Source organism: Escherichia sp. E2748, assembly GCF_005781125.1.
In the GTDB taxonomy this organism is placed as follows: domain Bacteria; phylum Pseudomonadota; class Gammaproteobacteria; order Enterobacterales; family Enterobacteriaceae; genus Escherichia.
Window position 1 is genome coordinate 57,672 of record NZ_VATP01000009.1, and the last position, 57,671, is coordinate 115,342.

Consider the following 57,671-nt stretch of genomic DNA (forward strand, 5'->3'; position numbering starts at 1 on the left):
TTGTCGCCGGGGTGATTTCCGCAGGCATCCTGTACTTTATCGGTCATCACTGGCCGTTGGGTCTTCTGTCATAGTTTTGCACCAGAGCCTGATGTGACGCTTGTTGCGTCTTATCAGGCCTGCATACCTATTTAAATCCCACTATCGGATGCGGTTTATAGGGTGTCTCCAGTTCGGCAATCTGTTCCGGTTTCAACGTGATATCTACCGCGTTTAGTAGTTCATCAAGCTGTTCTTCCCGCGAAGTTCCGATAATCGGCGCGGCAATGCCCGGCTTACTCAACAACCAGGCCAACGCAACTTGTGCTCGTGTCGCACCAAGTTCTTCACTGACGCCCGTTAACCGCTCTGCGATCTGCGCGTCATTTTCATCGCTTTCTTTATAGAGATTTTTCCCAACCTCATCAGACACCAGCCGTGCAGTGGTTTCTCCCCACGGACGAGTCAGACGTCCCCGTGCCAGCGGGCTCCACGGAATCACCGCCACGCCCTCCTGATAACACAGCGGCAGCATCTCACGCTCTTCTTCGCGATAAATCAGATTGTAGTGATCCTGCATACTGACAAACTGCGCCCAGCCGTGCTGTTTTTGTAGTTCCAGTGCCTGAGCAAACTGCGAAGCGTGCATTGATGACGCGCCGATATAACGTGCTTTCCCGGCTTTTACCACGTCGTTCAGGGCTTCCAGCGTCTCTTCGATCGGCGTGTTGTAATCCCAGCGATGAATTTGCAGGATATCGATATAATCCATGCCGAGACGGCGCAGGCTGTCGTCGATAGAGCGCAAAATTTGCGCACTGGATAATCCTTCCGGTAAATCACCAACGCGATGGAACACTTTGGTGGCAACGACCACGTCTTCACGACGGGCGAAATCCCGCAGTGCGCGACCGACGATCTCTTCGCTGCTTCCATCGGAATAGCTATTGGCGGTATCAAAGAAATTTATGCCGCCTTCCAGCGCGCGTTTAATGATGGGACGGCTGCTCTCTTCCGGCAGTGTCCATGCGTGATTACCGCGATCTGGCTCGCCAAAGGTCATACAGCCGAGGCAAAGTCGGGAAACGCGAAGGTCGGTTTTTCCTAAGGGGTTGTATTGCATGCTGCCACTCCTGCCATGAATAATTTCTTAAGCATAGCAGGAGTGGAGTAGGGATTATGCCAGCCAGACCTTGATTTTGGCTTCCATACCGGCGGCATCGAGGCCGAGTTCGGCGCGCATTTCTTCCTGAGTTCCTTGCGGAATAAAGAAATCCGGCAGGCCAATGTTCAGCACGGGTACTGGTTTACGATGGGCCATTAGCACTTCGTTCACGCCGCTGCCTGCACCACCCATAATGGCGTTTTCTTCAACGGAAACCAGCGCCTCATGGCTGGCGGCCATTTCCAGAATTAACGCTTCATCAAGCGGCTTCACAAAACGCATATCGACCAGCGTAGCGTTCAGCGATTCGGCGACTTTCGCCGCTTCTGGCATCAGCGTACCAAAGTTAAGGATCGCCAGTTTCTCGCCACGACGCTTCACAATGCCTTTGCCAATTGGCAGTTTTTCCAGTGGCGTCAGCTCCACGCCGACCGCGTTGCCGCGCGGGTAGCGCACCGCTGACGGGCCATCGTTATAGTGATAGCCGGTATAGAGCATCTGGCGACATTCGTTTTCATCGCTCGGGGTCATAATGACCATTTCCGGTATGCAGCGCAGGTAAGAGAGATCAAAAGCGCCCTGATGGGTTTGACCGTCAGCACCAACAATGCCCGCACGGTCGATGGCGAACAGGACCGGAAGCTTTTGAATTGCCACGTCATGCAGCACCTGATCGTAGGCACGTTGCAGGAAGGTGGAGTAGATTGCCACGATCGGTTTGTAACCCCCAATCGCCAGACCGGCGGCAAAGGTCACCGCGTGTTGCTCGGCAATCGCCACGTCGAAGTAGCGATCCGGGAATTTACGTGAAAACTCGACCATGCCGGAACCTTCTCGCATCGCCGGAGTAATCGCCATCAGCTTGTTGTCTTTCGCTGCCGTTTCGCACAGCCAGTCGCCAAAGATTTTTGAATAGCTTGGCAAACCGCCACTACTTTTCGGCAAACAACCGCTGGAGGGATCAAATTTAGGCACGGCGTGGAAAGTGATTGGGTCTTTCTCTGCCGGTTCATAACCACGACCTTTTTTGGTCATGATATGCAGGAACTGCGGGCCTTTCAGGTCGCGCATGTTCTTAAGTGTGGTGATAAGCCCCAGCACATCGTGACCGTCAACCGGGCCGATGTAGTTAAAGCCCAGCTCTTCAAACAATGTGCCAGGCACTACCATGCCTTTAATATGTTCTTCGGTACGTTTGAGTAGCTCTTTAATTGGCGGCACGCCAGAGAAAACTTTTTTCCCGCCTTCGCGCAGCGAAGAGTAAAGCTTACCGGAAAGCAGCTGCGCCAGATGGTTGTTGAGCGCGCCAACATTTTCGGAAATCGACATTTCATTGTCGTTGAGGACCACCAGCATATCAGGACGGATATCGCCCGCGTGATTCATCGCTTCAAACGCCATGCCAGCGGTAATCGCGCCATCGCCAATGACACAGACGGTGCGGCGATTTTTGCCTTCTTTCTCGGCAGCAACCGCAATACCAATTCCGGCACTGATGGAGGTTGATGAATGCCCGACGCTTAAAACGTCATATTCGCTTTCGCCGCGCCACGGGAACGGGTGCAGGCCGCCTTTCTGACGGATGGTGCCGATTTTGTCGCGGCGCCCGGTCAAAATTTTATGCGGATAAGCCTGATGCCCCACATCCCAAATCAATTGGTCAAACGGGGTGTTGTAGACATAGTGCAGCGCCACGGTCAGTTCGACCGTGCCCAGCCCGGAGGCGAAGTGCCCGCTGGAACGGCTCACGCTGTCGAGTAAATAGCGGCGCAGTTCGTCGCAGAGTTTCGGTAAACTCTCTTTTGGCAACAGTCGTAACTCCTGGGTGGAGTCGACCAGTGCCAGGGTCGGGTATTTGGCAATATCAAAACTCATCAGGGGCCTATTAATACTTATTGTTTATTTATTACGCTGGATGATGTAGTCCGCTAGCGCTTCCAGTGCCGAGGTATCGAGTGACTGTTCAGCCAGTTGTTTCAGCGACTGGCGGGCATCGTCGATCAGATCCCGGGCTTTCTTCCGGGCTTGCTCAAGACCCAGAAGTGCAGGGTAGGTACTTTTACCAAGTTGCTGGTCGGCACCCTGGCGTTTTCCCAACGTTGCAGTATCTCCCACCACATCCAGGATGTCATCCTGAACCTGGAAGGCAAGGCCGATGCTCTCTGCGTACTTGTCGAGTACTGGCAGAGCATGACGTCCTTTATCTCCGGCGCTTAATGCACCAAGGCGAACGGCGGCGCGAATCAATGCGCCGGTTTTATGACGATGAATACGCTCGAGTGCATCCAGAGGTACGTGTTTGCCTTCCGCATCTAAATCTAATGCCTGACCACCGCACATTCCGGCAATACCGCTGGCGCTCGCCAGTTCAGAAATCATCGAAATCCTGTCGCGGTCCGACACTTCCGGCATATCGGCATCGCTTAAAATCGAGAACGCCAGCGTTTGTAAAGCGTCGCCAGCGAGAATCGCGTTCGCTTCGCCAAACTTCACATGACAGGTCGGCAAGCCGCGACGCAGATCGTCATCATCCATTGCCGGTAAATCATCATGAATTAATGAGTAAGCGTGGATACACTCTACGGCGGCGGCGGGTGCGTCCAGCGTGTTTGTGCTAACGCCGAACATATGACCGGTGGCATAAACCAGGAAAGGTCGCAGGCGCTTACCACCTAATAATGCGCCATACTGCATGGTTTCGACCACGGGAGTGTTCTGAAAGGGCAGTGGGGCGATAAAACGGCTCAGCGCCTGGTTGGCCTGCTTAACGCAGGCTTCGAGTTGCTGCGGAAAGTCCATTACTCATTGTCCGGTGTAAAAGGGGTTAGAGAGGCGTCTTCATTGTCAGACAGCAGAATTTGTACGCGTTGTTCGGCTTGTTGTAATTTGGCCTGCCCCTGACGTGCCAGCTGCACGCCGCGTTCGAATTCGTTCAGCGCCTCTTCCAGCGGCAGGTCGCCACTTTCCAGGCGGGTTACAATCTGTTCCAGCTCGCTCAGCGCCTTTTCAAAGCTGGCGGGCGCCTCATTTTTCTTCGGCATAATGAATGTCTGACTCTCAATATTTTTCGCCCCGTCATGGTAACGGACTCAGGGCAAATAGCAAATAACGCGCAATGGTAAGGTGATGTGCGCAGCAAAGCGATGTTAGTGGTATACTTCCGCGCCTGGATGCAGCCGCAGGTGTGGGCTGCTGTATTTTTCCCTATACAAGTCGCTTAAGACTTGCCAACGAACCATTGCCGCCATGAAGTTTATCATTAAATTGTTCCCGGAAATCACCATCAAAAGCCAATCTGTGCGCTTGCGCTTTATAAAAATCCTTACCGGGAACATTCGTAACGTTTTAAAGCACTATGATGAGACGCTCGCTGTCGTCCGCCACTGGGATAACATCGAAGTTCGCGCAAAAGATGAAAACCAGCGTCTGGCTATTCGCGACGCCCTGACCCGTATTCCGGGTATCCACCATATTCTCGAAGTTGAAGACGTGCCGTTTACCGACATGCACGATATTTTCGAGAAAGCGTTGGTTCAGTATCGCGATCAGTTGGAAGGCAAAACCTTCTGCGTGCGCGTGAAGCGCCGCGGTAAGCATGATTTTAGTTCGATTGATGTGGAACGTTACGTCGGCGGCGGTTTAAATCAGCATATTGAATCCGCGCGCGTGAAGCTGACCAATCCGGAAGTGACTGTCCATCTGGAAGTGGAAGACGATCGTCTCCTGCTGATCAAAGGTCGCTACGAAGGTATTGGTGGTTTCCCGATCGGCACCCAGGAAGATGTACTGTCGCTCATTTCCGGCGGTTTCGACTCCGGTGTATCCAGCTATATGTTGATGCGTCGCGGCTGCCGTGTGCATTACTGCTTCTTTAACCTCGGCGGCGCGGCGCATGAAATCGGCGTTCGCCAGGTGGCGCATTATCTGTGGAACCGCTTTGGCAGCTCCCACCGCGTGCGTTTTGTCGCCATTAATTTCGAACCGGTCGTCGGGGAAATTCTCGAGAAAATCGACGACGGTCAGATGGGCGTTATCCTCAAACGTATGATGGTGCGTGCCGCGTCTAAGGTGGCTGAACGTTACGGCGTACAGGCGCTGGTCACCGGCGAAGCACTGGGGCAGGTGTCCAGCCAGACGCTGACCAACCTGCGCCTGATTGATAACGTCTCCGATACGCTGATCCTGCGTCCGTTGATCTCTTACGACAAAGAGCACATCATCAACCTGGCTCGCCAGATTGGCACCGAAGACTTTGCCCGCACTATGCCGGAATATTGCGGCGTGATCTCCAAAAGCCCGACGGTGAAAGCGGTTAAATCGAAGATTGAAGCGGAAGAAGAGAAGTTCGACTTCAGCATTCTCGATAAAGTGGTTGAGGAAGCGAATAACGTTGATATCCGCGAAATCGCCCAGCAGACCGAGCAGGAAGTGGTGGAAGTGGAAACCGTCAATGGCTTCGGCCCGAACGACGTGATCCTCGATATCCGTTCTATCGATGAACAGGAAGATAAGCCACTGAAAGTCGAAGGGATTGATGTGGTTTCTCTGCCGTTCTATAAACTGAGCACCAAATTTGGCGATCTCGACCAGAACAAAACCTGGCTGCTGTGGTGTGAGCGCGGGGTGATGAGCCGTCTGCAGGCGCTCTATCTGCGCGAGCAGGGCTTTAACAATGTGAAGGTATATCGCCCGTAATTTGTGGTTTTTACGTCGCATCTGGTCAGATGCGACGTTTGCCGCATCCGACACTACTCGTAATAATTATAAATCCCTGCCGCCATCACCAGTTGTGATGCCACTTCATGGGCTTTCTCGCGCCCAACCAGCAGGTCGATAATTTTCAGACCAAAGTCGATAGCTGTACCCGGCCCCTGGCTGGTCAGCAATTTTACTCGTGCATCCCAGACGACGCGCTTGTCCTGCCATTGTTCGGCGGGAATTTTATCTTTCAGCGTCGGGAAGCCGGTCATATTGCCAATCGGGAAGATATCGTGCGGCACCAGCACGGTGGCTGGCGCGGCGCAAATAGCCGCGACGATACGCCCGGAACGGTGGAACTGTTTAACAGTTTCAACCAGCAGGGTGCTATCGCGAAAACATTCCGCGCCTTTAATGCCACCAGGCAGCACAATCACGTCATATTCGCCATCGGCAACTTCGACCAGCGGCGCATCCGCCAGCAGCTTCACGCCGCGCGAGCAGGTAATTGCCAGGTTGCCATCGCTGGCGACGCTGGCAGTGGTGACTTTGATCCCGCCGCGAACCAGCAGATCGATAGTGGTGACGGCTTCAGTCTCTTCACTACCAGGGGCGAGGCAAACCAGTGCCGATGCGCTCATATTCACTCTCCTTTCTTTTTACCATTTCAAACAGGCGGGTGTTTTCCGGTACGGCAATCCCATGCGCGCGGGCGCGGCGTAAGAGAAAACCATTGATATAGTCGATTTCAGTGTGGCGCAGCGCGTGGATATCCTGCAACATCGACGAGATATTTTCCGCTGTGGCATCAATCACCTGCATCACGTAATCAAGTAAATCTTCTGCTGAAGTATGATGCCCTTCGCGTTCAATCACTGCCGCGACTTCTTCGCATATCTGCATAATTTCTTGCGGATGATGACGTAATTCACCGTTCGGGCAATTCCAGATGGCGGTTAGTGGATTAATCACACAGTTGACTGCCAGCTTGCGCCACAGCTCGGCGCGAATATTGTTATGCCAGGCAACGTCAGGTAATACGGTTTGCAAAATATCCGCCAGATAACTGTAATCGCCGTCCTGTTGCCGTGCTGGACCAATATGCGTGATACCGTTTGCCACATGAATAATGACATTTCCGTCGCGGCGCGCCGCATGGGTGGTCGTGCCCATCAGTAACGGCTGCTCAATGCTTTGCAACTCTTCGATGGTACCCATGCCGTTGTGAATTAACAGTATTGGCGTGGTTACAGGCAGTGTGGACGCGAGGCTTTTGACGGCATCGGAAACCTGCCATGCTTTCAGCGTCACCAGTAACAGATCGCTGGTGGCCAGAAAATCGGGATCGTTAGCGGTCAGAGACTCGTTAAATATCGAACCGTCAGTCTCAACCAGATTCACGCTACAATAAGGTTGCGGTACGCGCAGCCAGCCCTGAACTTCGTGACCCTGTTTGCAAAGTGCTGTAAGCCATAATTGCCCTAAGGCACCGCATCCCAATACGGTAATTTTCATTGTTCCTCCTCACCCGCAACCACTCCGGGTGTTCAATAAGGCTATCCCTTAATTGTGCATGCTGTTGCGACTATGCACAATTAAGGGATACGTCCTGGTGCAGGACTGTTGGTTATTTAACTTTGCAGGTATTATGCTTCGCATCAAAAATGAAGGGAGAGGAAAAGATGCCATCTTTCGATATTGTTTCTGAAGTTGATCTTCAGGAAGCGCGTAACGCGGTCGATAACGCGAGCCGCGAAGTGGAGTCCCGTTTTGACTTCCGTAACGTTGAAGCCTCATTTGAGCTGAACGACGCCAGCAAAACCATCAAAGTGTTGAGCGAGTCCGATTTCCAGGTCAATCAGTTGCTGGATATTCTGCGTGCCAAGCTGCTGAAGCGCGGCATTGAAGGCAGTTCGCTGGATGTACCGGAAAATATCGTTCATAGCGGTAAAACCTGGTTTGTGGAAGCAAAACTGAAGCAGGGTATTGAGAGCGCGACCCAGAAGAAAATCGTCAAGATGATCAAAGACAGCAAACTGAAAGTGCAGGCGCAAATTCAGGGCGATGAGATCCGCGTAACGGGTAAATCTCGTGATGATTTGCAGGCTGTCATGGCGATGGTACGCGGTGGCGATCTCGGTCAGCCGTTCCAGTTCAAAAACTTCCGCGATTAATCGCGACAACATGCGCTTTGTTCATGTCAGATGCGGCATGAACGCCTGATTCGGCCTACAAAGGTTTGTAACTCAGAAGCTTTGTATGCCTGATAAGCGTAGCGCAGCAGGCAATTCGCCTCGTTTTTTATGCCTGACGAATTGCCTGTTCAACCTCAAAGCGATTCGTCACTTTGCTGTCGATTTTCACATAAGCTGAATGTTCTTCTTCTGCAATCAACACTTCTTTGACGCCTGCGGTTTCCAGTAAACGCACTTTTAACGCCTCGTTTGCGGCAATGTCCGCCGGGATTTCAATGCGCAAACTGCTAACATACGGCGGTTCTTTCATGGTACTGGCGACTGCCAGCCACACTGCTGCCAGCATTGCGCCAGCGAGAAATACGCCCTGACCGTCAAACATGCCGTCAATCCAGCCGCCCAGCGAACCACCAATAGCCACGCCAAGAAACTGGCTGGTGGAGTAAACGCCCATCGCCGTACCTTTGTAACCAGCAGGAGACTCTTTACTGATAAGCGAAGGCAGAAGGGCTTCCATCAAATTAAACGCCACAAAGAAAAGCTGCACGCCGACCACCAGTTGCCAGAACTGCGTTTGTGCGTTCCACAACACAATTTCCGCAACCACGATCAACCCGACGCAGAAGACAAAGACTTGCTTCATTTTGCGCTTAACTTCAGCGTAGATAATGAAAGGCACGACAGAGCCAAAGGCGATTAACATCGTTGCCAGATAGACCTTCCAGTGTTCAGCCGCCGGGAAACCCGCATCAGCCAGTTGCCTTGGCAGGGCAACAAACGTCGACATCAGCAGCATGTGCAGACACATAATGCCAAAGTTGAGTTTCAGCAGCCGTGGCTCCGCCAGCACTTTACTGAAACTGCCTTTCACCATCCCGGACTCACGATTAAGTACGTGCGTGCTGCTGTTAGGTACAACCCAAATGGTCAACGCAATGCCGATCGTTGCCAGAATAGCGATCATCCAGAACAGCGCGTGCAGCCCAAGTTTGTGAGTAATGATCGGGCCAAGCACCATCGCAATGGCGAAGGTAATGCCAAAGCTCACGCCGATAAACGCCATCGCTTTGGTGCGGTTTTGTTCGCGCGTAAGATCGGAAAGCAGCGCCATAACGGCAGCGGCAATCGCACCGGAGCCTTGTAGCGCCCGGCCCAGAATAATTCCCCAGATGGAGTCAGAGAGCGCAGCAATAACGCTACCGGCAGCAAATACTGCCAGTCCGCCGACAATTAATGGTTTGCGACCAATGCGGTCGGAAAGCAGGCCAAACGGAATCTGAAAAACGGCCTGGGTCAAACCATAAATACCAATGGCAATACCGATTAACGCTTCGCTGGCCCCTTGCAGTGCCATACCGTACGTAGTCAGAACCGGCAGTACCATAAACATGCCCAGCATGCGCAATGAAAATACGGTCCCTAAACCCCAGGTCGCGCGCCGCTCACCTGGCGTCATTTTATAATCGTTCATTACCACCTCTTAAAAAATTGCCCACATAGTGTAGTGCGGAGCGCATGTTGGGTAAACAGAGTGTTAATGAGTAAATATTACATAAGAGAGTGGTTTTTACGTCAGGTATGAGCTTCTTTCGTATTCTTGCCATTAATACTTTGTGCGTTAAATATAACAAATGAAAAGCTCACATGATTTTATCCTCCAGGCAATGACATTATTTTTGGCTTTATTGAGTGGCATGTAACTTTTTATCAAAGGATGATGTTATTTTAACTCAATAAATAGAGGTGTAGGAGGCACTGATTATGCTGTTTCAGCTTAAATGCTTGCTTATTACCTGGGCCGTTATGGCAGTGTATTTATTCATGAAGTGGATGTTTGGTGGTTAGGTATAATAAGGGGTTATATATGTGGTCTGGTAAAGTTATTTTATTATCATTTGGTTTGTCTCTGGCTTCTTTTTGTCATGCTTCAACGGATATTAATCAACTGTATGAACGTATTGTCAATAAAGATCAGACGGCGTTAAAAGAACTGCAAAAATTAGCTGACTCCAATAACACGCAGGCGCTAGTGCTACTGGGATTTATTTATGAACATGGAGTGACAGTATCTGTTGACATCCCAAAGGCGATTCAGTGGTATGAGAAAGCCTGTAACCAGGGGGGAGAATACGGTTGCTATAATGCACGTTATTTCTTTCAATATGGTAAAGGCGTAACCCTGGACGTGACACGAGCACAGATGTATGCCAGTAAGTCGAAAACTGACGATCTTAATATTCCTCCTGATTTGATGAATAAAATAATCAATCAGGCCTATGAATTGAAATCCGGGGCCGAGACAGACAAAACGAAACGGGCGAGTTTAATTGAATTTGTCAGTCGTTATGTCGGTCAGGCACCCGAGAATGATTTGCTTTTTTGGGGGCGAATTGGTTTCAGTAAACCGGAAATTTTGCGTCTGGCGACTCTATGGGCGCAGGAAGACGACCCAAAAATGGATTATATTGTCGGAAATCTTTATCTCGATGATTTTTCACCTTCTGATGATAGACGTTCTTTAGACACCAAAAAGAAAGCACTGCAATGGTTTCGCACTGCGGCAGAAAAAGGTTATCCGATGGCGCAGTATACCATGGGCGATGCCTACGAAAATGGCAGTGCTGGTTTAAAGATTGATGCTGTCGAAGCCAAAAAATGGTACGAATTAGCTGCAAATAAGAATGACGAAAAAGCATTAGTAGCCCTGGGGAATATATACTATTCTGGGTTGACCGGCGAAGTTGATTATTCTAAAGCGAGCGTGCTTTTTAACAAGGCTGAACAGCAAGGGGCAAAAAAAGCCGCATTGTGGTTAAGTTGGATGTATTACAACGGATTAGGTGAAAGGCTTGATTGTGATAAGGCCTGGTATTATTACGAAAAAGGTGCGGGGAAATATTCATTGAAATTCAGTAAGGATGAATATTTAAACCGTTGTAATCAAGATCAGAAAATCCGAGAAACACAGGGTGATATTTTACCTTATCTCACGTTAAAACATTACGGGACCTATGGTTTTAACGCAAATGAAAAACCAAAAATATGCGATGTCAGTATTAAAATTAATGCTGATAAAATCAGTGGTATAACTAATTTGCAGTTGACGCTTGAGCTAAAGGGAAGTGAAGGTATCAGTGAAGAATATACCATTGTCGTACCGCCTTTTAGTCTAAATACACTTGGCGTGGATATGTATAATAACTCCACTCATATAAGACAGACCTATATAGATATCCCAGTTTATAATCGTAATTTATGCGATTTTCATGATTTAACTTATTCTGTTAAATCTGCGACGACGATACTGAATGGGAAACAACGCGACTTGTTAAAAGAAGAGCATATTCAGGTGCAAGATAAATAAGGGATATTTTATGTTGCCTAAAAGAATATTATTTTCTTTAATGCTGATAGTTCCACCAGGCGTGGTGGCAAGCGAGAAAGCGCATGAATTGTATAACAGCATATACAGTAAAAAGCCTGCCCCCGATGTTATAAGTACACTACATAAAATGGCTGAGTCGGGGGATGTCGACGCGCAAAGCCTGTTAGGCTGGGAATATCATCAGCCCCGCTACGATACGAAACCCAACGTTCAGGAAGCCATTAAATGGTTCGAGTTAGCCGCTAAACAAGGTGACAGAGAAGCTCCGTTAGCGCTGGGGGATATCTACTACGAAGGTGAGCAGGTGCGGGTGGATTATGCCAAAGCGTATGTGTTATTTAATCAGGCCGCGCAACACGGTATAAATTTAGCATGGTCCAGATTGGGTATGATGTACGCCAATGGTCAGTATGTTGAGGTAGATTGTAAGAAAGCGAAGGAATATCTTGATAAGGGTGTCCACATTTATGGTGGCCCGCAGAACTTTCTTGCCGCCTGTCGAAAAGACATGATTGACAGAAAAACGGTTGATGATATGTTGCCAGCCATCACAATTACCCATTCTGGAATGCGGGATAATTTTTTAGATGAGAGCTTTTCCTGTATGGACAGCCTCTTTGCCGAAACCAATAAATTAGGCGAAGTGGCCAATCTTCGTGTTACGTACAACATTAAGAGTCCGTCTGGTAAGGAAATTATCCAAACGGTTGGTTTCAAGCCTTTCGGCTTAAACCGGCTGAATATTAACTTTACTGATTACATAATCGGTTCGTTTAGCAGCAATTCATTGCTCCTTCTTTATAGATCCGATTTTGAGTCGAAAATGTGTTCACAGGTGAAGACTCGCATTATTGCCGCAACGGCAACGATAAAGGGTAAAGAAGTGGATCTGCTAAAAGTGGGGGCAATAAAAAACCCGCCAGAGTAAGCGGGTTTTTTGATGACGATAAGATTTACCAAACAGACGCCAGCAGCGTATGCGAGTCCGGCACCATAAAATCAACGGACATCATCACCGAGAGGGCGGTGATGGCGATGATAGAGAAGCCGAACAGCTTACGCGCCCAGATTCTGTCATCAGCGACTTTATAACCGCGCAGGGCCATGCCTAACCACCAGACGCTAACCGCTGCGGCGACCACCAGATATTTATACCCAGCGTAACCGCCAAGAGAGAGCATCAGCGTGGCAACGGCAAAGGCGATGATATACAGCGTGATGTGATTCTTCGCCACAGAAATGCCTTTTACCACCGGCAGTACCGGAATGTTCGCCGCCTGATAATCCTTAAAGCGGAAAATGGCGATGGCATAGGAGTGAGGCATCTGCCATAGGCTGAAGATAGCCAGCAGGATCGCTGCGCCGCTATCGAACTCGCCGGTTACCGCACAGTAGCCAATCACCGGCGGCGCAGCGCCGGAGAGCGAACCAATCAACGTGCCGTAGACTGAGTGGCGTTTCATGTACAGGCTATAAACGCCGACATAAACCACGAAGCCCATCACCCCCAGCCAGCAGGCCAGCGGATTCGCGCCAAACCACAGCAGCATAAAGCCAGCAATACCCAGCAAGGTGGCGTACACCAGCGAGACAGCAGGAGAGATCAGGCCTTTAACCAGCACCCGATTCTTCGTCCTTTCCATCTTTCTGTCGATATCCCTGTCGATGTAGTTGTTAAACACACAACCCGACGCCACAACCAGTGACACCCCAACCAGCGTGTAGATAAACAGGGGATAATCAATGCTGCCCTTTGAGGCCAACAGGAATCCCCCAATCACCGAGATCAGGTTGCCAAAGATGATGCCTGGTTTCGTTACTTGCAGGTATTGCTTAAACATCATAACCGCCGCTCTTAGTGCATCATCATGTTGTAGTTGAGGTTCCACATAATCCAGATGGAGCCTACAACCAGGATAGCGATGATTAGCACGGTGAAGACAAACGCCGTCATGTTCCAGCCTTCATCTGATTTGGTATTCATGTGCAGGAAGCACACCAGATGCACCAGAACCTGTACCACTGCCATTGCCAGGATTGTTCCCAGAATTACGGCCGGAGAGGCAGCCCCTGTCATTACCATCCAGAACGGAATCACCGTCAGGATTACCGACAGGATAAAGCCTGTCATGTAGGTTTTTACGCTGCCATGGGATGCGCCGCTATGTTCGTTAGAATGACTCATTACATCGCCCCCATCAGATAAACAACAGTGAACACACAGATCCAAACCACATCCAGGAAGTGCCAGAACAAGCTCAGGCACATGATGCGGGTACGGTTAGTGCTGGTCAGGCCGCGACGGGCGATTTGCACCATCAGCACCGCCATCCAGATAAGGCCGGAAGTGACGTGCAGACCGTGGGTACCAACCAGCGCAAAGAACGCTGACAGGAAGCCGCTGCGATCCGGACCCATGCCGTTAACAATCAGGTGATGGAATTCATAGAGTTCCATCCCGATAAATCCGGCACCAAACAACCAGGTCAACGCCAGCCAGGAGATAACCTGGCTTTTGTTGTTTTTGTACATGGCGATAGCCGCCATGCCGTAGGTGATGGAGCTGAACAACAGCAAGAAAGTTTCAACCAGAACGAACGGCAGTTCGAAAATGTCCTTACCTGTCGGGCCGCCTGCGGTGCCGTTCACCAGAACGGCATAGGTAGCAAACAAAATAGAGAACAGAATGCAGTCGCTCATCAGGTAGATCCAAAATCCGAAGATTTTGGTTCCGCCTGCATCGTGGTGCCCGTGTTCGTACGCGTGGGCAGTCGCGTGCGTCAAAGTATCAGTTGCCATTTTTCAGCCCTGCCTTAGTAATCTCATCGAAATGCTGGTTTTCCAGTTTTTCGATTTCTGCCACCGGCACGTAGTAATCCACGTCCTCGTCGAAGCTTTTCACGATCCAGGTGATGATCATGCCTGCGAAGCCAACAATCGCCAGCCACCAGATATGCCAGATCATGGCGAAACCGAAGATGGTGGAGAAAGCCGCAATGACGATACCGGCGCCGCTGTTTTTCGGCATATGAATTTCTTCATAGTGGTCAGGCTTTTTGTACGCTTCGCCTTTCTCTTTCATTTCCCAGAATGCATCACGCTCGTGAACGTGCGGCACAATGGCAAAGTTATAGAACGGAGGCGGGGAAGAGGTTGCCCACTCCAGCGTACGGCCACCCCACGGGTCGCCAGTCAGGTCACGGTTCTGGTCGCGGTCGCGAATAGAAACGTACATCTGAATAACGAGGCAGAGAATACCCAGCGCAATCAGTACTGCACCGCTGGCTGCAATCATCAGCATGGTGTGGAACTGCGGGTCAATCTGCTGGCTCAAACGACGAGTCATACCCATGAAGCCCAGCGCATAGAGCGGCATAAAGGCAACGAAGAAGCCGATGATCCAGAACCAGAACGCGCGTTTACCCCAGGTTTCGTTCAGTTTGAAACCGAACGCTTTAGGCCACCAGTAGGTCATCCCTGCGAAGCAGCCGAAGACCACGCCGCCGATGATCACGTTATGGAAGTGCGCAATCAGGAACAGGCTGTTATGCAGAACGAAGTCCGCGCCCGGTACTGCCAGCAGCACACCAGTCATACCGCCCACCGAGAAGGTGACAATAAAGCCGATGGTCCACAGCATCGCAGAATGGAACACGATACGGCCCTGATACATGGTGAACAGCCAGTTGAAGATCTTCACCCCGGTCGGGATGGCGATAATCATGGTGGTGATACCAAAGAAGGCGTTTACGTTCGCGCCCGCACCCATCGTAAAGAAGTGGTGCAGCCAGACGATGAACGACAGCACGGTGATACAGACGGTTGCCCATACCAGCGAGGTATAACCAAACAGGCGTTTACGCGAGAAGGTTGCCGCAATTTCGGAGAACACACCGAATACAGGCAGGATCAGGATGTAAACTTCCGGGTGGCCCCAGGCCCAAATCAGGTTGATGTACATCATCATGTTGCCACCCATATCGTTGGTAAAGAAATGGGTGCCCAGATAGCGATCCAGGGTCAACAACGCGACGGTAACCGTCAGAATTGGGAAGGAAGCAATAATCAGAATGTTTGCGCACAGTGATGCCCAGGTAAATACCGGCATCTTAAACATGGTCATGCCCGGTGCACGCATCTTCAGAATGGTAACGAAGAAGTTGATACCGGTTAGCGTCGTACCTATACCGGATAGCTGGAGACTCCATATCCAGTAATCGACACCGACTCCCGGACTGTACTCTATTCCCGATAGTGGTGGATAGGCCAGCCAGCCGGTCTGCGCAAATTCGCCCACGCCGAGAGAAACGTTAACCAGAATCACACCAACAACGGTAAACCAGAAGCTTAAGTTGTTGAGGAACGGGAACGCAACGTCACGCGCGCCGATCTGCAGCGGAACCACCAGGTTCATCAGACCGATAACGAAAGGCATCGCCACGAAGAAGATCATAATCACGCCGTGCGCGGTGAAGATCTGATCGTAGTGGTGAGGTGGCAGGAAGCCCGCTTCACCCGCCGAGGCAAGGGCCTGCTGGCTACGCATCATAATGGCGTCAGCAAAACCACGCAGCAACATCACAATCGCCACGATGATATACATGATACCGAGGCGTTTATGGTCGACGGAGGTCAGCCATTCTTTCCACAGGTAGGTCCACTTACCGAAGTAAGTGATCAGGCCAACGAGCGCCAGACCTCCCAAAATAATGCCAGCGATCGTAACCATGACGATAGGTTCATGGTACGGGACTGCATCAAGTGATAATTTTCCGAACATCTTTATTCTTCCTCAACCCCTTTAATGGGCGGATTCCGCGTGGCTCATGTCCATGCCTTCCATACCTTCGTGTGCGCTGTGCTCACCTTCTGGCTGGGTCATGTCCATGCTCTTACCGTGAGCCATAAACTTATTAATCACATCGGCAAACAAGTCTGGTTTCACGTTGGAGAAATATTCCACCTGGTTGTATTCGCTAGGCGCGGCCAGTTTTTCGAACGCTGCCATGTCAGACATGCTGTTCGGTGACTGTTTCGCTTTTGCGACCCACTGGTCGAATTCGGCGCGATCCGGCGTTGCGATAGCTTTGAACTTCATGCCTGAGAAGCCCGGACCGCTGTAGCTGGCGGAGATACCGTCATAAGTACCGGGTTCGTTGGCGATCAGATGCAGGCGAGTCTGCATACCGGCCATGGCATAAATCTGGCTACCCAGACGCGGAATGAAGAAGGAGTTCATCACGGAGTTGGAGGTCACTTTGAAGTACACCGGAGTGTTCGCCGGGAAAGCGATTTCATTCACGGTAGCAATTCCCTGTTCCGGGTAGATGAAGAACCATTTCCAGTCCATGGAAACCACTTCGATGGTAATGGGCTTCTCGTCATGTGCCAGCGGCTTGCTAGGCTCAAGAGCGTGAGTAGTTTTCCAGGTCAGTACCGCAAGGAAGATGATGATTAAGATAGGTACCGTCCAGACCACAGCTTCCACTTTATTGGAGTGTGACCAGTTCGGGCTGTACTTAGCATCTTTATTGCTCGCACGGTACTTCCAGGCGAAACCAACAGCCATCAAGATTGCGGGAATAACGACAATCAACATCAGGCCAAATGCCGTCAGTATCAGTGAACGTTGCTCCAGACCAATCTGTCCTTTGGGATCTAACAGCGCAGAATTACAACCACTGAGCAATACAGTGCCTGCAAATAATGACAACCATCCCAAACTTTTATTGTATTTCCTGAGTCTCATTTAACGACCTCAATTCCACGGGATCTGGTGGCGTTTAAAGTGTGTGGGCATTTTACGGGAAGGTTACATTACTGTAAACATGATTAAATTCCTGTTACTTGGATTTGGCTGTCAGGTCACATATGTTGCAAAACATATCAAGTTGGTTTTAAGAAGCTGTTGCAAAAGGGCGTTATAACGAAAGGGGCGCGCGGAAGGGGGGTGGCAGGGCAATTGGTATAACCAATCTCAAAATAAAACAATTATTTAACAAATAATTATCATTGAGGTGACAACTCAGGCGAGGGGAAATAAAGTGTCATTAGCTGAATCGTGTAAGAAAAATAGAATCTATAAATACCGTCAATAATTTTAGAAATCTAAGCCGCACAAAAGAACAAATATTATTAAGCGATGCTGATGTTTATTTAGCCGTAATAATTACGCCGGGTGATTACTACAGCTAAATAATATTCACAGATTACGTCAGATGTGTTTTTCGTAGTGCCAGATAATCCAGCAAACCACCAAGCACGACTCCGCCCAGGGCGACTAAAACGCCGACTTCCAGCAGAGCAGGCAGGAAAGAGAAGTGGGTCAAATCCAGCGCGTCCATCGTCAATAGCAGTAACCACACGGCTAACAGACTGACGCCCGTTGCCAGCGTCGACATGGCAAAGGCATAACCTGCCGGATACCCGGTACGAGGGATAAAGTCGTTATTGACCCATGTGTACTCCAGCGTGCGACGGCAAACCAGCAGCAAAATAAGTCCAGGTACGGCGGCGGCAACAGAGAACAGATAGAACGTCGGCCAGCCGTGAGCTTCAACAAACCAACCTGCTACTGGCCCTACATAAACCCGTCCTACAGCAGAAAGCGCCGAGAGCAGGGCGAACTGGGTAGCGGAAAATGACTTATTACACAGGGTCATTAATAGCGCCACAAATGCTGATGTTCCCATCCCGCCACACAGATTTTCGAAAAAGACAGCCGCGCCCATGCTGTAGAGATGCTTATCAGTCACGGAAAGTAGCCAGTAACCGGCGTTGGACGCTCCTTGTAAAAGGCCGAAAATCATGAGCGCACGGAACAATGACAGGCGCTGCATCAAAATTCCGCCGAACAATGCGCCGATGATGGTCGCCAGTAGACCGAGCGTTTTGTTAACTACACCCACTTCGCCGGCATCAAATCCGACGCCGCGAATCAAAAACGTGGTTGTCAGGCTCATGGCGAAAGCATCGCCCAGTTTGTACAGTACGATTAAAAGCAGAATCAGCCATGCGTTATTGCGGCCAAAGAAATCACGCAATGGTGCTACAACGGCCCGTTCCAGCGTTTTGGGTACAGGAATGGTGTCGGTTGGTTCTGGTGCAAGCAGTGTCGCGATAATACAGGGGATCAACAGCGCTGCCATCAACCAGTACATGCCTTGCCAGCCCAGCCATTTATCTGCCAGCCATAAAGCCAGGCCGCCGGATACCAGCATCCCCAGGCGATACCCCAGCACGCTGATTGCCGCACCTGCGCCGCGTTCTTCCGCTGGCAGCACATCCGTTTTCCAGGCATCAAAGACGATATCCTGGGAGGCGGAGCAAAAAGCGATCACCACCGCCAGAGCTGCCATCCAGCGTAATTGGGTGCCAGGTTCGAGAAAACCCATCGCCGCAATGGACAGTAACAATAGAGTTTGTGTCGCGAGCAGCCAACCGCGCCGACGTCCGAGGAACGGTGGGGTGTAGCGGTCCATCAGCGGGGACCAGAGAAATTTAAATACATAAGCCTGGCCTACCAGAGAGAAGAAACCGATGGTTTTAAGATCGATATTCTCAACGGTCATCCACGCCTGTAACGTGCCGGATGTCAGGGCTAGCGGTAGCCCAGAAGCAAAACCCAGGATCAGCAAAATGGCTGAACGCGGCTGTTGGAAAATACGTAAATATTGACTGGACATGGGCGTCTACAGGCCCGGCTTGCACCGGGCCAGAGGGCAGAAATTAACGCGCGTTCTGCTTGATGAATTCGTGAATGCTGGTGTCCTGAGACATGTCAGCAATGGTGTCGGTCAGCACACTGTTAACCGCATCGGCGATATTTTTGTTGGAAGCCTGAAAAGCGCCTTCAACGTTGTAGCTGGCACGATAGTTTTTGGTCATCTTGTTGCCATTCTGCGCGGTGGCGATGATGGCGATATCTGCTTTAGTGGCGATATTGTAACGCACGTTACCCTGGGACACGTCAGCATACAGTTGGCTAACGATGATTTGCAGATTAACCGGACCATTTGGGCCGACCATGTAACCACGCGCGGTCATTTGTTTTTCCAGCACTTCTTGCAGCAGGAAACGCAAATCGCGAGAGGCGGTCAGGGTGACAATCTGATTATCGCGGGTCACTTTCGCCAGCGCCTGATCGGTACGTTGATCGGCACCATTAATGCTAACGGTGACGCCCATCAGGCTTGGATCCTGCTGCGGCAGCGTCATCGTTGGGGAAACGTCAATCGTCGTTGGTGGTGTTGCGCATCCTGCAAGCATAAACAGAGCAACTAATGGGAAGAGGATTTTTTTGAACATGTTCTGGCTCTCAGAGACTGGTAAGCGTGTTTGGTAAAAAATTCTCGCCATCATAACATTGCCAACGACGAGGGGAAGTGGGTAAGGCATGTAAATTCATCGTGTTGACGAAATAATCACCGTGAGTAAAAGAATCACTCGTGCGCAGCCTGCGAATTAATCTTTAAATCAGTAAACTTCATACGGTTGACTGAAAAACTGGGACGAAAGCTAAATATTTGTTGCTAAGCTGTAATGGTAACGGTAAAAGCGGCTAGTATTTAAAGGGATGGGTGACATCTCAGCGTTGTCGGAGGAGATATTTCATGATGATACGTGAGCGGATAGAAGAAAAATTAAGGACGGCGTTCCAACCCGTATTCCTCGAAGTTGTGGATGAAAGCTATCGTCACAATGTCCCAGCCGGCTCTGAAAGCCATTTTAAAGTTGTGCTGGTCAGCGATCGTTTTACGGGTGAACGTTTTCTGAATCGTCATCGAATGATTTACAGTACTTTAGCGGAGGAACTCTCTACTACCGTTCATGCGCTGGCTCTGCATACTTACACTATTAAGGAATGGGAAGGGTTGCAGGATACCATTTTTGCCTCTCCTCCCTGTCGTGGAGCAGGAAGCATCGCGTAAAAACGCATTTGCAACCGTCAGCGCTTTTCCAGTATGTTGCTAAAGATTTTATGAAAAACGGCCTGCGGGCCGTTTTGTTTTGTCTGGATTTTGTGCTTTTTGCCCAGCATTCAGACGAAAATTCCCCGGGAATTGTGAAAAAATACGCGGTAGCGCGCAATAACCGTTCTCGACTCATAAAAGTGATGCCGCTATAATGCCGCGTCCTATTTGAATGCTTTCGGGATGATTCTGGTAACAGGGAATGTGATTGATTATAAGAACATCCCGGTACCGCGAAGCCAACAACCTGTGCTTGCGGGGTAAGAGTTGACCGAGCACTGTGATTTTTTGAGGTAACAAGATGCAAGTTTCAGTTGAAACCACTCAAGGCCTTGGCCGCCGTGTAACGATTACTATCGCTGCTGACAGCATCGAAACCGCTGTTAAAAGCGAGCTGGTCAACGTTGCGAAAAAAGTACGTATTGACGGCTTCCGTAAAGGCAAAGTGCCAATGAATATCGTTGCTCAGCGTTATGGCGCTTCTGTACGCCAGGACGTTCTGGGCGACCTGATGAGCCGTAACTTCATTGACGCCATCATTAAAGAAAAAATCAATCCGGCTGGCGCACCGACCTATGTTCCGGGCGAATACAAGCTGGGTGAAGACTTCACCTACTCTGTAGAGTTTGAAGTGTATCCGGAAGTTGAACTGCAGGGCCTGGAAGCGATCGAAGTTGAAAAACCGATCGTGGAAGTGACCGACGCTGACGTTGACGGCATGCTGGATACTCTGCGTAAACAGCAGGCTACCTGGAAAGAAAAAGACGGCGCTGTTGAAGCAGAAGACCGCGTAACCATCGACTTCACCGGTTCAGTTGACGGCGAAGAGTTCGAAGGCGGTAAAGCGTCTGATTTCGTACTGGCGATGGGCCAGGGTCGCATGATCCCGGGCTTTGAAGACGGTATCAAAGGCCACAAAGCTGGCGAAGAGTTCACCATCGACGTGACCTTCCCGGAAGAATACCACGCAGAAAACCTGAAGGGTAAAGCAGCGAAATTCGCTATCAACCTGAAGAAAGTTGAAGAGCGTGAACTGCCGGAACTGACTGCAGAATTCATCAAACGTTTCGGCGTTGAAGATGGTTCTGTAGAAGGTCTGCGCGCTGAAGTGCGTAAAAACATGGAGCGCGAGCTGAAGAGCGCCATCCGTAACCGCATTAAGTCTCAGGCGATCGAAGGTCTGGTAAAAGCTAACGACATCGACGTACCGGCTGCGCTGATCGACAGCGAAATCGACGTTCTGCGTCGTCAGGCTGCACAGCGTTTCGGTGGCAACGAGAAACAAGCGCTGGAACTGCCGCGTGAACTGTTCGAAGAACAGGCTAAACGCCGCGTAGTTGTTGGCCTGCTGCTGGGCGAAGTTATCCGCACCAACGAGCTGAAAGCTGACGAAGAGCGTGTGAAAGGTCTGATCGAAGAGATGGCTTCTGCGTACGAAGATCCGAAAGAAGTTATCGAGTTCTACAGCAAAAACAAAGAACTGATGGACAACATGCGCAATGTTGCTCTGGAAGAACAGGCTGTAGAAGCTGTACTGGCGAAAGCGAAAGTGACTGAAAAAGAAACCACTTTCAATGAGCTGATGAACCAGCAGGCTTAATTTACGCAGCATAACGCGCTAAATTCGCACAAAGGCCCGTCACCGCCAGGTGGTGGGCTTTTTTTTGTCATGAATTTTGCATGGAACCGTGCGAAAACGCTCTTTCGGTGTTAGCGTAACAACAAAAGATTGTTATGCTTGAAATATGGTGATGCCGTACCCATAACACAGGGACTAGCTGATAATCCGTCCATAAGGTTACAATCGGTACAGCAGGTTTTTTCAATTTTATCCAGGAGACGGAAATGTCATACAGCGGCGAACGAGATAACTTTGCACCCCATATGGCGCTGGTGCCGATGGTCATTGAACAGACCTCACGCGGTGAGCGCTCTTTTGATATCTATTCTCGTCTACTTAAGGAACGCGTCATTTTTCTGACTGGCCAGGTTGAAGACCACATGGCTAACCTGATTGTGGCGCAGATGCTGTTCCTGGAAGCGGAAAACCCAGAAAAAGATATCTATCTGTACATTAACTCCCCAGGCGGAGTGATCACTGCCGGGATGTCTATCTATGACACCATGCAATTTATCAAGCCTGATGTCAGCACCATCTGTATGGGCCAGGCGGCCTCGATGGGCGCATTCCTGCTGACCGCAGGGGCAAAAGGTAAACGTTTCTGCCTGCCGAACTCGCGCGTGATGATTCACCAGCCGCTGGGCGGCTATCAGGGCCAGGCGACCGATATCGAAATTCATGCCCGTGAAATTTTGAAAGTTAAAGGGCGCATGAATGAACTTATGGCGCTCCATACGGGTCAATCATTGGAACAGATTGAACGAGATACCGAGCGCGATCGCTTCCTTTCCGCCCCTGAAGCGGTGGAATACGGTCTGGTCGATTCGATTCTGACCCATCGTAATTGATGCCAGAGGCGCAACTGTGCCGCTATACTTATCCAGGGCGGCACAACGCTATAAGCGACTTGCGCCTGAGAATGGCATTTGCGTCGTCGTGTGCGGCACAAAGAACAAAGAAGAGGTTTTGACCCATGACAGATAAACGCAAAGATGGCTCAGGCAAACTGTTGTACTGCTCTTTTTGCGGCAAAAGCCAGCATGAAGTGCGCAAGCTGATTGCCGGACCATCCGTGTATATCTGCGACGAATGTGTTGATTTATGTAACGACATCATTCGCGAAGAGATTAAAGAAGTTGCACCGCATCGTGAACGCAGTGCGCTACCGACGCCGCATGAAATTCGCAACCATCTGGACGATTACGTAATCGGTCAGGAACAGGCGAAAAAAGTGCTGGCGGTCGCGGTATACAACCACTACAAACGTCTGCGCAATGGCGATACCAGCAATGGCGTCGAGTTGGGTAAAAGTAACATTCTACTGATCGGTCCGACCGGTTCCGGTAAAACGCTGCTGGCTGAAACGCTGGCACGCCTGCTGGATGTTCCGTTCACTATGGCCGATGCGACTACACTGACCGAAGCCGGTTATGTGGGCGAAGACGTTGAAAACATCATTCAGAAGCTGTTGCAGAAGTGCGACTACGATGTACAGAAAGCGCAGCGCGGTATTGTCTACATCGATGAAATTGACAAGATTTCACGTAAGTCTGACAACCCGTCTATTACCCGTGACGTTTCCGGTGAAGGCGTACAGCAGGCACTGTTGAAACTGATCGAAGGTACAGTTGCTGCCGTTCCACCGCAGGGCGGGCGTAAACATCCGCAGCAGGAGTTCTTGCAGGTAGATACCTCTAAGATACTGTTTATCTGTGGTGGTGCATTTGCTGGTCTGGATAAAGTGATTTCCCATCGTGTAGAAACCGGCTCCGGCATTGGTTTTGGCGCGACGGTAAAAGCGAAGTCCGACAAAGCAAGTGAAGGCGAACTGCTGGCGCAGGTAGAACCGGAAGATCTGATCAAATTTGGTCTGATCCCTGAGTTCATCGGTCGTCTGCCAGTTGTAGCAACGCTGAATGAACTGAGCGAAGAAGCCCTGATTCAGATCCTTAAAGAGCCGAAAAACGCCCTGACCAAGCAGTATCAGGCGCTGTTTAATCTGGAAGGCGTGGATCTGGAATTCCGTGACGAGGCGCTGGATGCTATCGCTAAGAAAGCGATGGCGCGTAAAACCGGTGCCCGTGGCCTGCGTTCCATCGTAGAAGCCGCACTGCTCGATACCATGTACGATCTGCCGTCCATGGAAGATGTCGAAAAAGTGGTTATCGACGAATCGGTAATTGATGGCCAGAGCAAACCGCTGCTGATTTATGGTAAGCCGGAAGCGCAACAGGCATCTGGTGAATAATTAACCATTCGCATACAGTCAGTTAACCAAAAAGGGGGGATTTTATCTCCCCTTTCATTTTTCCTCTATTCTCGACGTTGAATGTGGGGGAAACATCCCCATATACTGACGTACATGTTAATAGATGGCGTGAAGCACAGTCGTGTCATCTGATTACCTGGCGGAAATTAAACTAAGAGAGAGCTCTATGAATCCTGAGCGTTCTGAACGCATTGAAATCCCCGTATTGCCGCTGCGCGATGTGGTGGTTTATCCGCACATGGTCATCCCCTTATTTGTCGGGCGGGAAAAATCTATCCGTTGTCTGGAAGCGGCGATGGACCATGATAAAAAAATTATGCTGGTCGCGCAGAAAGAAGCTTCAACGGATGAGCCGGGTGTAAACGATCTTTTCACCGTCGGGACCGTGGCCTCTATATTGCAGATGCTGAAGCTGCCTGACGGCACCGTCAAAGTGCTGGTCGAGGGGTTACAGCGCGCGCGTATTTCTGCGCTCTCTGACAATGGCGAACACTTTTCTGCGAAGGCGGAGTATCTGGAATCGCCGACCATTGAGGAGCGGGAACAGGAAGTGCTGGTGCGTACTGCAATCAGCCAGTTCGAAGGCTACATCAAGCTGAATAAGAAAATCCCACCAGAAGTGCTGACGTCGCTTAACAGCATCGACGATCCTGCGCGTCTGGCAGATACCATTGCCGCGCATATGCCGCTGAAACTGGCTGACAAACAGTCTGTTCTTGAGATGTCCGACGTTAACGAGCGTCTGGAATATCTGATGGCGATGATGGAATCGGAAATCGATCTGCTGCAGGTTGAGAAACGTATTCGTAACCGCGTGAAAAAACAGATGGAGAAATCCCAGCGTGAGTACTATCTGAACGAGCAGATGAAAGCCATTCAGAAAGAACTCGGCGAAATGGACGACGCGCCGGACGAAAACGAAGCCCTGAAGCGTAAAATCGACGCGGCGAAAATGCCGAAAGAGGCAAAAGAAAAAGCGGAAGCAGAACTGCAGAAGCTGAAAATGATGTCTCCGATGTCGGCAGAAGCAACCGTGGTGCGTGGTTATATCGACTGGATGGTACAGGTGCCGTGGAATGCGCGTAGCAAGGTCAAAAAAGACCTGCGTCAGGCGCAAGAAATCCTCGATACCGATCATTATGGTCTGGAGCGCGTGAAAGATCGTATCCTTGAGTACCTCGCGGTTCAAAGCCGTGTAAACAAAATCAAGGGGCCGATCCTCTGCCTGGTAGGGCCGCCGGGGGTAGGTAAAACGTCCCTGGGTCAGTCCATCGCCAAAGCCACAGGACGTAAATATGTTCGTATGGCACTGGGTGGCGTGCGTGATGAAGCGGAAATCCGCGGTCACCGCCGTACTTACATCGGTTCTATGCCGGGTAAATTGATCCAGAAAATGGCGAAAGTGGGCGTGAAAAACCCGCTGTTCCTGCTCGATGAGATCGACAAAATGTCTTCTGACATGCGTGGCGATCCGGCCTCCGCACTGCTTGAAGTGTTGGATCCAGAGCAGAACGTGGCGTTCAGCGACCATTACCTGGAAGTGGATTACGACCTGAGTGACGTGATGTTTGTCGCGACGTCGAACTCCATGAACATTCCGGCACCGCTGCTGGATCGTATGGAAGTGATTCGCCTCTCCGGTTATACCGAAGATGAAAAACTGAACATCGCCAAACGTCACCTGCTGCCGAAGCAGATTGAACGTAATGCGCTGAAAAAAGGTGAGCTGACCGTCGACGATAGCGCCATTATCGGCATTATTCGTTACTACACCCGTGAGGCAGGCGTGCGTGGTCTGGAGCGTGAAATCTCCAAACTGTGCCGTAAAGCGGTTAAGCAGTTACTTCTCGATAAGTCATTAAAACATATCGAAATTAACGGCGATAACCTGCATGACTACCTCGGCGTACAACGTTTCGACTATGGTCGCGCGGATAACGAAAACCGCGTCGGTCAGGTAACGGGTCTGGCGTGGACAGAAGTCGGCGGCGACTTGCTGACCATCGAAACTGCGTGTGTACCAGGCAAAGGTAAACTCACTTATACCGGTTCGCTGGGCGAAGTGATGCAAGAGTCCATTCAGGCGGCGTTAACGGTGGTTCGTGCGCGTGCGGAAAAATTGGGGATCAATCCAGATTTTTACGAAAAACGCGACATCCACGTGCACGTACCGGAAGGGGCGACGCCGAAAGATGGTCCGAGCGCTGGTATTGCTATGTGCACTGCGCTGGTTTCTTGCCTGACCGGTAACCCGGTTCGCGCCGATGTGGCGATGACGGGCGAGATAACCTTGCGTGGTCAAGTGTTACCAATCGGCGGTTTGAAAGAAAAACTGCTGGCGGCGCATCGTGGCGGAATTAAAACTGTGTTAATTCCGTATGAAAATAAACGCGATCTGGAAGAGATTCCAGACAACGTGATAGCCGATCTGGACATTCATCCGGTGAAACGTATTGAGGAAGTTCTGACTCTCGCGTTGCAAAATGAACCGTCTGGCATGCAGGTTGTAACCGCAAAATAGTGACCTCGCGCAAAATGCACTAATAAAAAAAGGGCTGGCAGGTAAATTCGGACTTGCCAGCCTTTTTTTGTCTCGTTAAGTTAGAGGGCGGATTAGGCTTGCCCTTATTAAGGGGTGTTGTAAGGGGATGGCTGGCCTGATATAACTGCTGCGCGTTCGCACCTTGAAGGATTCAAGTGCGAGATAAATTATAAAGAGGAAGAGAAGAGTGAATAAATCTCAATTGATTGACAAGATTGCTGCAGGGGCTGATATCTCTAAAGCTGCGGCTGGCCGTGCGTTAGATGCTATTATTGCTTCCGTAACTGAATCCCTGAAAGAAGGGGATGATGTAGCACTGGTAGGTTTTGGTACTTTTGCCGTTAAAGAGCGTGCTGCCCGTACTGGTCGCAACCCGCAGACCGGTAAAGAGATCACCATCGCTGCAGCTAAAGTACCGAGCTTCCGTGCAGGTAAAGCACTGAAAGACGCGGTAAACTAAGTGTTGTCCCCATTGGGGATGTGACGAAGTTCAAGGGCGCATCTACTGATGTGCCTTTTTTATTTGTATTCCGTGACTTTCTGCGCATTGTGGGCTGACAATTGCCCCCGTTTCTTGTCACAATAGGCCTTTGCGCGCAGCGATAAGTTGCGTGAGGTATACAGTCATCTACAGCGGAGTGTTGTTACACCATGATGGACAGCTTACGCACGGCTGCAAACAGTCTCGTGCTCAAGATTATTTTCGGTATCATTATCGTGTCGTTCATATTGACCGGCGTGAGTGGTTACCTGATTGGCGGAGGCAATAACTACGCCGCAAAAGTGAATGACCAGGAAATCAGCCGTGGGCAGTTCGAGAACGCCTTCAACAGCGAGCGTAATCGCATGCAGCAACAGCTGGGCGATCAATACTCCGAGCTGGCGGCGAACGAAGGCTATATGAAAACCCTGCGTCAACAGGTGCTGAATCGTCTTATCGACGAGGCTCTGCTGGATCAGTACGCTCGCGAACTGAAACTGGGTATCAGCGATGAGCAGGTCAAGCAGGCCATTTTCGCGACCCCGGCTTTCCAGGTTGACGGCAAGTTCGATAACAGCCGCTACAACGATATCCTCAACCGAATGGGAATGAGTGCCGATCAGTACGCGCAGGCGCTGCGTAACCAGCTCACCACCCAACAGCTGATTAATGGCGTTGCTGGCACCGACTTTATGCTGAAAGGTGAAACTGACGAACTGGCCGCGCTGGTCGCTCAACAACGTGTAGTGCGTGAAGCGACTATCGACGTTAATGCGCTGGCGGCTAAGCAAGCTGTGACCGAACCAGAAATCGCCAGCTACTACGAGCAAAACAAAAACAATTTCATGACTCCGGAACAGTTCCGCGTGAGCTACATCAAGCTGGATGCCGCTACGATGCAGCAACCGGTTAGCGATGCGGATATCCAGAGCTACTACGATCAGCATCAGGATCAATTCACCCAGCCGCAGCGCACGCGCTACAGCATCATCCAGACCAAAACTGAAGATGAAGCGAAAGCCGTACTTGATGCGCTGAACAAAGGCGGTGATTTTGCCGCGTTAGCAAAAGAAAAATCTGCTGATATTATCTCTGCCCGTAACGGCGGTGATATGGGTTGGTTAGAAGACTCCACCACCCCAGACGAACTGAAAAATGCCGGTCTGAAAGAAAAAGGCCAGCTTTCTGGTGTGATCAAATCCTCGGTAGGTTTCCTGATCGTCCGTCTGGATGACATTCAGCCAGCAAAAGTGAAGTCGTTAGACGAAGTGCGTGACGAAATCGCAGCGAAAGTGAAACACGAAAAAGCGCTGGATGCATACTACGCGTTGCAACAGAAAATAAGCGATGCAGCAAGCAACGACACTGAATCTCTGGCAGGTGCAGAGCAGGCAGCGGGCGTTAAAGCTACTCAGACTGGCTGGTTCAGCAAAGATAAGCTGCCGGAAGAGTTAAACTTCAAACCGGTGGCGGACGCTATCTTTAACGGCGGTCTGATTGGTGAAAACGGCGCACCGGGCATCAACTCTGACATCATCACCGTAGACGGCGATCGTGCATTCGTTCTGCGTATCAGTGAGCATAAACCGGAAGCGGTTAAACCGCTGGCAGATGTTCAGGAACAGGTTAAAGCGATGGTTCAGCACAACAAAGCTGAACAGCAAGCGAAAGTGGATGCTGAAAAACTGCTGGTTGATCTGAAAGCGGGCAAAGGTGCGGAAGCTATGCAAGCTGCCAGTGTGAAATTTGGTGAGCCGAAAACCTTAAGCCGTTCTGGCCGTGACCCGATTAGCCAGGCGGCATTTGCTCTGCCTCTGCCAGCGAAAGACAAACCGAGCTACGGTATGGCGACCGATATGCAGGGCAATGTCGTTCTGCTGGCGCTGGACGAAGTGAAACAAGGTTCAATGCCGGAAGAGCAGAAAAAAGCGATGGTGCAGGGTATTACCCAAAACAACGCACAAATCGTCTTTGAAGCTCTGATGAGTAACCTGCGTAAAGAGGCGAAAATCAAAATTGGCGATGCGCTGGAACAGCAATAATCCTGAAGCCGCCTCGCAAAAAAATGCTTTGCAGCTGTAACAAGAAAAGGTCGCTTTCGCGGCCTTTTCCATTTCTGAACATTGCCATTTGTTTACTGTTTTCACTGCCGTTAAGGTGATTCCACTGTTAACAAACAAGGAGAAAACAGTATGAAACACGGAATCAAAGCACTGCTCATTACCCTGTCCCTGGCCTGTGCCGGAATGTCTCATAGCGCGCTGGCGGCAGTTCCTGCAGCGAAACCGGCGGCGGTCGAAACCAAAGCGGAAGCCACTGCAGTACAAAGCAAAGCGGCAGTACCGGCGAAAGCCAGTGATGAGGAAGGCACCAGAGTCAGCATTAATAATGCCAGCGCGGAAGAGCTAGCCCGCGCGATGAATGGCGTTGGCCTGAAGAAAGCGCAGGCGATTGTCAGTTATCGCGAAGAGTATGGCCCGTTTAAAACGGTGGAGGATCTAAAGCAGGTGCCGGGGATGGGCAATTCGCTGGTGGAACGTAATCTGGCGGTATTAACCCTGTAATTAATTTGCATAGTGGCAATTTTTTGCCAGACTGAAGAGGTCATACCAGTTATGGCCTCTGTACTTATAACAGCAACGTAAGGTTATTGCGCTATGCAAACACAAATCAAAGTTCGTGGATATCATCTCGACGTCTACCAGCACGTAAACAACGCCCGCTACCTTGAGTTTCTCGAAGAAGCCCGCTGGGATGGACTGGAAAACAGCGACAGTTTTCAATGGATGACCGCCCATAACATCGCTTTCGTGGTGGTGAATATCAATATCAACTATCGCCGCCCGGCGGTATTAAGCGACCTGTTAACCATTACGAGCCAGTTACAGCAATTAAACGGTAAAAGCGGCATCTTAAGCCAGGTTATTACTCTGGAGCCGGAAGGGCAGGTGGTGGCGGATGCGCTTATCACGTTTGTTTGTATTGATCTTAAAACGCAGAAGGCTTTAGCTCTGGAAGGGGAGCTGCGCGAAAAGTTGGAGCAGATGGTTAAGTAAACGTTTTGTTGTGCCGGATGCTCATGCCGCATCCGGCAACATCCCGAATAATTACTTCAACCCGGTCTTTTGCTTCATCGCCGCCATCACCGCTGGTTTATCGGACAGATAATGATTCAACCCATTACTGCGCAGATTACACGCCGCACATTGACCGCAACCGTCGCCTTTAATGCCGTTATAGCAGGTCAGTGTTTCGTTACGCACTAAATCCAGCTTGCCGTAATAATCCGCCAGCGCCCAGGTTTCCGCTTTATCAATCCACATCAGCGGCGTTTCAAAACGAATCTCTTTCGCCATGCCCAAACTGACGGCATGGTTTAGTGCTTTCACAAACTCATCGCGGCAATCCGGGTAGCCGGAGAAATCTGTTTCGCAGACGCCGGTGATCACCGCTTCGGCTTTCACCTGATATGCGTAAATCGCCGCGAGCGTCAGGAACAAAATATTACGCCCTGGAACAAACGTATTCGGGATGCCATCGGCTTCAGGTTCATAATCTGGCACTGGAATGCTGTCACGCGTCAGACTGCTGACTGCCAGCTCGTTAAGCAGGGTGACATCCAGCACCTTATGCGCGCGTGCGCCCAGTTTCAGCGCCAGCTCGCGCGCGACGTCGATCTCTGCGCGATGGCGCTGACCGTAATCAAACGTCACGCAATGGACTTCATCATATTGTTGCAATGCCTGCACCAGACAGGTTGTAGAGTCCTGGCCCCCACTGAATACAACGACAGCACGTTTCATAAATCATCCTGCTAAATCGATAAAACGTTATGGTAACGCCTGCGGTTAACCCGGGCCAGCTCTTCATTGCGACGGTGCGGGTAGCCAGGCCTCGGTAAATTCAAACCAGCCGCGCGGTGTCAGTCGCACACTGTTCACGCCTGGCGGCGCACTAATGCGATAGTGATAGTTGAACAGTGGTGTCAGCGTTGCGTCAGCCATTAACTGGCTAAACACCATTTTCAGGGCATTAAATCGGTTTTCTTCATCAGGCATTATTTGCACGGCATCCAGTGTCGATTGCAGATGTGCGTATGTACTGGCAGTAAAAACATGTGGCCACAGCGGATCGCAGCGCAGCCACTGTTCAAGGGTATATTCCGGCGCTTCGCCAATTAATCTGTCGCCCATCATGAGGTCTGCTTGCTCCAGTGGCGTGGCTCCATCCCAGTTTTTCGCGTTATGAAAAATAATCTTTAGCTCGCAACCTTCTGCTGCCAGCGTCGTTCGTAGCTGTTCTGCCATGGCATGAAGTTCCACCGGCAGGTGATAAACCAGCATCAAAGTTTCCGGTAGTTTGACCTCATCCGGTACTTGCCATTGCGGAATAGTCCAGCCTGGCAGCAATGCATGACTGGCGGTGATCAGGTTTTCTCCGACTTCTAACGTTTGTAGTAAACCGGATTGATGAATAATGGTGATCACTTTTCGTGCCTGCCAGAGAGTCAGTCGGGGGCTTTTGCGCAACGTTAAATAGCAAAAACCTAAACTGATGCCGCTACTGACCTGACTGACCCGTGGCAATTCCTCTGGTTTGCCGATGGTGATTTGGACGGGATGCCGACAACTCGTACCCAAATCTTTTTCAAAAAGCGGCGGGGTTATCCAGTACTCAACCGCTTTTAGTAGCGGATGACGTAAATGGTAATAATCATGGCTTTCGAGTCGCACCAGTTCCGGTGTGAATTGTGTTAAGCGGAAAGGTCCGGTTCCTACCAGTGGTAATTGCGGATGCGCCAGATGGCAGCAATAGCTCGCCAGTCGGTGTGCCAGCCAGTAATCGGGGCGATTTAAAAAGAAGGTCAGACACTGCGGGTGGGTGACTTCAATACGCTGCACGCTAATAAATAACTGCCTCAGGGCAGGTAACTGTAGCAGCATCAGCAAGCGTTGATGTAGCTGTGTTGCTTTTACTGCATCACCGTTATGCCAGTGTAGGGTTGAGCGAAGATAAAAATCCCAGCGTAACCCGTCAGCAGACCTTTCCCAGTGATGCGCTAAATCGCCAATTGGGCGTTGGGAGTTATTGTCGAAACGGCTCAGGCCGGAAAAAATTTGCCCGGCGAGATGCTGTTCGGCACGTCCGGCTAAAAAACCCGGTTGCAGTGGTTCGAGCGGGCGATAATAAGGAATACGCAATGTCGGGGTATCGTTTTGCCATTGCCCGCCCATAAACGGTTGTAACATGGTACGCAGTTCGCCAGGCGCCAGCTGCGCGAGTTCCAGCACATCCTGTTGTTTTCCACTTTCCAGCGCCTGTTCCATCATCGTATTGCGCAAGGATTCCGGCGTCACCAGAAAGCGCAGTTGCCCGCGTTTTCCGCGCCCGGATTGTGCCTGCCACTCCAGCCATCCCGCATCCTGCGCCTGACGTAACAATGTGCGTACATGGCGTTCGCTGCAAAAGCAACGTTCCGCCAGTTCGCTGACGGTAACGGATTGTGGTGCTCCGGCGGAAGGTTGCCACAAACGTTGATACTGGTTAAGACGATTAAGCAGTCGCATATAAACCCGGAACAATATTTTTTATCTATTCACTATTACTTCCGTATATATCAAGTGATACTCAATCACCATTAACCGTGTCACAGAGTGGAGAAAGAAATGGCTCGTCTGGCAGCATTTGATATGGACGGCACTTTATTGATGCCTGACCATCATTTAGGTGAGAAAACGCTCTCTACTCTGGCGCGCCTGCGTGAACGCGATATTACCCTTACATTTGCTACGGGTCGTCATGCGTTGGAGATGCAGCATATTCTCGGGGCGCTATCGCTGGATGCGTATTTAATTACCGGCAACGGCACGCGTGTGCACTCTCTGGAAGGCGAACTTTTACATCGTGATGATTTACCTGCGGATGTGGCGGAGCTGGTGTTGTATCAGCAATGGGATACCCGAGCCAGCATGCATATCTTCAATGACGATGGTTGGTTTACCGGGAAAGAGATCCCTGCGCTGTTGCAGGCATTTGTCTATAGCGGTTTTCGTTATCAGATAATCGATGTCAAAAAAATGCCACTCGATCGAGTCACCAAGATCTGTTTCTGTGGCGATCACGACGATCTTGCACGCTTGCAGATCCAACTACACGAAGCTTTAGGTGAGCATGCACATTTGTGTTTTTCCGCGACTGATTGCCTGGAAGTGCTGCCGGTGGGCTGCAATAAAGGCGCTGCGTTGACGGTGCTGACCCAACATTTAGGTTTTTCGCTGCGTGACTGTATGGCCTTTGGTGACGCGATGAATGATCGCGAAATGCTAGGCAGCGTCGGTAAGGGCTTCATTATGGGTAATGCGATGCCGCAATTGCGTGCGGAACTCCCTCATTTACCGGTGATTGGACACTGCCGTAATCAGGCTGTCTCTCACTTTTTGACGCACTGGCTGGATAATCCACATCTACCTTATTCCCCCGAATAACGAGATTCCTTCCAGCACCGGGCAACTGCCCGGTTTTTTTTGCCCCGAATTTGTCATTTTGTGCATTCTCTGTGAAATCGCACGGAATAAATTGTCGCTATTTGGCCTTTAAAATAGAATCAAAAGAGAAAATAATTCTCTGTGGATTGGCTATGTTAGATAAAATTGACCGTAAGCTGCTGGCCTTATTACAGCAGGATTGCACCCTTTCTTTGCAGGCACTGGCAGAAGCCGTTAATCTGACAACCACGCCTTGCTGGAAGCGTCTGAAACGGTTGGAAGATGACGGTATTCTTATCGGCAAAGTCGCGTTGCTGGATCCGGAAAAAATTGGCCTGGGTCTGACTGCTTTTGTGCTGATTAAAACGCAACATCACAGCAGTGAATGGTATTGTCGCTTTGTTACGGTCGTCACGGAAATGCCGGAAGTTCTCGGTTTCTGGCGCATGGCCGGTGAATACGATTATCTGATGCGGGTCCAGGTTGCTGATATGAAGCGCTACGATGAGTTTTATAAGCGTCTGGTTAACAGTGTGCCGGGGCTTTCGGACGTCACTTCCAGCTTCGCGATGGAACAGATTAAGTACACTACCTCGTTACCTATCGAATAATTATCCAGGATCAGGTCAGGACATAACGCGTGCGATTATTTGCTCAACTAAGCTGGTATTTCCGCCGGGAATGGCGCCGCTATCTCGGGGCTGTTGCCTTGCTTGTCATTATTGCGATTCTGCAACTGATCCCGCCAAAAGTCGTTGGTATTGTTGTCGATGGCGTGACAGAAAAACACTTTACTACCGGGCAGATCCTGATGTGGATCGCCACCATGGTGTTGATTGCAGTGGTGGTTTATCTCCTGCGTTACGTCTGGCGCGTACTGCTGTTCGGCGCGTCTTATCAACTGGCTGTTGAACTGCGTGAAGACTATTACCGCCAGCTAAGCCGCCAGCATCCAGAGTTTTATCTGCGTCATCGTACGGGTGACCTTATGGCCCGTGCGACAAATGACGTCGATCGTGTGGTATTTGCCGCCGGTGAAGGGGTGCTAACGCTGGTGGATTCGCTGGTGATGGGTTGCGCAGTGCTGATAATGATGTCAACGCAGATTAGCTGGCAGTTAACTTTAATAGCGCTGTTGCCGATGCCAGTGATGGCAATCATGATTAAACGCAACGGCGATGCCTTGCATGAACGCTTTAAGCTGGCACAAGCCGCCTTTTCCAGCCTTAACGATCGTACCCAGGAGAGTCTGACCAGTATTCGCATGATTAAATCCTTTGGTCTGGAGGATCGCCAGTCTGCGCTGTTCGCCGCAGATGCCGAAGATACCGGTAAGAAAAACATGCGAGTAGCGCGCATTGATGCTCGTTTCGATCCGACCATTTATATCGCGATTGGCATGGCAAATTTACTGGCGATTGGCGGTGGTAGTTGGATGGTCGTGCAGGGCAGCTTAACGTTGGGCCAGCTCACCAGTTTTATGATGTACCTTGGTTTGATGATTTGGCCGATGCTGGCGCTGGCGTGGATGTTTAACATTGTGGAGCGTGGCAGCGCGGCGTATAGCCGAATTCGTAGCATGCTGGCCGAAGCGCCAGTCGTTATTGATGGTAAAGATAAGGTGCCAGAAGGTCGTGGTGAACTGGATGTGAATATTCGTCAGTTTACGTATCCTCAAACTCATCACCCTGCGCTCGAGAATGTCAGTTTTGCGCTGAAACCGGGTCAGATGCTGGGAATTTGCGGGCCGACCGGCTCCGGCAAAAGTACTGTGCTGTCATTAATTCAACGTCATTTTGATGTCACCGAGGGTGATATCCGTTTTCATGATATTCCTTTGACGCAGTTGCAACTCGACAGCTGGCGTAGCCGCCTGGCGGTAGTTAGCCAGACACCGTTCCTTTTTTCTGACACGGTTGCTAATAACATCGCGCTGGGTTGCCCAAATGCCACCCAGCAAGAGATTGAACACGTAGCGCGGTTAGCCAGCGTGCATGACGATATTTTGCGTCTGCCGCAAGGTTACGACACAGAAGTGGGCGAACGCGGCGTGATGCTTTCCGGTGGGCAAAAACAGCGAATCTCCATTGCCAGGGCATTGCTGGTGAATGCGGAAATCCTCATTCTTGACGATGCTCTATCGGCGGTAGATGGTCGCACGGAATACCAGATTCTCCATAACCTGCGCCAGTGGGGGCAGGGGAGAACGGTGATTATCAGCGCCCATCGCCTTTCTGCCCTGACCGAAGCGAGTGAAATTATTGTGATGCAGCATGGGCATATTGCCCAGCGCGGCGATCATGATGTGCTGGCGCAACAAAGCGGCTGGTATCGCGATATGTATCGCTATCAACAACTGGAAGCGGCGCTCAACGATGCTCCGGAAAATCACGAGGAGGCCGTTGATGCGTAGTTTTAGCCAACTCTGGCCGACTCTGAAGCGCCTGTTAGCTTACGGTTCACCATGGCGTAAACCGCTGGGTATCGCAGTGTTGATGATGTGGGTGGCAGCGGCGGCAGAAGTGAGCTGCCCGCTGCTCGTCAGTTACTTTATCGACAATATGGTGGCGAAAAATAATCTGCCGCTGAAAATGGTTGTCGGGCTGGCGGCGGCATATGTCGTACTGCAACTGTTTGCCGCCGGGCTACATTACGCGCAGTCGCTGTTGTTTAACCGGGCGGCAGTAGGCGTTGTACAACAGTTACGTACCGATGTGATGGATGCTGCACTGCGCCAACCGTTGAGTGAGTTTGATACTCAGCCGGTCGGGCAGGTGATTTCCCGCGTTACCAATGATACTGAAGTTATCCGCGATCTCTACGTTACCGTGGTCGCAACTGTTTTGCGTAGTGCCGCCCTGGTAGGGGCGATGCTGGTAGCGATGTTCAGTCTCGACTGGCGAATGGCGCTGGTAGCGATAATGATATTCCCGGTTGTGTTGGTGGTGATGGTGATATACCAGCGTTACAGTACGCCGATTGTCCGCCGTGTACGCGCCTATCTGGCTGATATCAACGACGGCTTTAACGAAGTGATTAACGGCATGAGCGTCATCCAGCAGTTCCGCCAGCAGGCGCGATTTGGCGAACGTATGGGCGAAGCCAGCCGTTCACACTATATGGCGCGAATGCAAACGCTACGGCTGGACGGCTTTTTACTGCGTCCCCTGCTGAGTCTGTTTTCATCGCTCATTCTTTGTGGCTTGTTGATGCTGTTTGGCTTCTCCGCCAGCGGCACCATTGAAGTGGGTGTGCTGTATGCGTTTATCAGCTATTTGGGGCGACTTAACGAACCCTTAATCGAACTGACCACGCAGCAGGCGATGCTGCAACAGGCTGTTGTTGCTGGCGAGCGTGTGTTTGAACTGATGGACGGACCGCGCCAGCAATATGGCAATGATGATCGCCCGTTACAGAGCGGCACCATTGATGTCGATAACGTGTCGTTTGCTTATCGCGATGACAATCTGGTGCTGAAAAATATTAATCTTGCCGTTCCTTCGCGCAGCTTTGTGGCGTTGGTGGGGCATACCGGTAGCGGCAAAAGTACCCTGGCAAGTTTGCTGATGGGCTATTACCCACTAACAGAAGGTGAGATTCGCCTTGATGGACGTCCGTTAAGTTCGCTCAGTCATAGCGCGCTGCGTCAGGGCGTGGCGATGGTGCAGCAAGATCCGGTAGTGCTGGCGGATACCTTCCTCGCCAACGTGACGCTGGGACGTGATATCTCCGAAGAGCGCGTCTGGCAGGCGCTGGAAACCGTGCAACTGGCGGAACTCGCGCGCAGCATGAGTGATGGTATTTATACGCCGCTGGGCGAGCAGGGGAATAATCTCTCGGTCGGGCAAAAGCAACTGCTGGCACTGGCACGCGTGCTGGTGGAGACGCCGCAAATCCTGATCCTTGATGAGGCAACCGCCAGCATTGACTCCGGTACTGAACAGGCGATTCAGCACGCTCTGGCGGCGGTGCGTGAACACACTACGCTGGTGGTGATTGCTCACCGCTTATCGACCATTGTTGATGCTGATACCATTCTGGTGCTTCATCGTGGTCAGGCTGTGGAACAGGGCACTCACCAGCAACTGCTGGCCGCCCAGGGGCGCTACTGGCAGATGTATCAACTGCAACTTGCGGGCGAAGAGCTGGCAGCCAGCGTGCGTGAAGATGAATCCCTGAGCGCCTGATTAGCGCAAAATTTCATCGGTGGTGCAAAAATGTAACGCACTGTGCACTGTCATAGTGCGTTTTTATTTTCAATCTTCTTAACTTCCTGCTCTCTTTCTCGTTTTTCATTTCTGGCACACCGCTTGCAATACCTTCTTCGTGTAGCAGAACCATTACCGAATTCTGACCGGAGAGGATCTATGAAGCTGGTGACCGTGATAATCAAACCATTCAAGCTGGAAGACGTTCGTGAAGCGTTATCTTCCATTGGTATTCAGGGCCTGACCGTCACCGAAGTGAAAGGTTTCGGGCGTCAGAAGGGCCATGCTGAGCTGTACAGGGGCGCGGAATACAGCGTCAATTTCCTGCCAAAAGTAAAAATTGATGTGGCGATTGCTGATGATCAACTCGATGAAGTGATCGATATCGTCAGTAAGGCGGCTTACACCGGAAAAATTGGCGATGGCAAAATCTTCGTCGCTGAATTGCAACGCGTCATTCGTATTCGCACCGGCGAAGCCGACGAAGCGGCGCTGTAATCTCTGGCACACAGCAACAGGAACGAAACATGAAGATAGCGACGATAAAAACTGGGCTTGCTTCACTGGCGATGCTGCCGGGACTGGTAATGGCTGCACCTGCGGTAGCCGATAAAGCCGACAATGCGTTTATGATGATTTGTACTGCGCTGGTACTGTTTATGACTGTTCCGGGGATTGCCCTGTTTTACGGCGGGTTGATTCGCGGCAAAAACGTGCTGTCGATGCTAACGCAGGTGACCGTGACGTTTGCACTGGTCTGTATTCTCTGGGTGGTTTACGGTTACTCGCTGGCGTTTGGTGAGGGCAACAACTTCTTCGGCAACATTAACTGGTTGATGCTGAAAAATATTGAACTGACCGCAGTCATGGGCAGCATTTATCAGTACATCCACGTGGCGTTTCAGGGATCGTTTGCCTGCATTACCGTAGGCTTGATAGTCGGGGCGCTGGCGGAACGGATCCGCTTCTCAGCAGTGCTGATTTTCGTGGTGGTGTGGCTGACGCTCTCCTACATTCCAATTGCACATATGGTGTGGGGCGGCGGCTTGCTGGCTTCTCATGGTGCGCTGGATTTCGCGGGTGGCACGGTGGTGCACATTAACGCCGCAATCGCCGGTCTGGTGGGCGCGTATCTGATAGGTAAACGCGTGGGCTTTGGCAAAGAGGCGTTTAAACCGCACAACCTGCCGATGGTCTTCACCGGGACTGCCATTCTCTATATCGGTTGGTTTGGATTTAACGCCGGGTCAGCGGGTACGGCGAATGAAATCGCGGCACTGGCATTTGTGAATACTGTGGTGGCAACGGCGGCGGCAATTCTTGGCTGGATCTTCGGTGAATGGGCGCTGCGTGGTAAGCCTTCACTGCTGGGGGCGTGTTCTGGCGCGATTGCCGGTCTGGTCGGCGTGACGCCAGCCTGTGGCTACATTGGGGTTGGCGGTGCGTTGATTATCGGCGTGGTAGCTGGTCTGGCGGGCTTGTGGGGCGTTACCATGCTCAAACGCCTGTTGCGGGTCGATGATCCTTGCGATGTCTTCGGTGTGCACGGCGTTTGTGGCATTGTCGGCTGTATCATGACCGGGATTTTTGCCGCCAGCTCGCTGGGCGGCGTGGGCTTCGCTGAAGGTGTGACGATGGGGCATCAGTTGCTGGTACAGCTGGAAAGCGTCGCCATTACGATCGTCTGGTCCGGTGTGGTGGCATTTATCGGCTACAAACTGGCGGATCTGACGGTTGGCCTGCGTGTACCGGAAGAACAGGAGCGAGAAGGGCTGGACGTCAACAGCCACGGCGAAAATGCCTATAACGCGTAACAAGCAATCAAATGCAATTTAGCCTGATGCGCTGCGCTTATCAGGCCTACATTAAAAATCACAATTTGTTGAATTTACAATAATTGGTGGGCCGGATAAGGCGTTTACCCCGCATCCGGCATCAACAAAAGCATGTTACCAACTATCTGGCAGCCGGACGGTTTTCACCTCCGGCTGTTTTTTTAATTGTGATTACGCATTACCCCTTCCTGAACGGTCGAGGCAACCAGCACGCCGTCCTGGGTATAAAACTCACCGCGCACAAAGCCGCGTGCGCTGGACGCTGACGTGCTCTCCACGCTATACAGCAGCCATTCGTTTAAATTAAATGGTCGATGGAACCACATGGAATGGTCAATGGTGGCTATCTGAATCCCCGGTTCGAGAAAACCGATGCCGTGCGGCTGTAGAGCTACCGGCAGGAAGTTAAGATCAGAAGCGTACCCCAGCAGATACTGATGAACGCGCAGATCATCCGGTACGCTACCATTTGCGCGGATCCACACCTGACGATGCGGCGCGGCGACGTGACCTTTCAGTGGGTTATGAAATTCCACCGGACGCACTTCCAGCGGACGATCGCAGATGAATTTATCTTTCAGCACTGGCGGCAGCAGGTGCGCCAGCGACTGGGCGATCTGTGTTTCCGAAGGCAAACCATCAGGCGCTGGGGCCGGAGGCATCTCTTTTTGGTGTTCGAATCCAACTTCTGGCGCCTGGAAAGACGCTGTCATATAAAAAATGGGTTTGCCGTTCTGAATCGCTGCCACACGGCGAGCACTGAAACTGTTGCCGTCGCGCAGTGTTTCGACATCATAAATAATCGGCTTCTTGCTATCACCAGGGCGAAGAAAGTAGCTGTGGAATGAATGCACCAGACGCTCTTCGGGTACTGTCTCCTTTGCGGCATACAGGGCCTGACCCACGACCTGGCCGCCAAACACCTGGCGTAAACCTAAATCTTCACTCTGGCCGCGAAAGAGTCCTTCCTCAATTTTTTCCAGATTCAACAATGTCAGTAAATTTTTTAAGGCCTGACTCATATTAACTCTCCAGTAACAAAGCTGCCGCAGCAAGCCAAAGTGAGTTGAGTATAACGCAATTTTGTCACTGGTCCGATGGGTGCAATGGTCTGAATTACGGGCTAAATGCAGGCGTAAATACGTGATTTGTGCCACACTTATTGACGTTACGATTTTGTTAACCACTCTTCCGGCGAGGAAAGTTAGCCCGCTGGTGCATTGATAATAAGGAGAAGTGAATGAAACTCGTGCACATGGCCAGTGGTTTAGCGGTTGCGATTGCGTTGGCGGCTTGCGCTGATAAAAGCGCGGATATCCAGACGCCAGCACCTGCTGCAAATACCTCTATTGCGGCGACACAACAACCTGCTATACAGCAACCTAATGTCTCCGGTACGGTCTGGATCCGTCAGAAAGTCGCACTGCCCCCCGATGCTGTGCTGACCGTGACACTTTCTGACGCGTCGTTAGCCGATGCGCCGTCTAAAGTACTGGCGCAAAAAGCGGTGCGTACCGAAGGTAAACAGTCGCCATTCAGCTTTGTTCTGCCATTTAACCCGGCAGACGTTCAGCCGAACGCGCGTATTCTGTTAAGTGCGGCGATTACCGTAAATGACAAATTGGTGTTTATTACCGATACCGTTCAGCCGGTGATCAACCAGGGCGGAACTAAAGCCGACCTGACATTGGTGCCGGTACAGCAAACCGCCGTGCCGGTTCAGGCCAGCGGTGGCGCAATGACCACCGTACCTTCGACTTCACCAACTCAGGTGAATCCGTCTTCGGCAGTTCCAGCTCCAACGCAATATTAAGCGAAGTTAACCCTCTCCGCCCGGAGAGGGTTAGTAGTTCCAGCGATAACGCTGCAAGTCGATTTGTCCGTTTCCCGATACCATCACGCCTTCTGCCAGTAATGCCTGGCGCTGACGCTGTAAATCTGGTCCGGTTAATGAGATTGTGCCGTGGCGGTTAACCACCCGATGCCAGGGCAAAGTGCTGCCTTCGGGCAGGCGCTTTAACACACCGCCCACCTGGCGCGCGGCACGGGGCGATCCTGCCAGTTTCGCGACATCGCCGTAAGTAGTGACATACCCTTCGGGAATAGCGGCTACGATTTGCCACACGCGCTGGGGAAATGAATCTTCTTTTTCCATCTTTTCTTCCTGAGGTAATTTTTCAGCATAATCTGGAAAAACGTCCGAGTGAAGTCGCATTGCGCAAGAAACCAGCATCCGGCACGCAATGGGTTGCAATTAGCAGGGGCAGCAGTGATAATGCGCCTGCGCGTTGGTTCTCAACGCTCTCAATGGGGGCTCTGTTGGTTCTCCCGCAACGCTATTCTGTTTACCAGGTCAGGTCCGGAAGGAAGCAGCCAAGGCAGATGACGCGTGTGCCGGGATGTAGCTGGCAGGGCCCCCACCCATTTCTGCCTCCCACCGTTTCGTCAAAAAATCTCAATATGGCTAAACTTTAACCACGACTGATGCCGCAAGAATTTTCTGGCTGCACGGTACGCTTCGGAGGTATGTCTGATGAAGTATGTTGATGGTTTTGTGGTTGCTGTTCCTGCCGACAAAAAGGATGCCTATCGTGAAATGGCCGCAAAGGCCGCGCCGCTGTTTAAAGAGTTTGGCGCCCTGCGCATTGTTGAATGCTGGGCCAGCGATGTACCGAATGGCAAAGTGACCGATTTTCGTATGGCGGTCAAAGCGGAAGAGAATGAGGAAGTGGTTTTTAGCTGGATTGAATACCCTTCAAAAGAGGTCCGCGACGCTGCCAATCAGAAGATGATGTCGGACCCACGGATGAAAGAGTTCGGCGAGTCCATGCCGTTTGATGGTAAACGAATGATCTACGGTGGGTTCGAGTCAATCATTGACGAGTAGCGTGACGGGCTGTGCGGCGTGCCGCCAGCCCCAAAATTCACAGATGGTGTTCTGCCCAGCGTATAAACTCCTCTTTCGGTAATGCTTTGCTGTACAACCATCCCTGGCCGTAATGCACGCCATGCTGGCGTAGCCACTCTTCCTGTTTGCTGGTTTCGATCCCTTCCGCCACCATTTTAAGTTTCAGCGTTTTTGCCATTTCGATGATATGCGGTGTGACATTTTTATATTCCAGCGCATCAACGAAGGATTTATCGATCTTCAGAATATCGACATCCAGATCCTGCAAATAACTTAAGCTCGAATAACCGGTACCAAAATCATCAAGATAAATTTCATGACCAACCTGTCGATATCGGGAGATTACCGGGGCGCTGATTTTTGGATCGGCAAACTCGCGTTCAGTGAGTTCAAGAGCGATCTGTTTGGGATTGACCTGGTAGTGATTGATCATTTCACGCAGCAATTGCGGGATTTTTTCCGAGGTGAGCACGGTGGATTCAAGATTGATCGAAATATGTTGCTGCGGATGCTGACGCAGCCAGTCGCCCATATCTTCAAAGACCGTTTTGATAATAAGCAGAGTCAGAGATTCTGACAGGCCCGTTTGTTGCGCCAGCGGGATAAAACTATCCGGTGACAACCAGCTACCGTCTGTCTGCGGCCAGCGCGCCAGCGCTTCGGCTCCGACAATCTTTCCATTCGATAAGGAGATAATAGGCTGATAGTGCACGCAAATATCGCGGTTTTCGATAGCATCTTGCAGGCGATGATGCGGTGACTGGATACGGCGTAAAATCCGCAGGACGAACATTGCCGCCAGTAGGCCAATTAACAATCCGACAGGCAACCAGATAAAGACCTGCCGATGCCAACCTTTTTGTAACGTTTTTGTCGAAGCCCAGGTGATTATGGAAATATTCATCTCGGGGAGAGGCAGGATATCGTAAATGATTCCATTCTTTTCGATGTGTTCACCCGGTGTTTTTTGCAGCTGGGTAATAATTCCCTGGGCTATTTCGTCACTGCTGGTAATGATAATGTTATGCACATTGCCAATAATCGCGGCATCAATTTGCCACGAGCTATAAGGAATCACATCTATAAATGAGGCGGGGTCAATCATCACTATGTAATGTGCAGTTCCCATTGCAACCATGTAGCGGGTAATACCTAAATCGTTGTGCGAGGTTAACCATACCCGATAACCATCGTTCGATATTTTACCTGGCTCGGGGAAGGTATCTGGCGGACTTTCATGTTCCAGAGAAGAGCACTGAGGCACGTTGTTATCGACATAGACCACTTCCTGAATATAACGATAACTATAAGATACCCGGCGCATTTCCATTAGATGAGCCTTGCTACAGGCTGCGCCTTGCCATTTTTCCAGTTTTTGTAGTGCATCTTTCCCTTGCGACGCCACTTTGTTGGCGCGAATAGCGACGCGGGATGAGTAGGTATGTAGCTCCTCAACAAATGACGTTTCTACCTGTTGATGAGCCAGCCAGATGCTTAAGCCCACTGGTAGAAGTACGGAAAGGATCAGTACTCCTGAAATTAGGCTGACCAGATGTCGTGTTCTCACCAGCATGTCCTTATTTACGCAGTGTAGGGAAAGTATATCCGATAGCGAATAAGGGCATGCAAAAGATAAGTGATGCGGGGGAGTTTCGTTAAATGCGTTGTGGCAACGATTGTTGTCAATTCACCAGGCGCGGATGTTTACGCCTGGTGAGGGCGATACAACTTATGGTGTCGCTTCGGTGCGGGCGAGAGTGAAAATATCGTAAAAGGACAACTCACCTTTACGAGCGATCATTTTCTGCAACTGTTCTTTGTGGATGTTCGCGACACGCGGCGAGTTCAGAATAGCGTCGACCAATGCAGTTGGAACAAAGCGTGTATTGTACCATTCGCCGTTGTAGCAAACCCGGAAATCAAGAACGTCGATATCTTCGTAATGGTAACGCGGATAAACGTCAAAAAAGAAGAAACCGTTAAGCAGGATGAACAATACCACCAGGAGCCAGACTGAACCAACCAGCGTTTCAGACTGTAACATCACAGCCAGAGTGGCAAAAAAAGCGACATACATACCGATAAACAGCCCCGGATGTTTACGGATAAAACTGATACTAAAGCGAGGTTTATTATCGCGTTTTTCGTGTGCATTTAGTGCATCAATTGTTTCGGTCAGCAGGCGTTGTATTTCAGTCATCTTTTGCCTTTGTGGTATCTGCAACTTTTCAGGGAACACCCTATTTTAACGTGGGAATCATATGATGAAAGTAACAGATTAACCACAATTTTGCATAACAGTTGCAACCATGGTTACAGTTTTTTAATGACAGTGGCCGGGTTACCGCCCACGACAACGTTAGCCGGAACATCTTTTGTGACGACGGCGCCAGAGGCCACCACGACGTTATCGCCAATGGTTACACCAGGGTTGATGACAGCACGTCCGCCAATCCAGACGTTATTACCGATAGTCACAGGTTTCCCCAGTTCAGCGCCACTATTACGGGCTACTGGGTCGACAGGGTGCGTAGCGGTATAAATGTGAACACCTGGTGCCAACATGCAATTATCACCGATACGAATTGGGCAGACATCAAGCATCACGCAATCGAAGTTGGCGTAAAATCCTTTGCCCAAAAAAATGTTATAGCCATAGTCGCAGCGAAAAGAGGGTTCAATATAAGCATCTGCTACCTGACCGAATAAATCGGTGAGAATTTTCTGGCGTAATGTTTGTTCTTCCGGTGCGGAGTGATTGTATTGGTGAATAAGCTGACGAGCGCGCAGGCGATCGCGAGATAACTCCTCATCTGCCGAGCGATACAACTCACCAGCAATCATTTTTTCTTTTTCTGTGCTCATTACTGACCTCCCGTTGCTGAAAATGCGGCAACACGGTAATGCGAATAGTCAGTTAAGAGAACGTTCCCGTTTTCCGAATGTGATGAAGGTCACATGCGGTATGCTTTCATTGCGAATAATATAATAATGTTAATAAACAGTCGGTTACATTTTCGAATGTCTGCTATTTAATTACCGAATAAATTTCCATACAGAGGAGGGGATCTTGTCGTACAGTTTATTCATGGTCAATTCTGCGAGGCGGTGATCTGCGGCTGAGTAAAATACCGCCAGTTCATTATCTGATAATTCGTATTTATTTTTCTCGATAACACGCTCTAGCGTGTCAATTGTCTGGCAACGACGCAGACGCATCAAATAATCGGTTTTCGTTAAAGGTTTATCGGACATACTTCTACCCATGGTTGTAATAATTCTAACAAGATAAACTCGCAGGATTCTCTTTAGTGGCATTCACAAAACAACGGAACAGTCGGTTACCTGACTTCCGCCATTTCTGGAGATCCTGCATATTAATACCATAACTACTGAACAACATAAAGGTGTCGTCCAGATATTCATCTATCTGCTCAATGAGCTTATTGTCTTCATTATACTTAATTTTGTAATTAAGTGCGAAGGTTGCTATATGTTCAATGAGTTCATTAAGCTGCAGATTGATGGCCGAGGTAGGGTCGTTAACCCAACCATGGTTACTTTCTTCAAGGTTTGCAAGACAGTCATGATACAAGGTTTCGCAGAGAAATTTAAGCTGCGCGACATCATGTCTTTTTGGTGAGTATTCATCCATAACGCGTCCCCCTTCTTAGCGGTTGAACTAACGGACACCTTTTGGGATGGAAAACTTACAGACCTGGCCTTGCCCTCTCACTTGTTAGATTAACTATAAGCTACTCTTTGGCGGTTTTCATCGTATTATTACGAAAAATTACAATTAGGAGGAGGGGAGGGAAAAGACTCTCTTCCTCATTCCAGCGCTGACGACGTAATGGCTAAAGCACTTTGTCTGATGCTATTCATAACATAATGTAATCAGGATGTTTGAGAGTGATAAAATGGTCTGACGATTTGTCACACTAATACCCAGGATTACTCTGATTATGATGTAATTGACATGAACAAATAAAGAATTGCCGCAAATAATTAAGAATAGCCTCTAGATGCCTGGGGGTTATTAAATCCATCGGTACGACTTAATATAAATTAACTAACAATAAGTATTTTTTATGAATTTTATGCGGCGTTAAAACTAACTTACGTTTGAAATCATTAACTATAAACATTTCAACATTAAGATTACGCGTATAAAAAAGGCCGCTTGCGCGGCCTTAGTGATTACGACGTTAATCAATGATGATCGACTGTATGGTTATGTTCGATATCTTCATTTTTGCGGCTAAAGCGGCGGCGAACCACCACGAAGAACACCGGAACGAAGAAGATAGCCAGTACCGTTGCGGTCACCATCCCGCCCATTACACCAGTACCTACTGCGTTCTGCGCGCCGGAACCAGCACCGGTGCTGATAACCAGCGGCATAACACCGAGGATAAATGCCAGTGAAGTCATCAGGATTGGGCGTAAACGCATCCGCACCGCATCCAGAGTTGCTTCAATCAGACCTTTACCTTCTTTATCCATCAAGTCTTTGGCGAATTCGACGATAAGTATCGCGTTCTTCGCCGACAACCCAATGGTTGTGAGCAGGCCCACCTGGAAGTAAACGTCGTTGGTCAGGCCGCGGAAGGTGGCTGCCAGCAACGCACCGATAACCCCCAGCGGCACGACCAGCATAACGGAGAACGGAATCGACCAGCTCTCGTACAATGCCGCCAGACACAGGAACACGACAATCAACGAAATCGCATACAGCGACGGCGCCTGGTTGCCGGAGAGACGTTCCTGATAGGACATCCCCGTCCAGTCGTAGCCAACACCGGTAGGCAGTTTGCTCGCCAGTTGTTCCATCAGCGCCATTGCTTCACCGGTACTCTTACCTGGTGCCGCCTGGCCTAAGATCTCCATGGATGGCAGGCCGTTGTAACGTTCCAGACGCGGCGAACCGTACTCCCAACGCGAAGATGAGAATGCCGAGAACGGCACCATCTGGCCATCAGCAGCACGCACATACCAGTTACCGATATCTTCCGGCAGCATGCGGTATTTTGCTTCTGACATGACGTAAACTTTTTTCACACGACCGCGGTCGATAAAGTCGTTCACGTAGCTGCCGCCCCATGCAGCGCCCAGGGTAGTGTTAATATCGTTAATAGAAACACCCAGTGCCTGAGCTTTCTCCTGGTCGATATCAATCTTGAACTGCGGAGTATCTTCCAGACCGTTTGGACGCACGCTGGTCAACAGATCAGGATGTTTCGCCGCTTCGCCCAGCAGCTGGTTACGCGCTTGAGTCAGTTTTTCGTGACCGAGGCCCGCCTGGTCAATCAGCTCAAAGTCGAAGCCCGTTGCCGTACCCAGTTCCACAATCGCAGGCAGGTTAAAGGCGAAGACCATCGCATCTTTAATCTGCGAGAAAGCGCGCGTTGCACGCGTGGTAATCGCTTCAACTTTGTTTTCATCACCCGGACGGTCAGCCCAGTCCTTCAACGAAACGAACGCAATACCGGTGTTCTGACCACGTCCCGCAAAGCCGAAGCCGTTAACGGCGAATACCGACTCAACGTTGTTCTTCTCTTTGGTCAGATAGTAATCCGTCACCTCATTGAGCACTTTCTGCGTACGTTCCTGCGTCGCACCCGCTGGCAGTTGGACCATGGTCATAAATACACCCTGGTCTTCATCTGGCAAGAAGGAACTTGGCAGACGTACAAACAGATAAGCCATGCCGACCACAATGATCAGATACAGCACCAGATAACGCCCCGTGCTGCGCAGAATACCGCCTACGCTGTCGGTGTAGTGGTGCGTGCTCTTCTCGAACATGCGGTTAAACCAGCCGAAGAAGCCTTTTTTGCCTTCGCCGTGATCGCCTTTAGCGATAGGTTTCAGCATAGTGGCACAAAGTGCCGGAGTCAGGATCAACGCCACCAGCACTGACAGTGCCATTGCCGAAACAATGGTAATGGAGAACTGACGATAGATTGCACCAGTAGAGCCGCCGAAGAAGGCCATCGGGATAAATACCGCCGACAGCACCATCGCGATACCCACCAGTGCGCCCTGAATCTGCCCCATCGACTTACGTGTGGCTTCTTTCGGCGGCAGACCTTCTTCCGCCATCACACGCTCAACGTTTTCTACCACGACGATGGCGTCATCCACCAACAGGCCGATGGCGAGCACCATCCCGAACATCGTTAGCGTGTTTATCGAGAAGCCAAAGGCGGCAAGGACAGCAAAGGTCCCCAGCAATACCACCGGTACGGCAATGGTCGGAATCAACGTCGCGCGGAAGTTCTGCAGGAACAGATACATAACCAGGAACACGAGGATGATCGCTTCGACCAGGGTTTTAACCACTTCGTGAATAGAGATTTTCACGAACGGCGTCGTGTCGTACGGATAAACGATTTTCAGACCTGACGGGAAGAATGGCTCCATCTTCGCCAGTTCAGCACGGATTGCCGCAGCAGTTTCCAGCGCGTTCGCACCGGTTGCCAGCTTGATACCCAGACCAGAAGCCGGTTGTCCGTTAAATTCCGCGATGATGTCGTAGTTCTCACCACCCAGCTCAATCTTCGCCACATCACGCAGCAGCACGCGGGAACCATCCTGATTCACTTTCAGCAGAATTTTGCCGAACTCTTCAGTAGAGGTCAGACGCGTCTGAGCAATAATAGAGGCGTTAAGCTGCTGGCCTTTCACCGGCGGTGTACCGCCGAGCTGACCGGCTGCGACCTGGGCGTTCTGTGCTTTGATAGCGGTAATGACATCAACCGGCGTTAGCTGGTATTTGTTCAACTCATTCGGGTTCATCCAGATACGCATCGCGTACTGTGAACCGAACAGCTGAACGTCACCAACGCCCGACGTACGGCTAATGGCATCTTTCATATTTGCCGCTACGTAGTCGGAGATATCTTCCTGCGTCATGGTGCCGTCAGTGTTGATAACACCGACAACCATCAGGAAGCTGCTGGAAGATTTCTCAACGCTCACCCCTTGCTGCTGTACTTCTTGCGGCAGCAACGGCATCGCCAGTTGCAGTTTGTTCTGCACCTGAACCTGCGCGATATCCGCATCAGTACCAGACTCAAAGGTCAGGGTGATCTGCACAGTACCTGTGGAGTCACTGTTAGAGGACATATACATCAGGTTATCGATACCGTTCATATTCTGTTCGATAACCTGTGTCACCGTGTCCTGCACTGTTTTCGCATCAGCGCCGGGGTAGGAAGCGGAGATCGTGACCGCCGGTGGTGCAATCGTAGGATATTGCGCCACCGGCAGTTTGAGGATCGCCAGCCCCCCTGCCAACATGATAATGATGGCGATCACCCACGCAAAAATCGGGCGATCGATAAAGAAATTAGGCATGTCTTAACGGCTCCTGTTTAAGTTAAGACTTGGACTGTTCAGGCTGAGCACCGCTTGCGGCTTGCTGGTTATTATCAGCGGTAACTTCTTGTGCTTTTACCTGGACACCAGGACGCACTTTCTGCAGCCCACTTATTACTACGCGGTCGCCTGCTTTCAGACCTTCTGTCACCAGCCACTTATCGCCAATAGCCTGGCTTGCGACGATTGGGCGGGTTTCCACTTTGTCATCCGCGCCAACCACCAGAACGGTAGCCTCACCGCGTGGTGTACGAGTTACACCCTGTTGCGGAACTAAAATGGCGTTAGGATTAAGCCCTTCTTCCAGACGAGCGCGCACGAACATACCCGGCAGCAGAGTGTGATCCGGGTTCGGGAAGATAGCGCGTAAAGTGATAGACCCAGTGGTCTGATCGACAGTCACGTCAGAGAACTCCAGCGTACCGTCCTGCGGGAACTTAATGCCGTCGCTGGTGATCAGCGAGACTTTGGCCTTGCCGTTCTCTTGCTTCAGCGTACCGTTTGCCAGTTCCTGTTTCAGACGCAGGAAGTCGTTGCTGGACTGGGTAACATCCACATAGATAGGATCAAGTTGCTGCACGGTTGCCAGCGCAGTCGCCTGACCGTTTTGCACCAGGGCACCTTCCGTCACGTTTGATTTACCAATACGGCCAGTAATCGGAGAGGTGACTTTGGTGTAAGCCAGATTGATCCGCGCGGTTTCAACAGCCGCTTTTGCCGCAGTGACAGCCGCATTTGCCTGTTGCGCATCAGCCAGCGCCTGATCGTACTCTTGCTTACTGATGTACTGAGTACCCAGCAGTTTCTGGTAACGATTAACAGTCAGTTGCGCGATATTGGCTGCTGCCTGCGCTTTCGCCAGATCGCCTTTTGCACTGTCGTACGCCGCCTGGTAGGTAGCAGGATCAATCTGATAAAGAGAGACACCTGCTTCGATGTCGCTACCCTCTTTGAAATTACGCTTCAGGATAATCCCGCTAACTTGAGGACGAACTTCTGCGATCCGGAAAGCACTGGTGCGGCCCGGAAGCTCGGTTGTGATCTGCAGAGGTTCAGTTTTGACTGTTACTACCCCAACGGCGGGCATCTGCTGGCCACCTTGTTGGGCCTGTTTGTCGTCACATCCTGTAAGCGCTAAGCTGCCTGAGAGCATCAGAACGATCGCCAGAGGCGTAAACCCTCTGTTTTTGTTCATATGTAAACCTCGAGTGTCCGATTTCAAATTGGTCAATGGTCAAAAGTCGATAAACCCATTGCTGCGTTTATATTATCGTCGTGCTATGGTACATACATTCATAAATGTATGTAAATCTAACGCCTGTAAATTCACTAACATATGGCACGAAAAACCAAACAAGAAGCGCAAGAAACGCGTCAACACATCCTCGATGTGGCGCTACGTCTTTTCTCACAGCAGGGGGTATCATCCACCTCACTGGGAGAGATTGCAAAAGCGGCAGGCGTTACGCGCGGTGCAATCTACTGGCATTTTAAAGACAAGTCGGATTTGTTCAGTGAGATCTGGGAGCTGTCAGAGTCCAATATTGGTGAACTAGAGCTTGAGTATCAGGCAAAATTCCCTGACGATCCACTCTCAGTTTTAAGAGAAATACTAATTCATGTGCTTGAATCGACGGTGACGGAAGAACGGCGTCGATTATTAATGGAGATTATTTTCCACAAATGCGAGTTTGTCGGAGAAATGGCGATTGTCCAACAGGCACAACGAAATCTCTGTCTGGAAAGTTATGAACGTATAGAGCAAACGTTAAGACATTGTATTGAAAAGAAATTATTACCAACCAATTTAATGACGCGCCGTGCGGCGATAATTATGCGCGGTTATATTTCCGGCCTGATGGAAAACTGGCTGTTTGCACCGCAATCTTTTGATCTCAAAAAAGAAGCCCGCGATTACGTAGCCATCTTGTTGGAAATGTATCTTCTTTGCCCGACTCTTCGTACTCCCGCCGCCAACGAAAAATCCTGAATCAGACTCCAGGATTTATCCTGGACATTTTCGCTGTTGCTATTCTGGCTCTCTACACCGTGATATTCTAGCCACCCGACTCGTTCAGGTCGTTCTTCAGGTTCAGAAACCTTCATTCATCATGACTATGTTCCAGTATTACAAACGATCACGGCATTTTGTTTTTTCAGCATTTATTGCTTTTGTTCTTGTCTTGTTATGCCAGAACACGGCGTTTGCGCGGGCGTCATCGAATGGTGATCTACCGACGAAAGCAGACCTGCAGGCACAACTTGACTCACTGAATAAACAAAAAGATCTTTCTGCCCAGGACAAGCTGGTGCAGCAAGATATTACTGACACGTTAGCCACCCTCGAGAAAATCGATCGCATTAAAGACGAAACGGTGCAATTACGGCAAAAAGTTGCCGAAGCGCCAGAGAAAATGCGTCAAGCGACTGCAGCGCTAACTGCGCTCAATGATGTGGATAACGACGAAGAAACCCGCAAAATTCTGAGTACGCTATCGTTGCGCCAGTTGGAGTTACGTGTCTCCCAGGCGCTGGACGATTTGCAGAATGCACAAAATGATCTGGCTTCTTATAACAGCCAGTTAGTTTCGTTACAGACGCAGCCTGAACGCGTGCAAAATGCGATGTATACCGCCTCGCAGCAATTGCAACAAATTCGCAGCCGCCTGGATGGAACCGAGGTCGGCGAAGCCGCCTTACGTCCCAGCCAGAAAGTGTTAATGCAGGCACAGCAAGCTTTGCTGAATGCCGAGATTGACCAACAGCGTAAAAGCCTGGAAGGGAACACTGTCTTACAGGACACCCTGCAAAAGCAGCGTGATTACGTGACGGCGAACAGTACGCGACTTGAACATCAGCTACAACTGTTGCAGGAGGCGGTGAACAGCAAGCGCCTGACATTAACCGAAAAAACGGCGCAGGAAGCCGTTACCCCGGATGAAGCTGCGCGTATTCAGGCTAATCCGCTGGTGAAGCAGGAGCTGGAAATAAACCAGCAATTAAGCCAGCGTCTGATTACCGCTACCGAAAACGGTAATGTCCTGATGCAGCAAAACATCAAAGTCAAAAACTGGCTGGAGCGGGCGCTGCAATCGGAACGTAACATCAAAGAGCAGATTTCTGTCCTGAAAGGCAGTCTGCTGCTTTCACGCATTCTTTATCAGCAACAACAAACGCTGCCCTCGGCGGATGAACTGGAAAATATGACCAACCGCATCGCGGACTTGCGTCTCGAACAGTTTGAAGTCAACCAGCAACGTGACGCGCTGTTCCAGAGCGATGCGTTCGTCAGCAAGCTGGAAGAAGGTCACGCCAACGAAGTCAACAGCGAAGTTCACGATGCGTTATTGCAAGTGGTTGATATGCGTCGCGAACTGTTGGATCAGCTTAACAAACAGTTGGGTAACCAGCTGATGATGGCCATTAACCTGCAAATCAACCAGCAGCAGTTAATGAGCGTATCGAAAAACCTGAAATCCATCCTGACTCAGCAAATTTTTTGGGTGAACAGTAACCGTCCGATGGACTGGGACTGGATCAAAGCGTTCCCGCAAACCCTGAAAGATGAGTTTAAATCGATGAAAATTACGGTGAACTGGGAAAAAGCCTGGCCCGCCGTATTTATCGCTTTCCTTGCCGGTTTGCCGCTGCTGTTGATTGCCGGGCTGATTCACTGGCGTTTAGGCTGGCTGAAAGCATATCAACAAAAACTGGCTTCGGCGGTAGGTTCCCTGCGTAACGATAGCCAGCTCAATACGCCAAAAGCGATTCTTATTGATCTGATCCGCGCACTGCCGGTGTGCCTGATTATTCTCGCTGTCGGTCTGATTCTACTGACGATGCAACTCAACATCAGTGAATTATTGTGGTCGTTCAGCAAAAAACTGGCGATTTTCTGGCTGGTGTTTGGCCTGTGCTGGAAAGTGCTGGAGAAAAACGGTGTTGCCGTGCGTCACTTTGGTATGCCGGAACAGCAGACCAGCCACTGGCGTCGGCAAATTGTCCGCATCAGCCTCGCGTTGCTGCCGATCCATTTCTGGTCTGTGGTGGCAGAACTCTCCCCGCTGCATCTGATGGATGATGTGCTGGGGCAGGCGATGATTTTCTTCAACCTGCTGCTGATTGCCTTCCTGGTGTGGCCAATGTGCCGCGAAAGCTGGCGTGATAAAGAGTCGCACACCATGCGACTGGTCACCATTACCGTGCTGTCGATTATCCCGATTGCGCTGATGGTGCTGACCGCTACAGGCTACTTCTACACCACGCTGCGCCTCTCCGGGCGTTGGATTGAAACCGTTTATCTGGTGATCATCTGGAACTTGCTCTACCAGACAGTATTGCGCGGTTTAAGCGTAGCGGCGCGGCGTATCGCCTGGCGTCGTGCGCTGGCGCGTCGGCAGAATCTGGTGAAAGAGGGCGCAGAAGGTGCCGAACCGCCGGAAGAACCCACCATCGCGCTGGAGCAGGTTAACCAGCAGACGCTGCGTATTACCATGTTGCTGATGTTTGCGCTGTTCGGTGTCATGTTCTGGGCAATTTGGTCCGATTTGATCACCGTGTTCAGCTATCTCGACAGCATCACGCTCTGGCATTACAACGGCACTGAAGCTGGCGCTGCGGTGGTGAAAAACGTCACCATGGGCAGTCTGTTGTTTGCGATTATCGTCTCAATGGTGGCCTGGGCGTTGATTCGCAACCTGCCTGGTTTGCTGGAAGTGCTGGTGCTGTCGCGCCTGAACATGCGCCAGGGGGCATCGTATGCCATCACCACTATCCTTAACTACATCATCATTGCCGTTGGTGCGATGATGGTGTTCGGATCGCTGGGCGTCTCGTGGGATAAACTCCAGTGGCTGGCAGCAGCATTATCCGTAGGTCTTGGTTTTGGCTTACAGGAGATCTTCGGTAACTTTGTCTCCGGTTTGATCATCTTGTTCGAACGTCCGGTGCGCATTGGCGATACGGTAACCATTGGTACCTACTCTGGGACGGTCAGTAAGATCCGTATTCGTGCGACAACGATTACCGATTTCGATCGCAAAGAAGTGATCATCCCGAACAAAGCGTTTGTTACCGAGCGTCTGATCAACTGGTCATTGACTGACACCACCACGCGTCTGGTGATCCGCCTGGGCGTGGCCTATGGCTCCGATCTGGAAAAAGTCCGCAGAGTCCTGCTTCAGGCAGCGACAGAGCATCCAAGGGTGATGCACGAGCCAATGCCAGAAGTCTTCTTTACTGCATTTGGCGCCAGCACGCTGGATCACGAACTGCGCTTGTATGTTCGTGAACTGCGCGACCGTAGCCGCACCGTCGATGAACTGAACCGTACTATCGATCAGTTATGCCGTGAAAACGACATCAACATTGCCTTTAACCAGCTTGAAGTGCATTTGCATAACGAGAAGGGCGATGAAGTGACGGAAGTGAAACGTGACTACAAAGGTGATGATCCGACGCCTGCGGTAGGATAATAACGAAAGGGGCGGCATTTAGTTGCCCCCGAGATTGCTGACAAAGTGCGCGTTGTTCATGCCGGATGCGGCGTGACCGCCTTATCCGGCCTACGAAACCGCGAAAATTCAATATATTGCAGGAGCGGTGTAGGCCTGATAAGCGTAGCGCATCAGGCAGTTTTGCGTTTGCCCGCAATCTTAGGGGACATTTAGCGGCCCCATTTATTTATCACTTTGCGCCTCATCATCGCGCGTTAATTTCTTTTCATAATCACGCTTTACAATATCCAGCGCGCGCAGCACGGTGCTGGCAGGGATTTGATTTTCTTCCAGTAGCACAATTAAATCGACGGCCAGTTTGACATCGTCAGGGGCATTTTCCAGTGACATACTTTCTCCATTGTTAGCGGGTTAAACGCGCTAACCTGTTTTCGATTTTTTCCAACGCATGACGGCAACGCGCCAGGCGCGCTTCATAGGCTTCCACTTCACGATGTAGCGTTTGCTGTTCCACGAGATCGGTCGCCCGCACCAGACGGGCTTTACGTTCGGCAACCATTTCACGTAGCCGTCGTTCAAACTCCTGATGCTGAATACGTTTACGCTGCCAGCGGGCAATTTTTGGTGGTGCGCTATCCCACGCGCGTAGCGACCAGGCTGCGGCTTCACGCGCGATGGCTTCCAGTTGTGCCGCCAGATGTTCTGCCAGCCAGGCGACTTGCGGCAGTTGCTGTTGCTCAACCGCATGGCGAAGCGCTGACAAATTATCTCCCGCTTCTTCCAGGTACGCCTGTAACGTTGTCGCACGGGTCTGAAAAAGGTGCCTGTCGAAACGGGCGCTTAACGTGGCGAACTGCGCCACCGGGGCACAACGCTGGCGCAGCGTGGCGAGCTGACCTTCCAGTTTTTCCAGCAGCAGGGCAGTTTTCACGATAAGACCTCAATGAAAATGATAATTGTTATGCTAAAGTAGCCACTCTGTATGCTGACTACACATAATATGCAACGAATCATTTTAATCATCATTGGCTGGCTGGCGGTAGTGTTGGGTACGCTGGGCGTGGTATTACCGGTATTGCCGACGACGCCATTTATCCTACTGGCCGCCTGGTGCTTTGCCCGTTCATCGCCGCGCTTCCACGCCTGGTTGCTGTACCGCTCATGGTTTGGCAGCTATTTACGCTTCTGGCAGAAATATCATGCGATGCCACGCGGTGCAAAGCCTCGGGCGATATTCATTATTTTACTGACTTTTGCGATTTCACTTTGGTTCGTACATATGACGTGGGTGCGGATTCTGTTATTGGTGATCCTCGGCTGTTTGCTGATTTTTATGTGGCGAATCCCAGTGATTGATGAAAAGCAATAAAAACGGCAAAGCACAACAATCGCTGTTGCAATTATCGCCCACAGCCAGTACATTCTGGCGTTTTCGAGCACAGGCGCAGGCGGTCAAAGGTTAAACAACTGTTACTTTTGACTCGTTTAAAACGCGCCGTGAGTACCACCGTAACAAGCAGGCATACACTTATGACCGCGACTGCACAGCAGCTTGAGTATCTCAAAAATAGCATCAAAAGCATTCAGGACTACCCGAAACCCGGCATTCTTTTCCGCGATGTCACCAGCTTACTGGAAGACCCGAAAGCTTACGCTCTCAGCATCGATTTACTGGTTGAGCGTTACAAAAATGCGGGCATTACCAAAGTCGTCGGCACTGAAGCTCGTGGCTTCTTGTTCGGCGCTCCGGTAGCATTGGGTCTGGGCGTTGGTTTTGTGCCGGTACGTAAACCAGGCAAACTGCCGCGCGAAACTATCAACGAATCTTATGAACTGGAATACGGCACCGATAAGCTGGAAATCCACGTTGATGCCATTAAACCTGGCGACAAAGTGCTGGTGGTTGATGATTTGCTGGCAACAGGCGGCACCATTGAAGCGACGGTTAAACTGATCCGCCGTTTAGGTGGTGAAGTTACTGACGCTGCGTTCATCATTAATCTGTTCGATCTTGGCGGCGAACAGCGCCTCGAAAAGCAGGGCATTACCTGTTATAGCCTTGTCCCGTTCCCGGGCCATTAATTTTCGC

53 protein-coding genes, 1 other RNA gene and 1 pseudogene (1 of these 55 only partly in view) are annotated in these 57,671 nt (G+C 50.6%); 28 read left to right on the forward strand and 27 right to left on the reverse strand.

Going from position 1 to position 57,671, the window contains the following annotated elements; all coding sequences use genetic code 11:
- Positions 1-74 carry the 3' portion of a phosphatidylglycerophosphatase A gene (pgpA, locus tag FEK42_RS10445; RefSeq protein ID WP_130223239.1) on the forward strand. Its footprint begins 445 nt before the window's first position, so the window shows 74 of its 519 coding nt (coding positions 446-519); the start codon falls outside the window, past its left edge; the stop codon is at positions 72-74.
- 53 nt (positions 75-127) lie between these two features.
- Here the strand turns inward: pgpA and yajO are convergent, their stop codons facing one another.
- Genes yajO through xseB form a run of 4 tightly spaced genes read right to left on the reverse strand, consistent with a single transcriptional unit; the run spans position 128 to position 4,185 of the window.
- Complete coding sequence (yajO, locus tag FEK42_RS10450; protein WP_135492517.1) at positions 128-1,102, reverse strand: 1-deoxyxylulose-5-phosphate synthase YajO; 975 nt, start codon at positions 1,100-1,102, stop codon at positions 128-130.
- 54 nt (positions 1,103-1,156) lie between these two features.
- Positions 1,157-3,019 carry a 1-deoxy-D-xylulose-5-phosphate synthase gene (dxs, locus tag FEK42_RS10455; RefSeq protein WP_135409606.1) on the reverse strand — a complete coding sequence of 621 codons (1,863 nt, stop codon included), beginning with the start codon at positions 3,017-3,019 and terminating at the stop codon, positions 1,157-1,159.
- Between the two features lie 24 nt (positions 3,020-3,043).
- Positions 3,044-3,943 (reverse strand): (2E,6E)-farnesyl diphosphate synthase, encoded by a 900-nt coding sequence (gene ispA / locus FEK42_RS10460; protein WP_135492519.1) that lies wholly within the window; start codon positions 3,941-3,943, stop codon positions 3,044-3,046.
- Positions 3,943-4,185 (reverse strand): exodeoxyribonuclease VII small subunit, encoded by a 243-nt coding sequence (gene xseB, locus FEK42_RS10465; RefSeq protein ID WP_001124935.1) that lies wholly within the window; start codon positions 4,183-4,185, stop codon positions 3,943-3,945. Before xseB ends, ispA begins: the two co-directional genes overlap by 1 nt.
- 205 nt (positions 4,186-4,390) lie before the next feature.
- On the opposite strand from xseB, the gene thiI reads away from it, so the two are divergent.
- On the forward strand, positions 4,391-5,839 hold the full coding sequence (thiI, locus tag FEK42_RS10470) for a tRNA uracil 4-sulfurtransferase ThiI (protein ID WP_000668682.1): 1,449 nt from the start codon (positions 4,391-4,393) through the stop codon (positions 5,837-5,839).
- 53 nt (positions 5,840-5,892) lie between these two features.
- On the opposite strand, the gene yajL is transcribed toward thiI, so the two are convergent.
- Complete coding sequence (gene yajL, locus FEK42_RS10475; protein WP_001276309.1) at positions 5,893-6,483, reverse strand: protein deglycase YajL; 591 nt, start codon at positions 6,481-6,483, stop codon at positions 5,893-5,895.
- Complete coding sequence (gene panE / locus FEK42_RS10480; protein WP_135492521.1) at positions 6,446-7,357, reverse strand: 2-dehydropantoate 2-reductase; 912 nt, start codon at positions 7,355-7,357, stop codon at positions 6,446-6,448. Before panE ends, yajL begins: the two co-directional genes overlap by 38 nt.
- A 167-nt stretch (positions 7,358-7,524) precedes the next feature.
- On the opposite strand from panE, the gene yajQ reads away from it, so the two are divergent.
- Positions 7,525-8,016 carry a nucleotide binding protein YajQ gene (yajQ, locus tag FEK42_RS10485; RefSeq protein WP_001138904.1) on the forward strand — a complete coding sequence of 164 codons (492 nt, stop codon included), beginning with the start codon at positions 7,525-7,527 and terminating at the stop codon, positions 8,014-8,016.
- Positions 8,017-8,143: 127 nt separating this feature from the next.
- On the opposite strand, the gene FEK42_RS10490 is transcribed toward yajQ, so the two are convergent.
- On the reverse strand, positions 8,144-9,508 hold the full coding sequence (locus FEK42_RS10490; RefSeq protein ID WP_135492523.1) for an MFS transporter: 1,365 nt from the start codon (positions 9,506-9,508) through the stop codon (positions 8,144-8,146).
- A 393-nt stretch (positions 9,509-9,901) separates the two neighbouring features.
- On the opposite strand from FEK42_RS10490, the gene FEK42_RS10495 reads away from it, so the two are divergent.
- On the forward strand, positions 9,902-11,401 hold the full coding sequence (locus tag FEK42_RS10495; RefSeq protein ID WP_138211824.1) for an SEL1-like repeat protein: 1,500 nt from the start codon (positions 9,902-9,904) through the stop codon (positions 11,399-11,401).
- Positions 11,402-11,411: 10 nt separating this feature from the next.
- Positions 11,412-12,350 carry a tetratricopeptide repeat protein gene (locus FEK42_RS10500; RefSeq protein WP_135492525.1) on the forward strand — a complete coding sequence of 313 codons (939 nt, stop codon included), beginning with the start codon at positions 11,412-11,414 and terminating at the stop codon, positions 12,348-12,350.
- 25 nt (positions 12,351-12,375) lie between these two features.
- Here the strand turns inward: FEK42_RS10500 and cyoE are convergent, their stop codons facing one another.
- The 7 genes from cyoE to FEK42_RS10535 all read right to left on the reverse strand — a co-directional run bounded on the left by cyoE (position 12,376) and on the right by FEK42_RS10535 (position 19,729).
- Positions 12,376-13,266, reverse strand: a complete 891-nt coding sequence (gene cyoE, locus FEK42_RS10505; protein WP_130206252.1) for a heme o synthase — start codon at positions 13,264-13,266, stop codon at positions 12,376-12,378.
- An 11-nt stretch (positions 13,267-13,277) separates the two neighbouring features.
- The gene (locus tag FEK42_RS10510) at positions 13,278-13,607 is read right to left on the reverse strand and encodes a cytochrome o ubiquinol oxidase subunit IV (RefSeq protein WP_130206254.1); all 330 of its coding nucleotides are present in this window, start codon (positions 13,605-13,607) and stop codon (positions 13,278-13,280) included.
- Positions 13,607-14,221: a cytochrome o ubiquinol oxidase subunit III gene (locus FEK42_RS10515; protein ID WP_135492527.1), complete on the reverse strand. Its 615-nt coding sequence runs from the start codon at positions 14,219-14,221 to the stop codon at positions 13,607-13,609. Before FEK42_RS10515 ends, FEK42_RS10510 begins: the two co-directional genes overlap by 1 nt.
- A complete protein-coding gene (cyoB, locus tag FEK42_RS10520) occupies positions 14,211-16,202 on the reverse strand; it encodes a cytochrome o ubiquinol oxidase subunit I (protein ID WP_130215449.1) in 1,992 nt (663 codons plus the stop codon). The genes FEK42_RS10515 and cyoB overlap by 11 nt, the downstream gene beginning before the upstream one ends.
- A 21-nt stretch (positions 16,203-16,223) precedes the next feature.
- The gene (gene cyoA / locus FEK42_RS10525) at positions 16,224-17,171 is read right to left on the reverse strand and encodes a cytochrome o ubiquinol oxidase subunit II (protein WP_001239440.1); all 948 of its coding nucleotides are present in this window, start codon (positions 17,169-17,171) and stop codon (positions 16,224-16,226) included.
- Positions 17,172-17,631: 460 nt separating this feature from the next.
- Positions 17,632-19,107 carry a muropeptide MFS transporter AmpG gene (ampG, locus tag FEK42_RS10530; RefSeq protein WP_130260304.1) on the reverse strand — a complete coding sequence of 492 codons (1,476 nt, stop codon included), beginning with the start codon at positions 19,105-19,107 and terminating at the stop codon, positions 17,632-17,634.
- Between the two features lie 43 nt (positions 19,108-19,150).
- Positions 19,151-19,729 (reverse strand): lipoprotein, encoded by a 579-nt coding sequence (locus tag FEK42_RS10535; protein WP_130206262.1) that lies wholly within the window; start codon positions 19,727-19,729, stop codon positions 19,151-19,153.
- Positions 19,730-20,034: 305 nt separating this feature from the next.
- Between FEK42_RS10535 and bolA the strand changes: the two genes are divergently transcribed.
- The 9 genes from bolA to fadM all read left to right on the forward strand — a co-directional run bounded on the left by bolA (position 20,035) and on the right by fadM (position 30,363).
- Complete coding sequence (gene bolA, locus FEK42_RS10540) at positions 20,035-20,352, forward strand: transcriptional regulator BolA (protein WP_000973459.1); 318 nt, start codon at positions 20,035-20,037, stop codon at positions 20,350-20,352.
- A gap of 343 nt (positions 20,353-20,695) precedes the next feature.
- A complete protein-coding gene (gene tig, locus FEK42_RS10545; RefSeq protein ID WP_138211825.1) occupies positions 20,696-21,994 on the forward strand; it encodes a trigger factor in 1,299 nt (432 codons plus the stop codon).
- 245 nt (positions 21,995-22,239) lie between these two features.
- Complete coding sequence (clpP, locus tag FEK42_RS10550; protein ID WP_000122253.1) at positions 22,240-22,863, forward strand: ATP-dependent Clp endopeptidase proteolytic subunit ClpP; 624 nt, start codon at positions 22,240-22,242, stop codon at positions 22,861-22,863.
- A gap of 125 nt (positions 22,864-22,988) precedes the next feature.
- The gene (gene clpX, locus FEK42_RS10555) at positions 22,989-24,263 is read left to right on the forward strand and encodes an ATP-dependent protease ATP-binding subunit ClpX (protein ID WP_000130305.1); all 1,275 of its coding nucleotides are present in this window, start codon (positions 22,989-22,991) and stop codon (positions 24,261-24,263) included.
- Between the two features lie 187 nt (positions 24,264-24,450).
- A complete protein-coding gene (gene lon / locus FEK42_RS10560) occupies positions 24,451-26,805 on the forward strand; it encodes an endopeptidase La (protein ID WP_064527151.1) in 2,355 nt (784 codons plus the stop codon).
- Between the two features lie 190 nt (positions 26,806-26,995).
- Complete coding sequence (gene hupB, locus FEK42_RS10565; RefSeq protein ID WP_254892905.1) at positions 26,996-27,286, forward strand: nucleoid-associated protein HU-beta; 291 nt, start codon at positions 26,996-26,998, stop codon at positions 27,284-27,286.
- A gap of 191 nt (positions 27,287-27,477) precedes the next feature.
- Positions 27,478-29,349 carry a peptidylprolyl isomerase gene (gene ppiD, locus FEK42_RS10570; RefSeq protein ID WP_135492529.1) on the forward strand — a complete coding sequence of 624 codons (1,872 nt, stop codon included), beginning with the start codon at positions 27,478-27,480 and terminating at the stop codon, positions 29,347-29,349.
- A gap of 150 nt (positions 29,350-29,499) precedes the next feature.
- A complete protein-coding gene (locus tag FEK42_RS10575) occupies positions 29,500-29,871 on the forward strand; it encodes a helix-hairpin-helix domain-containing protein (protein ID WP_135409613.1) in 372 nt (123 codons plus the stop codon).
- A gap of 93 nt (positions 29,872-29,964) precedes the next feature.
- A complete protein-coding gene (gene fadM, locus FEK42_RS10580; protein WP_001194534.1) occupies positions 29,965-30,363 on the forward strand; it encodes a long-chain acyl-CoA thioesterase FadM in 399 nt (132 codons plus the stop codon).
- Between the two features lie 51 nt (positions 30,364-30,414).
- On the opposite strand, the gene queC is transcribed toward fadM, so the two are convergent.
- A complete protein-coding gene (gene queC, locus FEK42_RS10585) occupies positions 30,415-31,110 on the reverse strand; it encodes a 7-cyano-7-deazaguanine synthase QueC (protein WP_135406151.1) in 696 nt (231 codons plus the stop codon).
- 63 nt (positions 31,111-31,173) lie between these two features.
- Positions 31,174-32,874 carry an SgrR family transcriptional regulator gene (locus tag FEK42_RS10590; RefSeq protein ID WP_135492531.1) on the reverse strand — a complete coding sequence of 567 codons (1,701 nt, stop codon included), beginning with the start codon at positions 32,872-32,874 and terminating at the stop codon, positions 31,174-31,176.
- A 99-nt stretch (positions 32,875-32,973) separates the two neighbouring features.
- Between FEK42_RS10590 and cof the strand changes: the two genes are divergently transcribed.
- The 6 genes from cof (at position 32,974) to amtB (ending at position 39,814) form a co-directional block, all read left to right on the forward strand.
- Complete coding sequence (cof, locus tag FEK42_RS10595) at positions 32,974-33,792, forward strand: HMP-PP phosphatase (RefSeq protein WP_135406152.1); 819 nt, start codon at positions 32,974-32,976, stop codon at positions 33,790-33,792.
- 152 nt (positions 33,793-33,944) lie between these two features.
- Positions 33,945-34,403, forward strand: coding sequence for a DNA-binding transcriptional regulator DecR (gene decR / locus FEK42_RS10600; protein WP_000884589.1), 459 nt, complete (start codon positions 33,945-33,947; stop codon positions 34,401-34,403).
- A gap of 29 nt (positions 34,404-34,432) precedes the next feature.
- Complete coding sequence (locus FEK42_RS10605; protein ID WP_130206276.1) at positions 34,433-36,205, forward strand: SmdA family multidrug ABC transporter permease/ATP-binding protein; 1,773 nt, start codon at positions 34,433-34,435, stop codon at positions 36,203-36,205.
- The gene (locus tag FEK42_RS10610; protein ID WP_135492533.1) at positions 36,198-37,979 is read left to right on the forward strand and encodes a SmdB family multidrug efflux ABC transporter permease/ATP-binding protein; all 1,782 of its coding nucleotides are present in this window, start codon (positions 36,198-36,200) and stop codon (positions 37,977-37,979) included. The genes FEK42_RS10605 and FEK42_RS10610 overlap by 8 nt, the downstream gene beginning before the upstream one ends.
- A 180-nt stretch (positions 37,980-38,159) precedes the next feature.
- Positions 38,160-38,498: a P-II family nitrogen regulator gene (gene glnK / locus FEK42_RS10615; protein ID WP_000780338.1), complete on the forward strand. Its 339-nt coding sequence runs from the start codon at positions 38,160-38,162 to the stop codon at positions 38,496-38,498.
- 29 nt (positions 38,499-38,527) lie between these two features.
- Positions 38,528-39,814, forward strand: a complete 1,287-nt coding sequence (amtB, locus tag FEK42_RS10620) for an ammonium transporter AmtB (protein WP_130206280.1) — start codon at positions 38,528-38,530, stop codon at positions 39,812-39,814.
- A 182-nt stretch (positions 39,815-39,996) separates the two neighbouring features.
- Here the strand turns inward: amtB and tesB are convergent, their stop codons facing one another.
- Positions 39,997-40,857 (reverse strand): acyl-CoA thioesterase II, encoded by an 861-nt coding sequence (gene tesB / locus FEK42_RS10625; RefSeq protein WP_130223207.1) that lies wholly within the window; start codon positions 40,855-40,857, stop codon positions 39,997-39,999.
- A 218-nt stretch (positions 40,858-41,075) separates the two neighbouring features.
- Between tesB and FEK42_RS10630 the strand changes: the two genes are divergently transcribed.
- The gene (locus FEK42_RS10630; RefSeq protein ID WP_130258548.1) at positions 41,076-41,648 is read left to right on the forward strand and encodes a YbaY family lipoprotein; all 573 of its coding nucleotides are present in this window, start codon (positions 41,076-41,078) and stop codon (positions 41,646-41,648) included.
- Between the two features lie 30 nt (positions 41,649-41,678).
- Here FEK42_RS10630 and FEK42_RS10635 read toward each other — a convergent pair whose 3' ends face one another.
- The gene (locus FEK42_RS10635) at positions 41,679-41,990 is read right to left on the reverse strand and encodes an MGMT family protein (protein ID WP_130215477.1); all 312 of its coding nucleotides are present in this window, start codon (positions 41,988-41,990) and stop codon (positions 41,679-41,681) included.
- A 162-nt stretch (positions 41,991-42,152) separates the two neighbouring features.
- Here FEK42_RS10635 and ffs point away from each other — a divergent pair.
- Both ffs and FEK42_RS10645 read left to right on the forward strand, forming a co-directional pair.
- Positions 42,153-42,249: signal recognition particle sRNA small type (gene ffs, locus FEK42_RS10640), an RNA gene on the forward strand.
- A 119-nt stretch (positions 42,250-42,368) separates the two neighbouring features.
- Complete coding sequence (locus tag FEK42_RS10645) at positions 42,369-42,722, forward strand: DUF1428 domain-containing protein (RefSeq protein ID WP_064529090.1); 354 nt, start codon at positions 42,369-42,371, stop codon at positions 42,720-42,722.
- Positions 42,723-42,759: 37 nt separating this feature from the next.
- On the opposite strand, the gene FEK42_RS10650 is transcribed toward FEK42_RS10645, so the two are convergent.
- The 7 genes from FEK42_RS10650 to acrA form a co-directional block, all read right to left on the reverse strand.
- On the reverse strand, positions 42,760-44,310 hold the full coding sequence (locus FEK42_RS10650) for an EAL domain-containing protein (protein ID WP_135492535.1): 1,551 nt from the start codon (positions 44,308-44,310) through the stop codon (positions 42,760-42,762).
- Between the two features lie 162 nt (positions 44,311-44,472).
- Complete coding sequence (locus tag FEK42_RS10655) at positions 44,473-44,943, reverse strand: YlaC family protein (RefSeq protein WP_130206287.1); 471 nt, start codon at positions 44,941-44,943, stop codon at positions 44,473-44,475.
- 113 nt (positions 44,944-45,056) lie between these two features.
- On the reverse strand, positions 45,057-45,608 hold the full coding sequence (maa, locus tag FEK42_RS10660; RefSeq protein ID WP_130206289.1) for a maltose O-acetyltransferase: 552 nt from the start codon (positions 45,606-45,608) through the stop codon (positions 45,057-45,059).
- Between the two features lie 171 nt (positions 45,609-45,779).
- Entirely contained in the window at positions 45,780-45,998 is a 219-nt protein-coding gene (locus FEK42_RS10665; RefSeq protein ID WP_001280991.1) for an HHA domain-containing protein, read from the reverse strand.
- A 25-nt stretch (positions 45,999-46,023) separates the two neighbouring features.
- On the reverse strand, positions 46,024-46,398 hold the full coding sequence (gene tomB / locus FEK42_RS10670) for an Hha toxicity modulator TomB (RefSeq protein ID WP_021532618.1): 375 nt from the start codon (positions 46,396-46,398) through the stop codon (positions 46,024-46,026).
- A 557-nt stretch (positions 46,399-46,955) separates the two neighbouring features.
- Positions 46,956-50,105: an efflux RND transporter permease AcrB gene (acrB, locus tag FEK42_RS10675; RefSeq protein WP_130206291.1), complete on the reverse strand. Its 3,150-nt coding sequence runs from the start codon at positions 50,103-50,105 to the stop codon at positions 46,956-46,958.
- Positions 50,106-50,127: 22 nt separating this feature from the next.
- Positions 50,128-51,321, reverse strand: a complete 1,194-nt coding sequence (gene acrA, locus FEK42_RS10680) for a multidrug efflux RND transporter periplasmic adaptor subunit AcrA (protein WP_130206293.1) — start codon at positions 51,319-51,321, stop codon at positions 50,128-50,130.
- 141 nt (positions 51,322-51,462) lie between these two features.
- Here acrA and acrR point away from each other — a divergent pair, with 141 nt between their 5' ends.
- From acrR to FEK42_RS23190, 3 genes and pseudogenes are all read left to right on the forward strand, one after another.
- A complete protein-coding gene (gene acrR / locus FEK42_RS10685) occupies positions 51,463-52,116 on the forward strand; it encodes a multidrug efflux transporter transcriptional repressor AcrR (RefSeq protein ID WP_135492537.1) in 654 nt (217 codons plus the stop codon).
- Between the two features lie 121 nt (positions 52,117-52,237).
- Positions 52,238-55,600, forward strand: a complete 3,363-nt coding sequence (mscK, locus tag FEK42_RS10690) for a mechanosensitive channel MscK (RefSeq protein ID WP_131160988.1) — start codon at positions 52,238-52,240, stop codon at positions 55,598-55,600.
- Between the two features lie 60 nt (positions 55,601-55,660).
- Positions 55,661-55,759, forward strand: a pseudogene (locus tag FEK42_RS23190) (hypothetical protein); the annotation flags it as partial.
- Positions 55,760-55,804: 45 nt separating this feature from the next.
- Here FEK42_RS23190 and rsmS read toward each other — a convergent pair.
- Both rsmS and priC read right to left on the reverse strand, forming a co-directional pair.
- Positions 55,805-55,972 carry a pleiotropic regulatory protein RsmS gene (gene rsmS / locus FEK42_RS10695; RefSeq protein WP_130206299.1) on the reverse strand — a complete coding sequence of 56 codons (168 nt, stop codon included), beginning with the start codon at positions 55,970-55,972 and terminating at the stop codon, positions 55,805-55,807.
- A gap of 13 nt (positions 55,973-55,985) precedes the next feature.
- Entirely contained in the window at positions 55,986-56,513 is a 528-nt protein-coding gene (gene priC / locus FEK42_RS10700; protein WP_135492539.1) for a primosomal replication protein N'', read from the reverse strand.
- 69 nt (positions 56,514-56,582) lie between these two features.
- On the opposite strand from priC, the gene FEK42_RS10705 reads away from it, so the two are divergent.
- A complete protein-coding gene (locus tag FEK42_RS10705; protein ID WP_064529099.1) occupies positions 56,583-56,951 on the forward strand; it encodes a DUF454 family protein in 369 nt (122 codons plus the stop codon).
- A 161-nt stretch (positions 56,952-57,112) separates the two neighbouring features.
- Complete coding sequence (gene apt / locus FEK42_RS10710) at positions 57,113-57,664, forward strand: adenine phosphoribosyltransferase (RefSeq protein WP_064529079.1); 552 nt, start codon at positions 57,113-57,115, stop codon at positions 57,662-57,664.
- Positions 57,665-57,671 lie beyond the last annotated feature (7 nt).

Excerpts from the sequence above, each read along its gene's own strand:
- FEK42_RS10635 (WP_130215477.1), bottom strand. The coding sequence starts at position 41,990 with ATGGAAAAAGAAGATTCATTTCCCCAGCGCGTGTGGCAAATCGTAGCC.
- thiI (WP_000668682.1), top strand. The coding sequence starts at position 4,391 with ATGAAGTTTATCATTAAATTGTTCCCGGAAATCACCATCAAAAGCCAA.
- acrA (WP_130206293.1), bottom strand. The coding sequence starts at position 51,321 with ATGAACAAAAACAGAGGGTTTACGCCTCTGGCGATCGTTCTGATGCTC.
- ampG (WP_130260304.1), bottom strand. The coding sequence starts at position 19,107 with ATGTCCAGTCAATATTTACGTATTTTCCAACAGCCGCGTTCAGCCATT.
- FEK42_RS10495 (WP_138211824.1), top strand. The coding sequence starts at position 9,902 with ATGTGGTCTGGTAAAGTTATTTTATTATCATTTGGTTTGTCTCTGGCT.
- FEK42_RS10490 (WP_135492523.1), bottom strand. The coding sequence starts at position 9,508 with ATGAACGATTATAAAATGACGCCAGGTGAGCGGCGCGCGACCTGGGGT.
- fadM (WP_001194534.1), top strand. The coding sequence starts at position 29,965 with ATGCAAACACAAATCAAAGTTCGTGGATATCATCTCGACGTCTACCAG.
- FEK42_RS10630 (WP_130258548.1), top strand. The coding sequence starts at position 41,076 with ATGAAACTCGTGCACATGGCCAGTGGTTTAGCGGTTGCGATTGCGTTG.
- amtB (WP_130206280.1), top strand. The coding sequence starts at position 38,528 with ATGAAGATAGCGACGATAAAAACTGGGCTTGCTTCACTGGCGATGCTG.
- FEK42_RS10705 (WP_064529099.1), top strand. The coding sequence starts at position 56,583 with ATGCAACGAATCATTTTAATCATCATTGGCTGGCTGGCGGTAGTGTTG.
- tomB (WP_021532618.1), bottom strand. The coding sequence starts at position 46,398 with ATGGATGAATACTCACCAAAAAGACATGATGTCGCGCAGCTTAAATTT.
- bolA (WP_000973459.1), top strand. The coding sequence starts at position 20,035 with ATGATGATACGTGAGCGGATAGAAGAAAAATTAAGGACGGCGTTCCAA.
- apt (WP_064529079.1), top strand. The coding sequence starts at position 57,113 with ATGACCGCGACTGCACAGCAGCTTGAGTATCTCAAAAATAGCATCAAA.
- rsmS (WP_130206299.1), bottom strand. The coding sequence starts at position 55,972 with ATGTCACTGGAAAATGCCCCTGACGATGTCAAACTGGCCGTCGATTTA.
- FEK42_RS10610 (WP_135492533.1), top strand. The coding sequence starts at position 36,198 with ATGCGTAGTTTTAGCCAACTCTGGCCGACTCTGAAGCGCCTGTTAGCT.
- acrR (WP_135492537.1), top strand. The coding sequence starts at position 51,463 with ATGGCACGAAAAACCAAACAAGAAGCGCAAGAAACGCGTCAACACATC.
- xseB (WP_001124935.1), bottom strand. The coding sequence starts at position 4,185 with ATGCCGAAGAAAAATGAGGCGCCCGCCAGCTTTGAAAAGGCGCTGAGC.
- glnK (WP_000780338.1), top strand. The coding sequence starts at position 38,160 with ATGAAGCTGGTGACCGTGATAATCAAACCATTCAAGCTGGAAGACGTT.
- clpP (WP_000122253.1), top strand. The coding sequence starts at position 22,240 with ATGTCATACAGCGGCGAACGAGATAACTTTGCACCCCATATGGCGCTG.
- cyoB (WP_130215449.1), bottom strand. The coding sequence starts at position 16,202 with ATGTTCGGAAAATTATCACTTGATGCAGTCCCGTACCATGAACCTATC.
- tig (WP_138211825.1), top strand. The coding sequence starts at position 20,696 with ATGCAAGTTTCAGTTGAAACCACTCAAGGCCTTGGCCGCCGTGTAACG.
- yajL (WP_001276309.1), bottom strand. The coding sequence starts at position 6,483 with ATGAGCGCATCGGCACTGGTTTGCCTCGCCCCTGGTAGTGAAGAGACT.
- cyoE (WP_130206252.1), bottom strand. The coding sequence starts at position 13,266 with ATGATGTTTAAGCAATACCTGCAAGTAACGAAACCAGGCATCATCTTT.
- yajQ (WP_001138904.1), top strand. The coding sequence starts at position 7,525 with ATGCCATCTTTCGATATTGTTTCTGAAGTTGATCTTCAGGAAGCGCGT.
- cof (WP_135406152.1), top strand. The coding sequence starts at position 32,974 with ATGGCTCGTCTGGCAGCATTTGATATGGACGGCACTTTATTGATGCCT.
- FEK42_RS10515 (WP_135492527.1), bottom strand. The coding sequence starts at position 14,221 with ATGGCAACTGATACTTTGACGCACGCGACTGCCCACGCGTACGAACAC.
- ppiD (WP_135492529.1), top strand. The coding sequence starts at position 27,478 with ATGATGGACAGCTTACGCACGGCTGCAAACAGTCTCGTGCTCAAGATT.
- FEK42_RS10645 (WP_064529090.1), top strand. The coding sequence starts at position 42,369 with ATGAAGTATGTTGATGGTTTTGTGGTTGCTGTTCCTGCCGACAAAAAG.
- FEK42_RS10535 (WP_130206262.1), bottom strand. The coding sequence starts at position 19,729 with ATGTTCAAAAAAATCCTCTTCCCATTAGTTGCTCTGTTTATGCTTGCA.
- dxs (WP_135409606.1), bottom strand. The coding sequence starts at position 3,019 with ATGAGTTTTGATATTGCCAAATACCCGACCCTGGCACTGGTCGACTCC.
- mscK (WP_131160988.1), top strand. The coding sequence starts at position 52,238 with ATGACTATGTTCCAGTATTACAAACGATCACGGCATTTTGTTTTTTCA.
- ispA (WP_135492519.1), bottom strand. The coding sequence starts at position 3,943 with ATGGACTTTCCGCAGCAACTCGAAGCCTGCGTTAAGCAGGCCAACCAG.
- queC (WP_135406151.1), bottom strand. The coding sequence starts at position 31,110 with ATGAAACGTGCTGTCGTTGTATTCAGTGGGGGCCAGGACTCTACAACC.
- decR (WP_000884589.1), top strand. The coding sequence starts at position 33,945 with ATGTTAGATAAAATTGACCGTAAGCTGCTGGCCTTATTACAGCAGGAT.
- FEK42_RS10575 (WP_135409613.1), top strand. The coding sequence starts at position 29,500 with ATGAAACACGGAATCAAAGCACTGCTCATTACCCTGTCCCTGGCCTGT.
- FEK42_RS10500 (WP_135492525.1), top strand. The coding sequence starts at position 11,412 with ATGTTGCCTAAAAGAATATTATTTTCTTTAATGCTGATAGTTCCACCA.
- maa (WP_130206289.1), bottom strand. The coding sequence starts at position 45,608 with ATGAGCACAGAAAAAGAAAAAATGATTGCTGGTGAGTTGTATCGCTCG.
- clpX (WP_000130305.1), top strand. The coding sequence starts at position 22,989 with ATGACAGATAAACGCAAAGATGGCTCAGGCAAACTGTTGTACTGCTCT.
- FEK42_RS10655 (WP_130206287.1), bottom strand. The coding sequence starts at position 44,943 with ATGACTGAAATACAACGCCTGCTGACCGAAACAATTGATGCACTAAAT.
- acrB (WP_130206291.1), bottom strand. The coding sequence starts at position 50,105 with ATGCCTAATTTCTTTATCGATCGCCCGATTTTTGCGTGGGTGATCGCC.
- FEK42_RS10590 (WP_135492531.1), bottom strand. The coding sequence starts at position 32,874 with ATGCGACTGCTTAATCGTCTTAACCAGTATCAACGTTTGTGGCAACCT.
- cyoA (WP_001239440.1), bottom strand. The coding sequence starts at position 17,171 with ATGAGACTCAGGAAATACAATAAAAGTTTGGGATGGTTGTCATTATTT.
- FEK42_RS10665 (WP_001280991.1), bottom strand. The coding sequence starts at position 45,998 with ATGTCCGATAAACCTTTAACGAAAACCGATTATTTGATGCGTCTGCGT.
- yajO (WP_135492517.1), bottom strand. The coding sequence starts at position 1,102 with ATGCAATACAACCCCTTAGGAAAAACCGACCTTCGCGTTTCCCGACTT.
- lon (WP_064527151.1), top strand. The coding sequence starts at position 24,451 with ATGAATCCTGAGCGTTCTGAACGCATTGAAATCCCCGTATTGCCGCTG.
- FEK42_RS10510 (WP_130206254.1), bottom strand. The coding sequence starts at position 13,607 with ATGAGTCATTCTAACGAACATAGCGGCGCATCCCATGGCAGCGTAAAA.
- panE (WP_135492521.1), bottom strand. The coding sequence starts at position 7,357 with ATGAAAATTACCGTATTGGGATGCGGTGCCTTAGGGCAATTATGGCTT.
- tesB (WP_130223207.1), bottom strand. The coding sequence starts at position 40,857 with ATGAGTCAGGCCTTAAAAAATTTACTGACATTGTTGAATCTGGAAAAA.